The following is a 57,671-nucleotide window of genomic DNA, read 5'->3' on the forward strand; positions in this document are numbered from 1 at the left end:
TCAGTAAATTGGCAGTGTATAGATATCACCTCCACATCTCTGAAAATTGATTTAGAAGAATGGCGTAAGATACTGAATAAAAAACACAAACTAGATCAACTTCGGATTCAAAAGCTATTTAATAAATTTGAAGTCTATTTGAATATGACCAATCAATGTGACATTGAAACCTCAAGATGGTTATCTCATGGACATATAGGATTTAATTTTATGTTTGTTGTTTATAGTAAATGTCTTTATATAACAGCCTCAGACTTATCGGATCCTCGGAAAAATCCTAGTCAAGAAGCCGAGAAAGTTAATCAATATAAAGACACACGCTTCCGCACAGTAGCAAATGCTTGGGTTAGAAATCAATCTGTAGAATTTCAAGGTAATAACCTTAATGATTTTCCAATCAAGTGTTTTTGGATGTTAATCAACGATTTTCAATAACAAATGATAGAAAAAAAGGGAGGTCTAAGACCCCCCCTCAACAGTTAATAATTAGATGACAGCTAAATTAGTAGCGGCCGACATTGGGTTTATGAACAATAAAGCTCATGGTTTGACATTGTTTGATGTTGTCAAAAGCGATAACGCGGATATAGCAATCAGAATACTCGGTGCGGCACTCGCGAACTTCATTAAGAACTTCTTGGGGGCCAGAAACAGAGAATAAAGGCAGTTTCCACATCGTCCAATGATAATCTGCGGGTTTGGGATCTTTTTCAAATTCCACAGCAGGAATATAACCCTGATCGATCATGTATTGAATTTGTTTAGCAATTTGTTGATCGGTGAGGGGGGGCAAGTAGGAAAGAGTTTCGTAACGCTTCTCTTTAGGTAAAGTTTTCATGGGTTTCTTGATTCCTTATGGGTTGGGTAGATCATCAACATCGAGATTTAATTCCGATGTCTCTGGTTGACTTATAGCAGTACGGGTGAGACGTTCCAAAAGTTGCCGACGATGTTCGGTATTGTCATTAATAATTCCCGTTTTTACCATCTCTGGCAAGAACTCTAAAACCTGTTCGGCTAGATGTTCTCTTACCGTCATGATCCGCAAAACTAACTCTTTATTCTCAGTCATTAACCCCGCAATATAGGCCTCGCCATCCTGAATGGAATGGCTAGAAGTATAGTGACTCAGCCAAATAGCCAAAGTGGGATTAGTTTCTGACAATTGATCGATAATCGTGCGAACCGCTTGGTAAGTTAGGTAACTTTGTAAGACTTTCGCGGTATCTTGAACAACTTTTTTCGGATACATTTTATACAGTTTTCAGTTATTGGCTAGACAGTTATCAGTGTTGAAATTCTAGCGACTGCTTGCCGATTTTGGGCAAGTCCCCGGCATTATTTTGCACCGATAACTGCTAACAACCTTCTGAAGGGCTGTATTAGAGGGTATCCATAGCCTCGAACTCGAATTTGATTTCTTTCCAGAGTTCGCAAGCGGCAGCCAGTTCAGGACTCCAACGGCAAGCTTCCCGGATAACGTCGTTACCTTCGCGGGCCAAGGAGCGACCTTCGTTACGAGCTTGGATACAAGCTTCCAGAGCCACACGGTTAGCGGTGGCACCCGGTGCGTTACCCCAGGGGTGGCCGAGGGTTCCACCACCGAACTGTAAGCAGGAATCGTCACCGAAGATTTCCACCAGCGCCGGCATATGCCAAACGTGGATACCACCGGAAGCAACCGGCATTACCCCGGGTAAGGAGGCGTAGTCTTGGGTGAAGAAAATACCACGAGCGCGATCTTCTTCCACATAGTCTTCACGCATCAGGTCAACAAAACCCATCGTGATCCCGCGTTCACCTTCGAGTTTACCGACAACGGTTCCCGAGTGCAGGTGATCACCACCAGAGAGACGTAAGCACTTAGCTAAAACGCGGAAGTGGATACCATGATTTTTCTGACGGTCGATAACCGCGTGCATTGCCCGGTGAATGTGGAGCAGTAACCCTTTGTCGCGGCAGAATTTCGCCAGGGTGGTGTTAGCGGTGAAACCACCAGTGAGGTAGTCGTGCATGATGATGGGGGTTTTGATTTCGGCGGCGAATTCAGCCCGTTGCATCATCTGCTCGCAGGTAGGAGCGGTTACGTTTAAGTAATGTCCTTTAACTTCGTTGGTTTCTGCTTGGGATTTAACGATCGCCTCTTGGACAAAGAGGAAACGATCGCGCCAACGCATGAAGGGTTGAGAGTTAATATTTTCGTCGTCTTTGGTGAAGTCTAAACCACCGCGAAGACATTCATAAACGGCACGACCGTAGTTTTTAGCGGAAAGGCCGAGTTTGGGTTTGATGGTGCAACCGAGTAGGGGGCGACCGTATTTGTTTAATTTGTCCCGTTCAACGGTGATACCGTGGGGAGGACCTTGGAAGGTTTTGATTAAAGCGACGGGGAAACGGATATCTTCTAAACGGAGACCGCGTAGAGCTTTGAAACCGAAAACGTTACCAACGATCGAGGTGAGGATGTTGGTGACGGAACCTTCTTCAAATAGATCTAAAGGATAGGCAACGAAACAGAAGAACTGGTTATCTTCGTTGGGTACGGGTTCGATATCATAACAACGGCCTTTATAGCGATCGAGGTCGGTTAAGTTATCGGTCCAAACGGTGGTCCAGGTACCTGTGGAAGATTCCGCCGCTACCGCCGCACCTGCTTCTTCAGGAGGAACTCCTGGTTGGGGTGTTACCCGGAAGCAAGCTAGTAGATCGGTATCTTTGGGGGTGTAGTCGGGGGTGTAGTAAGTCAGGCGGTAGTCTTTTACGCCGGCCTGGAAACCTTTGGATTTGGCTTGCACCATTGGGATTATTCCTCCATAAACTGCATGATTAGTCGCACCTGTAAAATCTCGCCGTCAACCGACATAGATTTTTCTTAAGCTCCTTTCCCCTGCTGCTAGGAGCGAAGTTAGGGAGCAATTTTCACTAATGTTTTTTTCAACTGATCATCTTAACACGAACTTTACCCTATTCTGATCATTTTTTTCTCTATCCCCAAAATTTTGATTGTTTTTTTTTCTCGGGGGGATTAGTTTCTTTAATCTGTCGTCATCTAACTTTGACAATCTCTACAAAAACACAAAAAAATCAACAAAAATTTACCTGATTGACACGCAGAAACTTCTGCTCATCAGGCTTTGAGCGATTAAAGCTAATCCTTAATTGAGGAAGATTATCAATAATTACAACCTCAAAAAATGTCGGCAATCGCTAAAGATGAATTAGATTTCTAAGCAATTATACCCAGTACCTAGAGGACAGTTAGACAGCCGTGAACTCTAGATAAATTAGGTCTAATTACTCAGTAATTATTGTTGAGATTTTTGGCTTATGAACGATTATTTTCCCCTTCAAGAATTAAGGTTATTGTTGCCATTAAAACGATGACGTTCTGGAAATAGCGTGACCAATAACTGATTGATATAGACCTTTCCGACCACCGATGCTTGATTCGGTCGGTTAGTAGTAGATGCTGGTTCTCTGGTTTCCGTAGGACCTGCCTCGGCCACCATTTCCTCGCCATCCCAAGGACTGGCCACGGTTTCGGAGACCACTTCCTCCACTGACGGCACTGGGGACACTTGACTGACTACGGGTTGCGGTTCCGGTAAAGGGGGTCTTTCCGGTTCCGATCGGGTCGCTGACACTTCGATGGTAATTTGACGGGAAGTATCTCCGATCAGGGAACCGGACGGCACGAGCGACATCGCTGCCACAGAAGCATTAAAAATCGTTGTGGTTGACCCAATACAGGCATTTTCACCGATTTCACCCCGACCGACGACGAGAACACCTGTACCTAAAATTGCTCCCGCACCGATAGCAATAACACCCTGATAGGCGGTTAAAATTGTTCCCATACCCAGGCAAGCACCCGCACCGATAATTATTTGGCTATTGGGGGCTGCTCGGAGAATCACCCCCGGAGCCACGATCGCACTCTCATCAATGGTTACATCACCATTGACATAGAATTCCGAGCGGCTAATAGGTTGAACGGGGGGTAAGGACATAATTGACAGTTATTCAGTGATCAGTGATCAGTGATCGGGGGTTAGGGGGTAGGGGTTAGAGTTTCCGGTATTTTTCCCGGTCTGCCAACACCTAACACCTATCTCCCTTCACCGATCGCCGAGTCCTGAAATTAAGGGCGTTGAATAATCGATTCGAGAACACGACGTTTCGCTTGGGAGTCAATCCCGATCAGACGAACGTATTCCCCTTGATGGTCGCGCAGACAGGTTTCTAAAGCGGCCACCACATCGGATTCGCGACTGCTCTCGATCGGGGTGCAGCTTTGCCAAGAACTGGTTTTAAAACGACGTTTATCCGCGTGTTCGGCCCCGATTTTGTGACCTTGGTTCAATAAAGAGCGAATTTGAGTGATCGTTTCTGCGGTTAAGGTACTGGTTAAAGTGGCAGTACCGCCGCCAGAAGAACCAGAAGCATAGCTTTTGAAACTCGGTTCAGCAACGGTGGCGGTTTTACTGCTGCCATTACTACTCACCGAACCATCGGGACGCTGGATCACCGTTTCTAAAACCCGTTTTTTGGCTTTAGCATCGATACCGAGTAAGCGGACGTATTCGCCGCTATGTTCCCGTAAACAATCTTCCAAAGCAGTAATTACATCGGATTCGCGATTGCTTTCGATCGGGGCGCAACTCTGCCAAGAACTGGTTTTAAACCGGCGTTTATCCGCGTGTTCGGTGCCGATTTTGTAGCCTTGGGCGAGCAGGGAACGAATTTGAGCGATCGTTTCCCCACTTAAGCTACCACTGCTGCTATAACTGGCTCCGTTACTAGCGGGGGCGCTGTAGCTGCTGGCTTTGCCGCTGCCGTTACTAGCGGGGGTGCCGCCGGGGCGGTGAATAATCATTTCGACGACCCGTTTTTTCGCTTGCGGGTCGATCCCGATCAGGCGGACGTACTCATCGCTATTTTCAGTCACGATCGCTTCAATATCGCGAATGATGCCTGCTTCGCTCTTGGTTTCGATCGCAGGTCCAGTTAACCAAGAACTGGTTTTAAAACGGCGTTTATCCGCGTGTTCGGTGGCGATTTTCAGTCCTTGGGCCAGCAGGGAACGCACTTGTACGGACAGATCCGAATGGCCGTTACCGTTGCCATGACCGCCGTGGACGGCGGTGGTGGTGCGGGCCGTTTCTCCCGGGGTGTCTTCGGGGCGTTGGATAATCATTTCCAGTATGCGCCGTTTAGCGGCGGGATCGACTCCGATCAGGCGGACGTATTCGCCTTGCAGGTCTCTCAGGGAGGCTTCTAGGGATTGGGATACCTGTTCTTCGCGGCCGCCGTCGATAAAGCCGGCACTTAACCAAGAACTGGTTTTAAAGCGGCGTTTGTCAGCGTATTCGATGCCGATCTTGTAGCCTTGGGAGAGGAGGGAGCGAACCTGCGCTCGAATGTTTGTATTTAAACTCATAGGTGTCACCGAATTTCTATATAGCGTCTCATTAGCGATGTTTATAGCGGCTGCTGGTGCAGGAGTCGCTGGGCTGTGGGCTTTGACCGGGACGCTGGGGGCGAGGTCGATATCGACAATGTGACGAGTGAAGGCTCGATCGATTTCTGTGACATCGGGTAAGCGATCAGCCTGTTGTTGGCTGGTGATCACGGAACCGGATGGCACGAATTTACCGGCGGGGATTTCCACGTCTTGAACGAGGGCGTGCATCATGACGATGCAATCGGCCCCGATGCGGGCATTAAAGACGGTGGAGCGAAAACCGATAAAACAGCGATCGCCCACATAGGCGGGCCCGTGAATGAGTGCCATGTGGGTGATACAGCTGCCCCGGCCGATCCACACCGAATATTCTCGGCCGTCATCTCCCACCACACGGCTTTTTTCTAAACCGTGGATGATTGCTCCGTCCTGAATTTTGCTGTCGTCGCCAATGTGAAAGGGGGTTCCTTCATCGGCGCGGATGGAAGTCCCCGGAGCAATCACCACTCGCGCCCCGATCTCGATAGCGCCACTGAGGTTAGAGAAGGTGTGGACTTTGGCACTCTCGTCTATGTGCGTTTCCTCTGGGGATTTGGTCCGCTTTTTCGGACTAGCCGCCGTTGTGCGGACGACCATAGTTAGTCTTCCTCCATACTGAATTTGGCTGGCTGGTTGTTACTTAACTGTGTTTGGGTTCTATCGATGTTTAACCGGATTGACGAAATTCGTCCCTCTTGCTGTAGAGGGTGCGATTTTCTACGGTTATAGTGTCAATAATCCCCACCACCATCGCGTCAAGGGGGCGATTGTTCTGTCCGTCTTCGATACGGGCGGCTCCTCCCCGGGACACTAGCACCCATTCATTAATCCCCGCTCCGACAATATCACCCGCTACTTCGTATTTAGGCAAAAGTTGCCCTTGCGCGTCGATGAATTGCAAAAGCAGAAGTTTCACTCCCGTCATACTGCGCGGTTTCAGGGAGCTAACGACGGTGCCGCAAACTTTGGCAATTTGCATGGAATTTGTTTACACTAAAAGTTAGTTGCGCTCTAGATTCGTCTTAAAGGTTGCGGGTTAACACTTTCACGAAACTGTTCCACGGCTTCTGTATAACGAATGGGAAGAACGTATTCGAGGTTTTCGTGGGGACGGGCGATGATGTGGGTCGAGAGGACTTGACCACCCTTAACACGATTAGATGCCGCTTCTGTCCCCGCCGATACGGAGGCCTGTACTTCCGAAACGTCCCCCCGGACGATGACGGTGACGCGACCACTACCAATTTTTTCGTAACCTACTAGGGTTACGCGGGCGGCTTTTACCATGGCATCAGCCGCCTCGACGACGGCTGGGAAACCCAAGGTTTCCACCATGCCCACTGCAATTGACATAATATTTTTGTCTCCTAATGGTTGGCTTTCTTCGACTCTATAGATGCTGACCCCGATTAACGGTGTTTAATAGCTGCGGAATTGCTCTACTTCTTCGGTGTAGCGAATGGGCAGCACGTATTCGAGGTTTTCGTGGGGACGAGCGATGATATGGGTAGATAGCACTTGTCCTCCGTTAACCCGGTTGGCGTTTTCCACTCCGGCAGCCACAGAAGCTTGCACTTCTGAAACGTCTCCCCGGACAATGACAGTGACGCGACCACTACCGATCTTTTCGTAACCCACTAGAGTCACCCTGGCGGCCTTGACCATGGCATCGGCCGCTTCCACAACGGCGGGAAATCCTAGGGTTTCAATCATTCCTACTGCAATTGGCATTTTTTTGTTCCTCGCTTGTCAAGCCAAACTAAACTATTAATTTCGTTAGCGTTATCAACTTTGTTTCAGTCAAATTCTTTCCTTGTTACTTTTCCTGCTCTAGCTTTGGTGGCAGTCGGGATCGTGGCAAGGTGGGGGTAAGACCATCCTAGATTTTATCTCGATCGTGACCGTTTTCATCCACTAATTTTATTTTCTAGGGCTGGTTGGTAAAAATTTGACGAGTCAGGCAAAATTATCAACCTAAAAAAAGCATAGGAAACTATGACACCTTTGACAATATAAAACATTATGATTATTTCTCATCTTCCGGTTAACGAAAGTTAATCATTCCTTCCCTTCGTCCATCAGCCTCAGCAATTCTCAGGACATTGACAGCTAAAACCTTTGCTATGACTGCATTTGCCCTTTAACTTCTCTCTTGGCAGCTCAATTGTCTCTGCTGGATTTACTGGCAGATAAAAGCCTATTTTTCCCTGATTTCGGCTTTTTTATAATTTTTTTATACTATATACGGCTGGGGTTGGGGAGAGAGGAGTGGGGAGAATAAATAAAAATAATCTCCTGACTCCTGACTCCTGACGGCTAAAAAACTGATCACTGATTCTAGCGATCGATCTCACCTTCGTAGGGTTGGACACCGATCGAGGGATAATTATCGTGGTTAGGGCTGAAAACTTCTAACACTGCATGAGCTAACTTTTGGAAAAAGTCGGGACTCTCGTGCAAGGATTTAAGTGCCGCTTCTAATTCCGGACGGGAGAAATCGAAGCCTTGAGAGCGAGCTATCTCTAGTAATTGCTGAGGATCTTGGGTTGAACGCATTTTTTTACCCAATTCTTCGTTTTTAGCGGCTAAGGCGAAAAAGTCGAACACTTGATTTTTAGACATATAAATACTTTTCCTTTGATGATTAAAGGTGTGGCCTCGGCGGCGTGGAGGTTAAACTGCCTAGTATGGTTTATTTTTATCCTACCAGTCAGGAGATATCCTCAAAGCAAAAGTTTCGTTTTTATTTGCTTGTATGGCTGAGTATGCTTTAGGTCTAATTCTGAGGAGTGGGAAGTGGGAAGATGAAAGAGGTTTCTTTCCCCACACCCTACACCCCACACCCCACACCCTACACTCTCTTTCAAGTCAGAGAATAAATAGCCTAAAATAGAAACCTGCACTCTTGTTTCTGTAGCCAGCATCATGAATAAGTCCCCACGTCGTTACCATATCACCACCTTTGGTTGTCAGATGAATAAAGCTGACTCCGAACGCATGGCGGGTATTTTAGAAGATTTGGGGTTTCAATGGTCCGAGGATGCCAACGAAGCCGATTTAATCCTCTACAATACCTGTACAATTCGCGATAATGCCGAACAGAAGGTTTATTCCTATCTCGGCAGACAGGCTAAACGCAAACAAACTCAACCCGATCTTACTCTAGTGGTCGCTGGCTGCGTGGCCCAACAGGAAGGGGAACAATTGTTAAGACGGGTTCCCGAGGTGGATTTAATTATCGGTCCGCAACACGCAAACCGCTTGGGAGACTTATTACAACAAGTTTTTGACGGTTCCCAGGTGGTGGCCACCGAACCCATCCACATCATGGAAGATATCACCAAACCGCGCCGGGATAGTAATATTACCGCTTGGGTGAACGTCATCTATGGTTGTAATGAACGCTGTACCTATTGTGTGGTTCCGGGGGTGCGTGGGGTGGAACAATCGCGCACTCCTGCGGCAATTCGAGCAGAAATGGCACAATTAGGACAACGGGGTTATCAAGAAATCACCCTTTTAGGTCAAAATATCGATGCCTACGGACGGGATTTACCCGGAGTGACGGCAAGCGGCCGACATCTGCACAATTTTACCGATTTACTGTACTACATTCACGATGTGGCCGGCATTGAACGTCTCCGTTTTGCCACCAGTCACCCCCGCTATTTTACCGAACGTTTGATTAAAGCTTGTCAGGAATTACCTAAAGTTTGTGAACATTTTCATATCCCTTTTCAATCGGGGGATAATGATATCCTCAAGGCCATGAAACGGGGCTATACTCAGGAAAAATACCGACAAATTATTGCTAATATTCGCAATTTAATGCCGGATGCTGCCATCAGTGCCGATGCGATTGTCGGATTCCCCGGAGAAACAGAGGCACAGTTCGAGAATACTTTAAAATTAGTCGATGAGATTGGTTTTGATCAATTAAATACGGCGGCCTATTCTCCCCGTCCAGGCACTCCGGCTGCTATTTGGGATCATCAATTAAGTGAGCAGGTAAAAAGCGATCGCCTACAAAGATTAAATCATTTAGTGGCCACAAAAGCTGCTGAACGTTCCCAAAGATATTTAGGCAGAATTGAGGAAATTTTAGTGGAAGACGTTAACCCTAAAGATGCTAGTCAAGTTATGGGAAGAACTAGAGGCAATCGCTTAACTTTCTTTACGGGAAATATTGAGGAATTGCGAGGCACATTTGTTAAGGTTAAAATTACCGAAGTCCGTCCCTTTAGTTTGACGGGAGTGAGCTTTTAAGTAGTGGTGCAAAACTAATTTCTTGGTTAGGAGAGGCAAAAGGCAATAGGCAAGAGGTTGTTAAATATGTGTAACTAATTTTGCTTAGGTACTTAATAGTTCACAGTGACCCCTCTTATTCAGGGGGATCCCCCCGCCTATCGGCATCCCCCTTATCAAGGGGGCAGGGGGGATCAAAGGCAAAATCTATCTTCAATTTAATTATAACTAATTACTTATTTTATGGATATTATCGCTATTTTGCAGCAAGATTATCAAAGATTTCCCCTCGATCAAACCTATGACATTTATGCTGATAACGTTTATTTTCAAGACCCTCTCAATCAATTTCGGGGGATTAAACGCTATCGGGAAATGATTGGTTTTATGAGTCAATGGTTCCAAGCTATTAAGATGGATGTCCACGCAATTGAACAGCAGGGAAATATTATTAATACCCGTTGGACATTGCACTGGACAACCCCTTTACCTTGGCGGCCTCCCATCGCTATTTCTGGCCGCAGTGAATTAACTCTCGATGACAATAATCTGATTATTTCTCATATCGATTATTGGGATTGTTCGCGCTGGGATGTGCTGCGTCAGCATTTACCTTTTCCCGGTTCTTAACTAGATTTTTTAACCAGAAAATGCCGACCAACGAGTGCTCGTTTGCTTGACAAAATCCTGTAAAAATGCTAGTCGTTGATTTTGTTCCCAGACCTGTTTAACTTTATCCTGCAAACTCGTCCAATTCCAATCATTATTCAGTTGCTCGTTAATTTCCTGTTCTTGAAAATATTCAATTAAACTTAAACCTGCTAAACGAGTTAGATAGGCTGCCCCGATTCCCTGCACTGTACCACCGGCGATATAAGTAATCGCATTTCCCTTGAGAATCGTTCCTAATGCTTGGGTTGTCACCTCTACCATGCCCAATTGTACCATCATTTTCCCCAGGGTAGTCATGGCTGTTTTTGCTTGTTCAAGGGACATTTTTTGTTGATAAATTGCCCCTAAATCCACTAACATTTGAGCGTTAGTAGCTGCTGCTAAAACTAAATCTAGGGCCGCCAGAGGATTAGCAAAAGTGGCAGTAGCGGCTATCCATTGGTATTGTTCGATAACAGGTAAAGCCTTTTTGCGTCGGGATTGATTAAGTAATTGTTTGGTTTCCTTGGCTAATTCGAGCGCTTGTCTCCAGATAGTTCCGAGAACTAATTCGGACTTTTCTTGTTCGATAATTTTTCGGAGATGATTATCTAAAGGATCGATAACTACCGTTTGGGGTTCCGTCCATTCCTTGATTTCTCCATTGCTTTGATGTTGACGAACTTTTAGGGGTTCAGGGGCAGCGGCTATGGCTAAAATATGATGAGAGGGAATAGTTTCTTTCAGTCTTTGTTTCAGGGAAAGGAGTATTTCTTCTCTGGTTTCGGCGGGTAAACGATCCTGTTTATTCAGTAACAGGATAACACGCTGGTGCATTCGATCGAATTGCTGGAGGATTTGCCATTCGGAATCGCTTAAATCCCCATTGATGAGATACAAAACTAGGTCGGCTGCCAGAGCCTTTTTCTGGTTAGCGGTGGAGTCGAAAGTCAAAAGGGGTTCCGTTTCCAGAAAAGCGATAGATTCTCCAAGGTTGCCGCTTTCTAGTAGTTTTTTTAAGGCAGTTTTACCAGTTTTTCTAGCACCAGTAATGGCAATTTTGAGGTCTTGGCGACTAAATTCTTGATTTAATTGGCTTAAACTGGTTTTGAGTGGAGTTAAGTCTTGATTAGGGTCTTCTTTGGCCAGATAATTAATTATCTTCTCGGCTTTGCTAATCGCTTGTTTAACCTTTTCTAGACTCAGGGGAGTGGGATGGGAAAAATCGATTTTCGTGTTGGGTTTTTGCCAAAACCAGATACCAGCACCAAGAGCAATCGCACCGAAAATACCCCAGGAACTGATTTCGCTCAGTGTACTATTGAGAGTTTCCCCCAGGGTGAAAGCGATGGTAATGCCTATCCCCGTCACTAAAATCGGTTTACCCAATCTTACCGTCATTTTTCCTCATCCTCGCCAACTGCTGTGATTATTCTAGCTTTTTTGTGCTGGATTTCATCCCAAACTCAACTTTTTAGCTGACAATTCCTCGCTGGTGTCCCGGCCGCTCTTGCCTAAAAAGCTTCAGATATGTCATAATGATTGATTGCGTGTAAATTTATCCGATCCCCTGTTGTTATGGCTAGTAAAAAAGGCGTTCGCCTAATCATCACTGTAGAATGCACGGAATGCCGCAGTAATCCCGATAAGCGTACCCCCGGCGTTTCTCGCTACACCACCAGCAAAAACCGTCGCAATACCACCGGCAGACTGGAAATCAAAAAATACTGTCCCCACTGCAATAAGCACACCGTCCACAAGGAAATTAAGTAACCACACTTTAGTTAAAAAGTCAAGCAATCTTTACAAATCTATGAGCTACTATCGTAAACGTCTCTCCCCCATCTCTCCCAGTCAACCGATTGACTACAAAGACACCGAACTCCTCCGCAAATTCATCACCGAACGCGGCAAACTCCTACCTAGACGCATCACCGGTTTAACTTCTAAACAACAGCGAGATTTAACGGAAGCGGTGAAACGGGCCCGTTTAATGGCTTTATTGCCTTTTGTCAACCAAGAAGCCTAAATTCAGTGATCAGTAATCAGTAATCAGTGAACAGTGATCGCTGAAAATAACACATATAAGTAATAGGACAAAATTAACTTCTTGGTGAGGATAGGCACTCATGGAAGAAGTAATTGGATATGTGTAATTAATTGTATCTAGCTACTTAACTTAAAACTTAAACCTGATCACTGATAACTGGTAACTGATAACTGATAAGCGATCTCAGTATATTGGGGTTGCTTTCTCGTTTTTGCAAAGAAATATATCGAAATCGGCAGCGGATAGGAAAATTCGTGCGAGAATCTAAAGAAATAATTAAATCGCTCTAGGAGTAGCCGACGATTTTGTGATTATCGATCCAAATCCACCAATTAGCACAATGGGAGGCTCTTATGGAAAAGCAGCCATCAGAAACCGAGATCGAGCTAGATAAACAGCTAAAAGAGGAGTATTCCGAGCAGTTTCTGCGTAGTATATTTAATTCCGTGCAAGCGTCGATTTTTGTGGTGGACGTGCTGGAAAATAGAGATTTTCGCTATGTGGGAGCAAACCCCGTTCATGAACGCTGGACAGGATTGCGTTCATCAGAGATTAAAGGCAAAACTCCCGAACAAATCCTTCCCCCCGATGATGCGCGTAGTGTGCGGCAACACTATAGTGATTGTGTGCGTTACGGAACGACTATTTCCTACGAACAGTATTTACCTTTTCAAAATATACCCTACTGGTGGCTAACGACTTTAACACCCCTACGGGATAACAATGCGCGCATCTATCGTTTAGTGGGAACCAGTACCAATATCACCGAACGTAAACAGGCCGAAGAAGCTTTAAGATTACAAGCAGAACGGGAACAACTATTGGGGGTAATGCAGGAAAGAATCCGGCAATCGTTGGATCTTGATCGCATTTTGCAAAGAACCGTTAAAGAGGTGCGACAATTCCTCAACTGCGATCGAGTGTTAATTTATCGTTTATTCCCCGATCATAGTGGCATGATTGTGGTGGAATCCCATACTGCGAGGATTAATTCCGTCTTAGGAAACAGCATCGAGGATCCCTGTTTTAATTTATCCCCAGAACGTCTGGAAAATTATCGTCGTGGGAGAATTCAAGTTATTGAAAATGTCCATAATTCGGGACTTGATCCCTGTTATCGCAACTTACTCACCTCTTTGCAAGTACAGGCTAACTTGGTGGTGCCAATTATCTGCGATAACCAACTCTGGGGGTTACTAATTGCCCAAAATTGCCAAAAAACTCGCTCTTGGCAATCCCAAGAAATCGATCTCCTTAAACAATTAGCCATTCAAGTGGGAATTGCCATTCAACAAGCGGAACTGCACCAACGGGTAAAATGCTTGAATACTGCCTTAGAATCGGAGGTTCAGCAAAGAACCGCCGAATTGCAGATGACTTTGAAGTATGAAGCATTAATCGGACGGATTACCGAAAAAATTCGCGATAGTCTCGATGAAAATCATATTCTGCAAACCACCACTAGGGAATTAGTGCAGGTTTTACCCGCAGAACGGGCCCAAATTGAGCTTTACAATCCCAGTCGCAGCCAAGCTACTATTGTCCACGAATATACCACTCAAGAGCTTATCTGTCAGGGAATTAGCCGTCAAATTAGCGATTTTCCTGAAATCTATCAACCGCTGCTGCACAAACAAATTTTACAATTTGTTGATCGTCTTCCCCTTGGCAATCCGCAAATCTGTCGTGTTAACCGTTGCGCTTGTCCTATCTTTGACGATCAGGGTTTTTTGGGCAATATTTGGCTAATTCGGCCAGCTAATCAGATTTTTAACTCCTTAGAAACTAATTTGATTCAACATATTGCCACCGAATGTGCGATCGCTATTCGCCAGGCGCGACTTTACGAATCTTCCCAAGCACAAGTGAGGGAATTAGAAAAACTGGAAAGATTAAAAAGCGAATTCCTGAAAACCCTTTCCCATGAACTGCGAACCCCGATCACCAGCATCCGTCTAGCGGTGGAAACCCTAGAAAGTCTCCTAGAATATCAAGGGATCAAGATCGATCCAGAGGATTCGATCGGTCAACTGTTGCAAATTCTTAACATTGAATGTCAGCGTCAGAGTAAGTTAGTTAATGATCTGTTAACTTTAACCTATCTGGATGCGGAAAGCGAACCTCCGGCGATCGAAACAATCGACTTACTTTCTTGGCTACCCTTATTAGTGGAACCTTTTCGCACTCTCACCCGCGAGCGACAACAGCAGTTAATTTTAGATATAGATGGGGATATACCGGAGATTAACAGCAATCTTTGTGATATCGAACGCATCATAGCGGAATTACTGACCAATGCTTCTAAATATACCCCAGAACAAGGGATAATTAGGGTAAATGTCTGGCGTGCAGACGAGCAAATATTAATTAATGTGAGCAATTCAGGAGTAGAAATCCCTCCAGAGGAATTATCAAGAATATTTGCTCCTTTTTATCGCATTCCTCACCACGATCCCTGGCGCTACAGTGGCACCGGTTTAGGTTTAGCTTTAGTCCACAAACTGATTAAACCCCTGAATGCCACCATCGATGTCACCAGTGCCAATGCTGTCACCACTTTTACCCTCACCTTGCCAATCTAGTCAAGCAGAAAACTTTTTAGAAAAAAACCTTGCAATTATTTCGAGGGCGTGCTATATTGATAAAGGACTAAAAAAAGCCGAGATAGCTCAGTTGGTAGAGCAGAGGACTGAAAATCCTCGTGTCCGCGGTTCAAATCCGCGTCTTGGCATCGAAAAAACACCAAAATTTGCCCTGTATTTACTTTCTAATCTGCTAGGTTTTGTAAATGCAGCTGACTCTCTTAGGTTTGGTGGGTAAAATGTATTCTAAGATACAGTATTGCGGGCGAACGACTGGAACGAACCACTCCAGACACAAAGGACACAAAGATTGATCGCTACTATATCAGTTAAACTTATCACACAAAGAATAAGAGAGCCTGCAGCCTTTCTCGTCAAGATGAAGTGTAACCTAATTTGGTAAGCTAAAAGCTTTGATGTACTTAGTTTCTGACCTTGTTTTTAGGTGGGAGAATTGCCAGATTCTTTCTTTTGCCTGTTGCCTGTTGCCTCTTGCCTATCTTCACTAGGAAATTAATTTTGCACGACTACTTACTTTTTGATTTTGGGCTTGACGTGAGCGGTCACGGATTAAGATAATCTAACAAGTATGTACGACAATGAAATCCTAGACTCTAGCAACTCCTTAAATAATCCTCTCGATGGGAGCGATCCGGATCAAGCAGCGGAAATCCTCCCCGATCCCGAGGAAATGCTTTCATTGCTTACTTCTGCTCATGTTAGCGAGAGAATGATCGCCGCTCGCGCCTTTTGTGAATTGCGTGACGAAAGAGCGATCGCCCCCTTACTAGAGATGTTAAACGATGTCTGTCCCCTGGTGCGTGTCAGTGTCGCCTACGCTTTGGGACGAAATCCCAGTCTTAGCTCTGTGGCTCCCTTAATCGATTTACTGGCCAGGGATTGGAATGGTTACGTCAGAAAAGGGGTAGTTTGGGCCCTGGGTAACTGTGGTGATCGCAGAGCGATCGATCCTTTGGTTCATGCTCTCAAAACTGATATTTCGGCGGTGCGATTATGGGCCGCCAGTAGTTTGGCCCAGATTGCCAAGGTCAATTATGAAGATATCATCACCGTCTTGCCGCCTTTAATTGAAGGATTGCGCCGGGATTTAATCGCAGCGGTGCGGAGTAATTGCGCTTGGTCGATCGGTCAATTATGCCGAGAATTGCCCTTCAATGTGATTTATGCCACGGCGATCGATGCTTTGATCGAGGCCTTGGTGGAAGACGAGGATTTAGGTGTCAAGGAAGATGCTAGGGGTGCTTTATTAAAGGTGGGCGACCCAAGAGGATTACAATTGATCGAGGAATTAGAGCTTGAAGGAATTATCTAAACCGCTAATTTTGGGCGTTACAGGGGCATCAGGGCTGATTTATGCCGTGCGTACCCTCAAATATCTACTTTTAGCCGACTACACGATCGATCTAGTGGCCTCCAGATCAGCTTACACCGTCTGGCAAGCAGAAGATAATATTCGGATGCCGCCAGAACCGGAGCTGCAAGAACAATTTTGGCGCAGTCAAGGCGGGGTGATGGAGGGGGGAAAATTACGCTGTCATCGTTGGGGTGATGTGGGGGCAACGATCGCCAGTGGTTCCTATCGCACCCTTGGTATGGTAATTATTCCCTGTAGCATGAGTACAGTGGCCAAATTAGCGGGGGGATTAAGTTCCGATTTGCTAGAAAGAGCGGCCGATGTGCAGATTAAGGAGGGCAGAAAATTGGTTTTAGTGCCGCGAGAAACTCCTTTTAGTTTAATTCATCTGCGTAATTTAACTACTTTGGCCGAGGCGGGCGTTAGAATCGTGCCAGCAATACCGGCATGGTATCATCATCCCCAATCGATCGAGGATTTGGTCGATTTTGTCATCGCTCGTACTCTCGATCAGTTAGATATCGATTGTGTGACAATTAATCGCTGGCAAGGACATTGACAGTTATCAGTTATCAGTTATCAGATGTAAGTTATCAGATGTAAGTTATCAGATGTAAGTTTTAAGTTAATTAGTTAGGGTTTGCTGAATAAATTTGAAATGTAGGCAAAGTAAGGGTTTTGGGGCTTTTCTCGCTCCCACAGGTGCAAGATTTTGAGAGAATCGTCGTTCAAAACCTTGCGTCTTCATCGGCCCGCGTCCTGTAGGGGCGAAGCATTCGGGCAATAACCTATCGGTGAAGACGTAGATTTTCTATCCGAATGCTTCGCCCGTACTTATTCAGCAAACCCTAGTTAGTTAGTTATCTTTATCTTTATACCTGTTTACTGTTTACTGATCACTGTTTACTGATCACTGATCACTGAATTAAGGGAGGTAAAAATGGGCTGGATTATGGTCTTATTTGCGATCGCTGTAGGCGGATTACTGATCTGGCAGAATCTGGGGGTGATCACTTTGGTCTTTTTTGGCGGTATTATGACGGTAAAACTGCCCCTAGCAGTCTGGGTGTTACTTTTCACCCTAGCGGGAATTATCAGTGGTTTAACCCTGCAATTTCTCTATAGTTTTGGTCGTCCTTTGGCTGCCCCAAAAGCCTCCCCTCGTATAGCGAATAATCCTACAGTACCACCGCCATCTCCCCGACCTACCTATATTCAATATACTGCTCCGTCTGCACGGGGTAACGATTGGGAAAGAGATAGCGGTGATGATTGGAATTTTGATACACCCCCCGAAAAACCGACGACCATTCAGGATCGGGAAGAATTTTCGTCTAGGCTTGCAGATGAGGAAAAAGCAAATTTTGTCAAGCCTCCTAGTGACAGTTCTCAAACCGGCTCAATTTATTCCTATAGTTACCGCACAGCCAAACAGACTCGCGGGGAAAAAGCCGATCAAGTGTACGATGTCAATTATCGGATTATTACGCCCCCCGCCCAAGATCAAAACGAAGATCGGGAGGTAAACAAAGGGGATGAAGAGGAGTGGATTTAACTTTGACAGAGACAGAACCGGTGCTGATCAGCTAAAATTTGCTAAAAAGACGGTAAAAAAAGCCTAAAAAACTTAATAATGCCCAAAACAGCTAATTGGGGCTTGCTCAATAAATCTAAAAACCTTGTTGGGTAAGACTTTTAGACTTTTTGGAAACCAAAAAGTACCAGCTCTGGGAGTGATCGGGTGGAAAATTCAGGTACTTTTTCCCTGAAAATTAGGTAATTGACCAGATGAAAATCGCTAAAACCCTACACCCTACACCCCACACCCCACACCCTGCCCCCACCGAAAAACTTTTTGCCGCAAACCCTGATTATGTCCCTCGTTGGCTCTCTGGTTAGTTAAAGAAAAATCTCGGCTAATCCGATAATACCTGCTGGTAAATCCTGCTAGGGGGGGTTTATCTGTTAAAATTTCTTGTCGTCGTCAAGTGAAGCGGGAAGAGTATGCGAATTCTATTTGTGGGTGCCGAGGCCGCTCCAATTGCCAAAGTTGGGGGAATGGGGGACGTAATTGGGGCATTACCGAAAGTCTTGCGTCAGCTAGGTCATGATGTGCGGATTTTTCTACCTTACTACGGTTTTCTTCAGGAAAAAATGGACATCCCTTCCGAACCCATTTGGTCAGGATTCGCCATGTTTCAGGATTTTTCAGTCTATGAAACGGTTTTACCCGATACAGATATTCCTCTCTACCTCTTTGGTCATCTAGCTTTCTCTGGACGCAGTATCTACGGAGGCGAAGATGAGGCCTGGCGATTTACCCTTTTTGCCAATGGTGCGGCGGAATTCGCCTGGAATTACTGGAAACCACAAGTTATTCACTGTCATGATTGGCATACGGGCATGATTCCCGTCTGGATGCACCAAGACCCCGATATTAGTACCGTTTTTACGATCCATAATCTCGCCTACCAGGGTCCTTGGCGCGAAGCATTAGAAAAAATGACTTGGTGTCCTTGGTATATGCAGGGCGATAATACCATGGCCGCGGCGGTTCAATTTGCCAATCGCGTCACGACTGTCTCTCCCACCTATGCCCGTCAAATACAGACCCCCATTTATGGCGAAAATTTAGAGGGATTATTGTCCTATATTTCCGGCAATCTGGTGGGGATTGTCAACGGCATCGATACGGAGGTGTATAACCCGGCTAAAGATGTTTATCTTAAGCAGAATTTTACCCCAGAAACCATCGAAAAACGTCTGGCTAATAAAATTGCCCTGCAAGAAGAAGTGGGGCTACAGGTCAGCAGAAATGCCTTTGTCATGGGGATGGTGACGCGTTTGGTAGAACAAAAAGGTATTGATCTAGTGATGCAAATTTTAGATCGCTTTCTCACCTATACTGATGCTCAATTGATTATTTTAGGTACAGGCGATCGCTATTATGAAACCCAACTATGGGAGATGACTTCCCGTTTCCGGGGGCGAATGTCCCTGCATCTTCTCTATAGTGATGCCCTTTCCCGTCGCATCTATGGGGGGGCCGATGCTTTGTTAATGCCTTCCCGTTTTGAACCCTGCGGCATCTCCCAATTAATGGCCATGCGTTACGGTTGTATTCCCATGGTACGCCGCACCGGTGGTTTAGTCGATACGGTATCTTTCCACGACCCAATTCAGGAAAGAGGAACAGGATTTAGTTTCGATCGCTATGAACCTTTAGACCTGTTTACCTGTATGATCCGGACTTGGGAAAGTTTCCGTTATAAACAGGATTGGCAAAAACTACAGCAACGGGCAATGACTCAAGATTTTAGTTGGTATAAATCCGCTTTGGAATATCTCAAAATCTACAAACAAATCACCGGACAATCCGATCAATTATCCGATGAAGAAAAAGATAAATTTGTCGCCCTGACTAGCAGTTAAATCCTCCTTGATTAGGGGTGAAGATATATCACCCCTACTCCGGTAGAAATTAATCGGTAATGGCGTTGAGAAGAACTTCCGCTAGGGTCATATCTTCCATATCATCGATAGTAATTGTGTCAACAATATCGAATTTGGCCCCCGCCGATTCTAGTTGATCGTCTAAAGCTTTGAGAAATTCTGTTGCTTGTCGATCATGGCCTACTTGAATCAGAGAAATGGCTAATTCTTCATCCCTATCGAGTTTTCGAGAAGCTTCGATAATTTGACGCATCACCGCTTTGCGATCATCTGGTTCTCCGTCGGTAATCACCAGAATAGTTTCTCCGTTGGGTTTAGTTTTGCCGGCAGTTTTGCGCTGAAAATAATTATTGAGGGCATCTTGGAGAACAGCTGCTAGGTCTGTCCTCCCCATGGGTTCATTTTCTTGATAAATTTGTGTCACCTTATCGGAAGTAACATTATCATAGCGTCGGAAACGTCCGGAAAAAAGATAGATAGTGATGCCGTCGGGATCGAATTCCTCGCACTTTCTAGCCAAGGCGAGGGTGGATTCTTGGGCAATTTGCCAACGGGTTTTCTCGCTGGGTTTATCAGCAGTGGACATACTGCCACTTTTGTCAATAATCAGAGTATAATCTCTGTTTTCTACCATAGGGGCTATACCTCCAAGCAATTTGCGCTCGTCCTAGTCTAATAATTATTAAACTCTAGGATGGAAACTCTACCTCGATCGACTAGGGTTTTTTAACTATTGGGGGAAGGAGACAGCGTAATCAACAGCAGAAACTATCGCCAGAAAACCAGTCGGGCTAAAATGAAAAAAGTATGAAAATTATTTCTTAACCTGATACTGTTAAATTAGCCGATGAGTGATAGTAAATCGATCGCCTCAACCGAGAAAAAGCCAGATCATCCACCTTCTTGGAGTTTTTGGACGGTGTTTAGTTCCACCTTCCTAACCATATTTTTTGCTGAAATCGGCGATAAAACTCAATTAGCCACCCTTTTGATCAGCGCCGAATCCCAATCCCCCTGGGTGGTTTTTGCCGGGGCAGCCAGCGCTTTAATCGCTACCAGTCTCCTCGGTGTCCTGATCGGTTATTGGATTGCGCGTCGTCTTTCCCCCAAAACCTTAGATATCGGTGTCGCTATTCTTCTCCTTTTGATCACTGGTTTACTCATCGGCGATATTCTCTAAGCAATCAGTGATCAGTGTGACTGTTTACTGTTTACTGTTCACTGTTCACTGTTCACTGAAAAAAGCTTCCCATCTCCCTAGAATTTATGAATTGGCAATTATTCGGACTGACATTTATCACGGTTTTTTTGGCAGAAATAGGCGATAAAAGTCAATTAGTAGCGATCGCTCTCGGTGGCAGTTCCAAATCACCCAAAGCTGTCTTTTTTGGCTCAATTACCGCCTTAATCTGCACCAGTTTCTTAGGAGTCCTGGCGGGGGGCAGTATGGCGCAGTTATTCCCCGCTAAGATATTAAAAGCGATAGCGGCCATTGGTTTTGCTCTGCTTGCTGTCCGGCTGCTTTGGCCAGATTCGGATTGATAATTGGGTTGGGCTGAATATTACTGGAAGCCTTACTAGAAAACGGTTTTGGCACTTTTTCCAGGCACGCGAGGCCATTCTGTTATTATAAACCTCTGGCCTAATTAATTTTTGAGGGTTCAAAAACGTCAAAAATAAGGATTAAATCGCATAAAATCTGTAAATAGATCATTTAATTGATTATTATTCATTCTTAATTCTCCTGACTACTGACTACTGGCTACTGGCTCCTAACCCTAACAACAATTTTTGATTTTTACAAGAGGTCTTATGACTTCCCCAACCGACGACCGGCGACCGACTCCTGATAGCTAAAAAACTGAGGCAAATTCCAGAAAAATAATTAATTTTTTGGAAAAAAGTAGCTAAACTTACAAAAAATATCCAAAAAGTAGCGAAAATCACAAAAAATCTGCTAACCTAGCCGTAATATCACACAGATATTTGTAGAAAGATTCCCGAAAATCTCCTCAGCAAAAACGTCCGTGTGAAGTAGCTAATATTGTCAGCGAGGTTAGTTCAAGATCATCATGTCAAATTTAGGACGACGTAAATTTCTCCTGTACGGTTCTGCCACTTTGGGAACCAGTATTCTGTTAAAAGCTTGTGGTGGACAAAACCAAACCCCCACGGCTAGTCCTAGCCCAGCTGCTAGTCCCGCCCCGGCTTCTGGAGAGACGATTAAGGTGGGTATTCTGCACTCCCTCAGTGGCACCATGGCCATCAGTGAAACCAGCGTAGTTGATGCGGAAAAACTGGCGATCGAGGAAATCAATGCCGCCGGTGGTGTTCTTGGTAAAAAGATCGAGGCAGTGGTGGAAGATGGCGCTTCCGATTGGCCAACTTTTGCCGAAAAAGCCACCAAACTGATCGATCAGGACAAAGTTGCGACTGTTTTCGGTTGTTGGACTTCCGCCAGTCGTAAGGCGGTTTTGCCCGTGTTTGAAGCCAAAAACCATATGCTCTGGTATCCTGTCCAGTACGAGGGTCAAGAGTGTTCTAGAAATATCTTCTACACTGGGGCTGCACCTAACCAACAGATCGAGCCGGCAGTGACTTGGTTGCTGGAAAATAAAGGGAAAAAATTCTTCCTCGTCGGTTCCGACTACGTTTTTCCCCGCACTGCCAACACGATCATTAAAGAGCAGTTAAAGGCGAAAGGCGGCGAAACCGTGGGCGAAGACTACCTACCCCTAGGTAACACGGAAGTTACCCCGATTATCACCAAAATTAAGCAAGCTTTACCCGATGGCGGCGTTATTTTCAACACCCTCAACGGTGACAGTAACGTGGCTTTCTTTAAACAACTGCAAGCGGCCGGTTTAACTCCCGATAAATATCCGGTCATGTCGGTGAGTGTTGCCGAGGAAGAAGTTAAACAAATCGGTAAGGAATATCTCCTCGGTCAATACGCTTGTTGGAACTATTTCCAAACCGTAGATACCCCCGCTAACAAGAAATTTGTTGCGGCTTTTCGAGCTAAATATGGTGAGGATCGCGTCACTAACGACCCCATGGAAGCGGCCTATATTATGGTCTATCTCTGGAAGCAAGCGGTGGAACAAGCGGCAACCGCCGATGATCTCGACAAAGTTCGCGCCGCCGCCGTAGGACAAAAATTCGATGCTCCCGAAGGACCGGTGGAAATGTTCCCCAATCATCATATCTCCAAAACCGTCCGCATTGGTCAGGTGAGAGATGATGGTCTATTTGACATCGTTTGGTCAACTCCGGGGGTAGTGGATCCGCAACCTTGGAACCAATTTGTCCCCGAAACTAAGGGCTTTGCCTGTGACTGGACGGATCCGGCCAAGGGCGGTAAATTCAAAATGGAAAAATCCTAGTTTTAGGAATTTTTCCAGACAGTAACGAGAGTGAGGTGGGCATTACTGCTCACCCCACTTTTTAAAGCTTAAAGATGCAGGGGAATAACGAAAAGTGTCAGCATTATTGGAAGGATTGTTTAATGGTATTAGCATCGGTTCTGTGCTATTGCTGGCCGCTTTAGGACTAGCGATTGTTTTCGGACTGATGGGGGTAATTAATCTCGCTCACGGTGAGTTAATGATGTTAGGGGCTTATACTACTTTTGTGGTGCAGAATATCTTTAAAGGTTTTGAAGATATTTATATTTTAAATGTCTTTCAAGCTTTCCGTATTTCTCTCTTTGATACTTATGTTTTATTCGCCCTACCGATCGCTTTTTTAGTGTCGGGATTGGCGGGATTATTATTAGAAAGGGGGGTGATTAGGTTCCTCTATGGCAGACCCCTAGAAACGCTGCTGGCCACTTGGGGAGTCAGCTTAATTCTGCAGCAATTTGTCAGAAGTGTCAACGGGTTATTAGTAATTAGTTTAATAGTTTTCTGTCTGTTATTTTTTGGGGCGATGACGGTGTTAAGTCGTCGCCTAGATTGGGAGAGAATTCGCAATTTAGCTATTGGTATCACCCTGCCTTTATCCCTAGCTATCGCTGGATTATTAGGCTATCTTTTATCTTTTAATCCGGTTCTCGCTCGACCCTGGTTTAGTGCCAGAAACGTCGATGTCACGGCTCCTGCTTGGTTACGGGGAGGTTTACCTTTACCCGGTTTTCAAATGCCCTACACCCGTCTATTTATTATCATTTTAACTGCCCTTTGTTTGTTAGGGACTTATTGGTTTTTAAATAAATCTTCTTGGGGTTTACGCATTCGTGCCGTCACCCAAAATCGCCAGATGAGTGCCTGTTTAGGCATTCCGACAAATCAAGTGGATGCTTTGACTTTTGCCCTCGGTTCGGGATTAGCTGGAGTTGCCGGTTGTGCGATTAGTTTTTTGGGTTCCGTCGGTCCAAACGTGGGACAAAATTATATCGTTGATACCTTCATGGTAGTGGTGGTGGGGGGAGTGGGTAATCTCCTGGGAACTATTATCGCGGCTATGGCGATCGGTGTGGCTAATTATTTAATTGGTTCGGGAACTTTTGCTCTGATTTTTGGTTCTGTAGAAGCCCTAAAACCCCTAACGGATTTCTTCACCTTTTTCTCCACCACTAGCATGGCAAAAGTGATGATTTTTGCTTTAATTATTGCTTTCTTGCAATTCAAACCTGCGGGAATTTTTCCTCCTAAAGGACGTACTGCCGAGTTATAGATTATGATTACCGAAACCATCACTAGAAACGAATCCCGACAACGGGAAAAGAAAAAGTTAATCACGGAAATCGCTGTTATTGTTGGATTGGTGGTCATCTTTGCGGTGTTACTGCCCTTAGCTTTGTCGGCTTTCCGTTTGCGTTTATTGGGGCGATTTCTTTCCCTCGCTATTGTCGCTTTGGGGATAGATTTAATCTGGGGTTATACGGGTTTATTAAGTCTTGGTCATGGCATCTTTTTTGCCCTCGGTGGTTACGCTCTTGCCATGTACCTAAATCTTCAGTTACCCCCCGGACAAATGCCCGAATTTTTTACTCTCTACGGGGTGACAGAATTACCTTTTATTTGGCAACCTTTTTATTCCCTACCTTTGACAATTCTAGCCCTAATTATCGTACCAGCGATCGTGGCAGGATTATTGGGTTATTTAATCTTCCGCAACCGCATTAAAGGGGTTTATTTCTCGATTTTGACCCAAGCGGCTTTACTGGTATTTTTTAACTTTTTTAACGGTCAACAAAAGTTAATTAACGGCACTAATGGCTTAAAAACCGATACCCAAACAATTTTCGGGTTACTGGTGGGTTCCGATGCCGTTCAAGTGGCCTTTTATTTACTCACAATTGTCTGTTTACTGGCTATTTATCTCCTCTGTCGTTGGTTAACTACCGGCAGATTTGGGCGCTTGTTAGTCGCCATTCGCGATGATGAGGTGCGTGTCCGTTTTTCCGGTTATGATCCTACTTGGTTTAAGGTGTTAGTTTTTGCCATTTCTGGGGCGATTGCTGGTGTTGCCGGCGCTCTTTATACGGTGCAAACGGGAATTATCACTCCTAACTCTATGGATGTGGCTTTTTCCATTGAAATGGTGATTTGGGTGGCTGTGGGGGGACGTGCTACCCTTGTGGGGGCAGTTATCGGTACTTTATTAGTACGCCTGGCCCAAACTTTTTTAAGCGAACAATTTCCGGAAGTCTGGGTATTTTTCCAAGGGGCCCTATTCCTAATTGTGGTGACAGTGCTTCCCGATGGTCTTCTCGGTGGGATTAAACGTTTGCTGACTCATTTTGGTTTCCGCAAAACTTTAATTACCTATCCTAGTATTGAGGAAGCTCCGGAAGTGCAACTGGAAAAAGAAGAATTAGAGCATAAGTGACCTTATTCTGTTAGTATTCTCCGAGTCAGGAGTGGGTCGTCAGGAGTGGGTCATCAGGAGTCAGGAGATTATTTTTATTTATTCTTCCCACACCCCACACCCTACACCCTGCTCCCCACTCCCCAATTCATAATTCATAATTCATAATTACCAATTCCCTCTTAGAAATTATGACTGGAAAAATCTTAGAAATCGAGAATCTTACCGTTAGTTTTGGGGGTTTTAAAGCTCTCAATAATCTTAATTTCAGTATGGATACGGGAGAATTGCGGGTGATTATCGGTCCCAATGGTGCGGGAAAAACCACTTTTTTAGATGTAATTACGGGGAAAGTGCAACCCACCATCGGACGGGTATTATTTAAAGGTCGAGATCTCCGCAAAATTCCTGAATATGCGATCGCTCGTTTAGGTATTGGTCGCAAATTCCAAACTCCTAGGGTATATTTAAATCTAACTGTCCGAGAAAATCTCGATTTAGTTAGTAATCGCAATAAAAATGTTTTCTCAACTCTTTTCGGTCGTCCTCCGCTAGAAGATAGCAGAAAAGTTATTGGTTTATTGGAAACTATCGGGTTAACTGCTAAAGCTGATTTATCCGCTTCTTTACTTTCCCACGGCGAAAAACAACGCTTAGAAATTGGCCAATTAGTGGCCCAGTCACCAGATTTACTGCTAGTAGATGAACCCGTAGCAGGATTAACCGATGAGGAAACGGAAAACGTGGGTAATTTGTTATTAAATCTAGCGGAAAGTCATTCGATTATTGTCATTGAACACGATATGGAATTCGTCCGTCAAATTGCCCGCAAAGTCACGGTTTTACACCAAGGAACTGTTCTCTGTGAGGGGAATATGGAGCAAATTCAAAATGATCCGAAAGTTATTGAAGTTTATCTAGGTTCCTCGGAAGAATAAAAAGTCAAAGGATTAAAATTAGTTAAAAAGGGTTGACAATGTTACACATATCTGATCTCAATGTTTACTACGGAGAAAGTCATATTTTAAGAGATGTTGACCTTAACATTAATGCGGGAGAAATGGTCTGTTTAATTGGACGTAATGGCGTGGGTAAAACTACCCTATTAAAAACCTTGATGGGTATCTTAAAACCGCGAGCGGGAACAATTAATTATGAGCAAGAAAACCTGATTAATAAAACCTCAGATCAAAGAGCCAGATTAGGACTGGGTTATGTGCCGCAGGGTAGGGATATTATTCCCCGTTTAACGGTAAAAGAGAATTTAATTCTCGGTTTGGAAGCTTTACCCACAAAAAGAAAAAATGCCACAATTCCCGAAGAAATCTTCGATTTGTTTCCCGTTTTAAAAACCATGTTATCGCGGATGGGAGGAGATTTAAGCGGTGGACAACAACAGCAATTAGCCATCGCTCGCGCTTTAGTGGGGGAACCAAAATTATTAATTTTAGATGAACCCACGGAAGGAATTCAACCGTCAATTATTCTCGAAATTGAAGCAGCGGTGCGGCGTATTGTTGCCAGTAAAGGAATCGCCGTTTTATTAGTAGAACAACACCTGCATTTTGTCCGCCAAGCTGATCGATATTACGCCATGCAGAAAGGGGGAATTGTTGCTTCCGGTTTCACGAGCGAATTAAGTCAAGAAGTCATTCAGCGATTTTTGGCGGTTTAAACTTAACTTTTTCCTTGATAAGTAGGTGGGCGTTAAAAATTATCAGACACCCCCCTTATCAAGCTGTCCTTTAGTCACATCTTTCTTAACATTTCAAACCTTTGTAGCACAAGGCTTTCAAGACTCGGTTAACAATTTGTAATATTCCTTGTTGACACCCTTACTGACAAAGAAAAAACTGAAATCAAGTCAGGATAAGGGTTGGAGTGCTTACTGCAAAAATTGTTAAGAAAGATCCGACTAATGGATAGCCTTATCAAGGGGGGATTAAGGGGGGATCAAAGACAAAATCTATCTTCAATTTAATTATAACCACTTACTTATATGACTCAAATAGTCGTAATTGGTGGCGGGGCAGCGGGATTTTTTGGCGCAATTAAAGCGGCAGAATCTAACCCCAAAGCTGGCGTTACTATCCTAGAAGCGGCAAAAGAACCTCTGGCGAAAGTGCGGATTTCGGGAGGGGGACGCTGTAATGTCACCCATCATTGTTTTGATGTTTCCCAATTGGTTAATTATTATCCTCGCGGTGGCAAAGCACTACGGGGAGCTTTTAGTCGTTTTCAACCCCAAGATACTATTAAATGGTTTGAATTGCGGGGGGTAAAACTCAAAACAGAAGCGGATGGGCGAATGTTTCCCAGCACCGATAATTCTGAAACTATTGTTAATTGTCTGCGGGAAAGTGCGACTTTTGCTGGGGTTAATTTAAGGCTAAATTCCCCAGTTAAATCGGTAAAAAAACAGGAAGAAAGTTTTTTGATTGAATTAAAAAGAGATGAGCAAATTAGGGCAGATAAGCTTTTAATTGCTACGGGAAGTAGTCCTTTTGGTTATCGCACCGCTCAAGATTTAGGTCATTCTTTAGTCTCTCCTGTCCCTTCTTTATTTACCTTTCAAATTGCCGATGCTCGTCTGAAAGATTTGTTAGGGGTTGCTGTGGATAAAGTGCGAGTTCGTCTTGGGGGAAGTAAATTAGAACAAATCGGACCCTTATTAATTACCCATTGGGGAGTTAGTGGACCGGCTATTTTAAAACTTTCTGCTTGGGGAGCGCGGGTGCTTCACGAGCAGCATTACCGAATGCCTTTAATAATTAATTGGTTAGGGGATTATCATCCTGAAAAATTGCGAGAAATTATCTTACAAACTAAAAGTGAATATCCCAAAAGAAAACTTTTTAATTATTGTCCCTTTGAACAGTTACCTAAGCGTCTTTGGCAGAGTTTATTAAGTTACTTGACTGTTAACTCGGAAACTCCCTGGGCAGAATTATCTAAAAATACTCTCAATCGATTAATGATTGAATTACAGCAAGGGGAATATCAAATCAAAGGAAAAGGGGTGTTTAAGGAGGAATTTGTCACCGCTGGGGGAGTGAATCTTCAGGAAGTGGATTTTAAAACTATGGAAAGTAAAATCTGTCCGGGGTTATATTTTGCCGGGGAGGTACTAGATATCGATGCAGTTACGGGGGGATTTAATTTTCAAAGCGCTTGGACCACTGGTTATCTCGCCGGACAAGCTATGGGTAATAGATAGCAGTATTGCTGGTGTATTAGGCTGCCCCAATACACCCGACGGCAATTAAACTGCGAGAAAATCTCATTTTAACTGATAGTTGATAACCGATTCCTTGATGCTGTTATTCCCAAATTGGACCGGCTGCAATGATTTCTTGGGAGGCAGTGGTAAATTGACGGAAATTTTCCACGAAACGATGGGCTAATTCTCGCGCCTGTAGGTCGTAGGATTCGCCATCTTGCCATGCTTGTCGCGGGTCGAGGATTTTTTTGGGAACTCCGGGGACAATTTCGGGGACGAGAACTTGAAAGATGGGATGAGGATGGAAAACGACTTCCTCTAAATCGCCATTTAAAGCGGCGGAAACCATAGCGCGGGTGTGTTTGATCGAAATGCGATCGCCGACTCCGTAGGGACCGCCAGACCAACCGGTATTAATCAGATAAACCGAGGTTTCGGGGTGTTGTTCTAAACGTTGCCCTAACATTTGGGCATAGACCAGGGGTGAGAGAGGGAAGAAACATTGACCGAAACAACTGGAAAAAGTCACCTGTGGGGCGGTGATTCCCCGTTCCGTTCCCGCTAATTTGCTAGTATAGCCGGAGAGGAAATGATACATCGCTTGGTTCGTGGTTAATTTGGCGATTGGTGGCAGTACCCCAAAAGCATCGGCAGTTAAGAAGATAATCGTTTTCGGGTGGGTTCCCATGCCAGATACGGCACAATTAGGGATATAACGCAGGGGATAGGCGGCGCGGGTGTTTTCGGTCAAACGTCCATCATCATAGTCGGGAAGGCGATTATCGGGGGAAAGGATCACGTTTTCGAGAATAGTGCCAAATTGAATCGCCGCCCAGATTTGGGGTTCGTATTCGGCACTTAAACGGATGGTTTTAGCATAACAACCGCCTTCAAAGTTAAAAATGCCGTCTTCTGACCAACCGTGTTCATCATCACCGATGAGGCTGCGTTTAGGATCGGCGGAAAGGGTGGTTTTACCCGTACCGGAGAGACCGAAAAAGAGGGCCGTATGACCGTGTTTATCCATGTTAGCGGCACCGTGCATCGGTAAAACCCCTTGTTTGGTCATCAGGTAGTTCATCATCGAGAAGACGGATTTTTTGATTTCGCCAGCGTAGCGAGTGCCACCGATGAGAACGATTTTTTTTGCCAGGTTGAGGACGATAAAGGCTTCGCTGTTCAGGTCGTCATCTTCGGGATCTCCCTGTAACCCCGGCAGGGCAATCACGGTAAAATCAGTTTCATGGGCGGCTAGTTCGATCGCACTGGGCCGGAGGAATAACTGATGGGCAAAGAGGTTATGGTAGGCGATTTCGGTGACAACGCGCACGCCAAAGCGACAATTAGGATCGGACCCGACGTAACCATCGAAGATATATAGGTCTTTTCCCTGTACATAGGCGAGGACTTTTCGGTATAACTGCTGGAATTTTTCCTCGCTAATCGGGGCGTTATGCTGATTCCAGTCGATTTCCTTTTCGCTGGTGGTTTCTTTGACAATGAATTTATCTTTGGGGGAACGACCGGTATATTTACCTGTTTCCACCACTAAAGCCCCATTATCGGCTAAAACGCCCTCATGATGTTCGATCGCCTGTTCGACTAATTGCGGTACGGAAAGATTGCGATAAACGCGACCGAGATTTTTCATGCCTAGGTTTTCGAGGCCGTAGGTGGGATGAATTTGATTTTCTAATTCGCAGTGGAAATTGACATTCTCCATGCGATCGGACAAGGAACAAGAGATACTATCATTGGTCAGCGTGTGTAGAGTCGGCATAACCCAAATTCTCCTGATAATTTAGTTGTCGGTTTAGAGGTAAATTCTAGGTCTCTGATTAGTGCAGTTATAGGAACTAGAAAACCCTCGTTCTCTGTCTTTTTCACTCCCAGACACCTAAGAAGCTATATTGATTAGTTTATCTGACGATATTTCCCTGATTAATCTGGTCTCTCGCTGTCGGTAAAGCCAACTTTAGAGCGGAATTGAGGCTTATTTGCGTATTTACCCTTCATCTCCCAGTCAGGGTTTGTACCTTTTCTCTCTTGCCGATCTAACTGCTTTTTCTAGCTATTTTTAGTCTAGCTGTACAATGGGATGCAGACGATGTTTTTTTTACAAAAGTTAACAGCTACACAAAATTGGTCAGCTAATCTAGAAGTTATCTTAATTGTCAGGTAGGAAGTCTCTGGTTTTGGGGAACGTCAGAACAATAGCTGGTTGTCTAGAGATGATGACAATGATCCTAAACGTGGTCAAATCGATTTCGCCGCTAATAAAAAAAGTCGATTGACACAGGAACCAGTTAGCGGCCAAAATTGACCCTATTAGCCGTTGGCAAGCTCTAGAATTGATTGTGTAAGTAGTCGGACATAAATTCTGTTGTCTATCTTAAGAAATGTAAATTGCCGCAATTCTTACTGACGACCGACTCCTGACGACCGACTCCTTACCCCACAGTTAACTTTACTTTTGTCCAACTACTTAACAGGTTAATTAAGTCTAGCTCGATCTCGAAAAAAAACAACTAATATTGACATCCTCACCGCCGTAAACGGACGGTGATTCCCAAACCTCACGATTTAGGTTTCTGCTTCTTTCCCGAAGGATTTTTCGCACCTGCCTTAACAGATTTACTCTGTTCTGGTCATCAGGTCGCTCTACAGACTGACACCGCAAGCCCTGCGGCCAAAATATTTTTACTGGCGTTAATATCTCGGTCATGGTGAGTCCCACAGTCTGGACAGTCCCATTCTCGAACATTTAACGGCATTTTCAAGGGCAATATACCCGCAATTACTACACCTTTTAGAACTAGGAAACCATCTATCTATTTCGATGTAATTTCTCCCATACCAACGGCATTTATAGGCTAATTGTCGGGTGATTTCTCCCCAGCTTACATCAGATATTGCCTGAGATAATTTCGGGTTTTTGACCATATTCTTGACGGCTAAATTCTCAACCACAATCGTTTGGTTTTCACGAACTAATTGAGTGGTTAGCTTATGTAGATGGTCTTTTCTACTATCGGTGATTTGAGCGTGAATCTTGGCTACTTTTATTCTTGCTTTTTCCCGATTTTTTGAGCCTTTCTGTTTTCGAGAAAGATTTTTTTGCGCTTTTCGCAGTCTCCGATAATGCTTTTTAAAATGCTTAGGATTAGATACTTTGTCACCATCGCTGGTAATCACGAGGCTACTAATTCCTAAGTCAATTCCAATGGCTTTATCTGTTACTGGTAATGGCTTAATCGTTGGGTCATCAAATCTAATTGAAATATGCCAACGTCCTGATGGATGTAATCTGACTGTTACTGTGCTTGGCTCACAGCTTTCTGGGATTTGTCTTGACCATCGAACAGGTAAAGGTTCTGTGCATTTGGCTAAATAGATTTGTTTGTCTTTAAATTTAAAAGCAGACTTAGTAAATTCGGCACTTCCTCCTTGATGTTTTTTCTTAAAGTTAGGATACTTAGTACGACCAGCAAAGAAATTAGTGAAAGCTGTTTGTAAATGTCTTAACCCTTGTTGTAAAGGTACACAGCTTACTTCATTGAGAAAGTCTAATTCTTCTTGCTTTTTCCAATCGGTTAGCATTGAAGAAGTTTGAGCGTAGCCTACTCTTTCTTGCTTTTCGTACCAAGCTTGTGTTCGTTCGTGGAGAGCTTTGTTGTAAACTAATCTTACACAGCCCAATGTGCGCCGCAATAGCGACTCTTGTTTTGGTGTGGGGTAAAATCGGTAAGAATAGGCTTTTTCCATGTCTCACATTTTAGCATATATCGTGTAAATGTGCTAATATTTGACGGTAAAGCCGTCGTAGAACGACGGGGTTTCAGACCCAAAATTTTCGATGATCATCGCAGGAGAAAGAAGCGGAGTCGGTAAAACGACGATTACTCTGGCAATCTTGGCCTATTTAATCAGTCGTGGCGATCGAGTGCAATCTTTTAAAGTCGGGCCCGATTATATCGATCCCATGTTCCATACTCATTTTACCGGTCGCCCCTGTCGCAATCTCGATCCGGTTTTAACTTCTGAAGACTATGTAAAAACCTGTTTTGCCCAACATTGTCAAAATGTCGATTATGCTCTGATTGAAGGGGTAATGGGGCTATTTGATGGTATTCAATTAAGCGATACTCAATTTCCCGATTATGCCAGTACCGCCCATATTGCCCGTATTTTAGGGCTTCCTCTGCTGTTAGTTATCGATTGTAGTCGTTTATCTACCTCTGTCGCCGCTATTGTCCGCGGTTATCAATCTTTAGACAAAAATCTTCATCTAGCCGGAGTTATCCTCAATCGGGTTGGCAGCGATCGCCACCTGCAATTACTGCAAACCGCCCTAGAATCTATCAATATGCCGATTGTCGGGGTTTTGCGTCGTCAAGATTCCCTGACAATTCCCGATCGCCATCTAGGATTAGTTCCTAGGGATGAACTAGGAGAAATCAGGGAACTGCAAGATCAACTGGCCTCTATTGCCCAAAACTGCTTTAATTGGGACATTCTCTTGCCTTTACTGACTATTTCTCCCCAAGAGAACCCGAAAAATCCCCCAGGAGTAAATAAGCTTTTTCCCCCTATCCGTATCGGTATTGCCAGAGATAAGGCTTTTAACTTTTATTACCCCGATAATCTCGATATTTTAGCCAATTTAGGCGCGGAATTAATCTTTTGGAGTCCCCTGCAAGGAGCAAATTTGCCCGAAAACCTGCAAGGATTGTACTTTGGTGGCGGTTTTCCCGAAATCTTTGCCCCGGAATTAGCCGCTAACACCCCCGTCTTAACTCAGGTGAGAAAAGCGATCACATCTGGAATGCCCACCTACGCCGAATGTGGCGGATTAATGTATTTATGTGACAAAATAGTTGATTTTGAGCAAAAAAATCATTTTATGTTGCAAATAATCCCACAATCTGCTATAATGTCTCCGAAGTTAACCCTAGGTTATCGACAAGCCATCGCCCAACAGGAGACGATCCTGCTCAAAGCAGGTCAACCAGTGCGCGGGCATGAATTCCATCGCTCCCAATTAAGCGGGGTGAGCGACGCACCGATTTATCAACTGCAAGCATTCCCCAAAAGTGACATCAATGGCGAAGGGTGGCAAGGTAAGAATCTGCACGCTTCCTATCTCCACCTACATTTTGGGGCTAATCTGGGCCTGCCGAAAAAATTTTTAGCTGCCGGCCTTGATTTTTTCCGAACAGCTGCGTTAAGCTGATTACAGATAAATTTGATAATCAATCCGTTCAGGGATACAGGAGGTGATGTCGATGGTAGAAAGTAGTAAAAGCATGGGTCTCCTAATCGACAATAGCCGGCTGTGCGCCGGGGCTGTTCTCTAGACCCCCACGTCTAAACAAGATTTAGACTAGCTGGAGTTCCTTCCGGCAGTCTGGTGTCGATTCCGATGACCCGCTACACCGCCCTTACCGAGCAATTGGTGAGGGCGGATAGTTTTTCAGGGTTTCTCGTCATCTCTTCACTTTAACTCTACGGGCGCAAACTAACCCAGCGCCGCTTCTGGTTGGGGGACACCGTTTTAACGCCTGTCACCGAGATAATATCATTGGCCAAATTGTCCGCCATCATGGGAATTAATCGATTTATATTATTTCTATAAGCTTTTGTCCAGAATTCGGAGAGTTTCTCTCGCGCCTCCTCATTGACGTAGATAGTTTTATCTGGCGTAATCAATACCATTGCCACGTGACCGGAGTTTTCCGTGATGGCAAAGACAAACTGATCCCGGTCGGACTTGAGGCCTTTGTACCAGTAGTCTAGGTGTTCTTCTAATTCGTATTCATAAAGAGCGCGTTCCATCTTGCCATCTTCTAGCAAGGCTTTACGCAGTGTATTGGCTATCTTTCTTTTTTTCATGGTTTTGTCTCTGTTTTTATCGGCGTTAAGTTTTGCCCATTAGACATCACTCCATATTAAGAGTGCCACTACAGAAATCATCAATTAACCTGACGACAACTCAGTTCAGTCGTCGTTATCAAAATTACAGAACCTTGCCCGACTCGTCTAAATGAGGCTGTTATTTGAGCTTAAGTCTTCTCTCTGTAAGGATTTTAACCTACTTTAGTTTTTGTTTAAGTACCGTTAGGATCAACAGGGTGGCCACTTTGTCAACCGGTCAAGGGAAAAAATGAGATCGCATCTTTCCCTAAGCAATCAAATCGTGTATAATGGCAGAAGAATAGTAAGGCTATATGCGTGATCAAACTGTGTAGTCAACCTATAAGGTGTGAGGAAAAAACCATCATGTTAAGAATGTTCTGGAAATCATTGCTGGTTAGCCCAGCGATTTTAGGGGCTACCCTAGTAGCTTCCGCTAATGCTAGTAGCTTCGATCCCGTCAAATCTACCAGTGTTTCTACCGAATTTAACAATCTAGAAATCGCTCAAGTTCAGAACACCGGTGCAGGAACTGGCGAACTACTCAATCAGATCGAACAGTACGGTAACGAAGGACAGTCCGTACCCGTGGAAGGCAATACCATCGATCAAGTCACCAGCGTTAACCAACTGCGGGATGTTTCCCCCACCGCCTGGGCCTATGAAGCCCTAAGAAGCCTTGTGGAGCGCTATGGTTGTATTGTTGGTTATCCCGATCGCACCTTCCGGGGTGACCGAGCTTTAACCCGTTGGGAGTTTGCGGCTGGTTTAAACGCTTGCTTAAACGTGATGGAACGTTTAATTCAAGATGGTGTCAACGTCCTCAAGGAAGACTTAGACGCTCTCAAGCGCTTGATGGACGAGTTCCAAGCTGAATTAGCAGCCTTGGGAGCTAGAGTTGATAACTTAGAAAGCCGGGTGTCTTTCCTAGAAAATAATCAATTCTCCACCACCACCAAATTAGCTGGGGAAGTCATCTTCGCTGTCACCGATACGGTTGGTGCTGGTAGCCCCGCATCCCAGGCCGCCATGCAATACCGCGCTCGTTTAGTTTTAAACACGAGCTTCACCGGTCAGGACGTACTGAAAACTCGTTTAGCGGCGGGTAGTGCCACTCCCTTCGGATTTGATTACAAATCGACCACCACACTACAAAATGGTGATCCCGCTTCCGTCAGATTCGATAATCTGCAAAGCCCTTCCCTATTCCAAACTTGGACCGCTGCGGGTAACGGTAGCGATGTGGTTCTTGACTGGTTGGCCTACTACACCCCGATTGACTTAGGTTATTTTGGTCGCTTCAATACCTATGTTGCCGCTTGGGGCGGTATTTGGAATGACTTCGTTCCCACCACTAATCCCTTCTTTGAAGACTTCGACGGTGGTAATGGTGCGCTATCTACCTTCGCTTCTGAAAACCCCATCTATCGTATCGGTGGTGGTTCTGGGGCTGGTGTTAGCCTACAGTTAGGCTTCCTCCAAAGCATTGTCGGTCCGACCTCCCTATCCTTGGGTTACTTAGCCGGTGGTGGTGGCTCTAGTTCTGCGGCCAATCCTAACCCGGGTAATGGTCTCTTTAACGGAGATTACGCCGCTTTAGCACAGATTAACGCTAACCTCTTTAACTTCCTCAACGTCGGCTTCACCTACGTTAATGCCTACCAAGGTGCCGATACCGCCATCTTCGGTAACGGTGGTTCCTTCGGTGTGACGGGAAGTTCCGCCGCTAACCTTTCCCAAACTCAGTTAAATACCCTGCTCAACGTCAACGGCAACCCTCCTGGAGACGTAACCCTACAGGATGAAGTCGGTTTCTTCAACTTCGGAGCCAAAGTATCCAATAGCTACGGTTTAACCGGTGCGGTAGATATTGGTTTCGCCAGCTTGAGTGCCTTCGGTTCCTACTCCACCGTGCGCTTACTCGGTCTCGGTGATGCGGAAGTGTGGACCTACGGTGCTGGTATTGCCTTCCCCGACTTAGGTAAAGAAGGAAATATCTTAGGTCTGTTTGCTGGTGCGCAGCCCTACATTGGTCACTTAAGCTTCCGGGAAATGGGTCTGAAAGTATCTAACATTGTTCCCTACCACGTTGAATTGTTCTACAAGTACCAAGTCACCGACAATATTTCTATCACCCCTGGTGTCATCTGGATTTCTGCACCTGAACAGTTCAAAGGCACTGGTAACGAGTGGATTGGCACCCTTCGCGGAACCTTTACCTTCTAGGATTTCCTAAATTAAACCCGAAACCCCACCCATGGTGGGGTTTTGTTTTAGGCAAATAAGGGACTTCCAGAGAATAAAATACCCAACAAAAAAATAGAAAAGTGTTTTTTTGAAAAAGTAATTATTTTTGTCTAGGAAAACAAAGAGTCTTCCATTACAACCTATTTTTCCGAAAAAATAGGCAGCATAAACTTTTATACTTCCGAGCTTTTTCGAGTATAAAAAGGACAAGTTAAAGAATCAAAGACAGTTTTTAGCCAACCATCTTAGTTAAATACAAACCAGGTCTTATCATAATAGATATCAATAAACCATTGGCCCAAATTGGGAAAGTCTTGATTCGTTAATTCTGGGAGACGTTCGATTTTTTCTTCAATTTTTTCCCTGGCTTTTTTAGCAAGCTTTACTCCTTTTTGTAAATTTCAGTAATCAACTTAACAATCGGGTGTTTTCCTTTTCAAGTCATAGTTTGGGCGAATTTCAAGGCTGTTTCGATTTCATCTAAAATACTCCCATTCCAAGGGTTTTCTAGCCCAATTCTAAGACTGTTTGTGCCATGAATCTTCTTTTAGTTGCATCTTTTAATTGAAGTGCAGTTTCACTGAGCAATTTCTTGAGGGAATCAGTTAATTCCATATACACTTAAAAGGAAAAACTTGATTAATAATGTACAGGATTAATTCTACTACAAAATCGGGAAGGAGGGGGCAATCATCGACCCCTCCCTCTCACACTCCGAGAATGAATAGTTTATTTTTTGGAAGTCCCTTAACTGGTTACTTTTGACTTGATTGCGGGCCGATTTGGGGCAAATGCAAAGCCGGATCCTGCGCTGTCCAACCGACGGGAGTATCTAAGCGCACCTCAAAATGAAGATGGGGGGGAATAATATCTGGTTGTCCGGTGGTGCCAACCGCACCGATAACGTCTCCTGCTCGTACCCTTTGGTCAATTTTAACTGTAACCCTGCTTAAATGGGCATAACGGGTCTGCCGGCGACCTAAATGATTAATTACTACCAAATTACCATAGGCCCCTTCCTGACCCACATAAATCACTAGACCATCCTCGGATGCTAGAACAGGAGTACCAATTGGGGCGAGAAGATCAACACCACTATGAAAGAGATTTTTCTGTTCCGTGGGGCTTTTTTGCCAACCGTAGGCTAATCCGACAGTGCTGGCCAAGGGTAAGGGATAAGAACTTAATCCAGTATAATCCGATCGCTTGCTGGCGGCGGACCAATTGGTGCCGGGGATAAAAACTATTGTCGGCCGGCGACCACAACCGTTAAGCTCAAAGAGTATATCTGCACGAATACCATAGGCTGCTTCTAAATCGCGCCAAGTGGAACCCTTGGGTGCTTCGATGCGAATGCCATTCATCGGGGGAATAAAGATTTCTTTCCCGACGGGGGCCAGACCATTTTTGAGAATAGTCGGATTGAGTTTAATTATCGTTGCGGGGATGAGAGCGTATTTTTCGGCGATGGAGGCGATCGTTTCTCCCGCTTGGATTTTATGGCGTTGTAACCTTGATAAAATCGGTAGGGGACAAACATTATCGGATCCTTGGGCAAAAATTAATTTTTGATTTAAGCCCAAAAAACCTAGACAAAAAAACAAAATTGTGCTGGTCAAACTTAGCCAACTTTTCTCACTTCTGATTCTCCGACCCATGACCATAAAAAAAGCGATTTCTTAATTACAAAACCCGGAGAATACTAGGAATACTGTCAATAGCTTCTAAAGACTCTATGGCTGCTAAAGCGTTGCGGAAATTGCCCTCGCGTACATCGTGGGTGACAACGACAATTTCGGCTAAATCACCCCTAATACCAATTTGTACCACGGATTCTAGACTAACCCCATGGTCGCCGAAAGCCATACCTAAATGACCGATTACCCCCGGCACATCGCGACAGAGAAAACGAGCATAAAAACGGGTCGATAAATCCTCCATGGGGGCGATTTGACAATAATGCTGGTGAACACAGCTTAAAAGCGGGTCAAGTTCCTTGGTTTTGCCACTACTTTTTAAAATTCCGACGATATTCATCACATCCGATACTACTGCACTGGCCGTCGGTCCGCCACCCGCACCCGGTCCATAAAACATCACTTGTCCCAAGGGTTCCCCCTCGACCAGAATAGCGTTATAGACTCCGTTAGCATTAGCGAGGGGATGGATTTTCGGTACTAGGGTCGGATGAACCCGCAACTCTAGAGTATCGGAATCTTCCTTAACCGTATCTTTTGCGATCGCTAATAATTTAATCACAAATCCCAGTCTATCAGCGTAGGCGATATCGACGGCGCTAACTTGCCGGATACCTTCACAGTAAACATCTTCCCGTTTTACCCGACCTCCAAAACCCAGAGAGGCTAAAATAGCGATTTTATCGGCTGCATCGAATCCATCCACGTCCGCAGTGGGATCCGCTTCCGCATAGCCTAATTCCTGAGCTTTGGCCAGAACTTCGCTAAAATCTGCCCCTTTTTGGCTCATTTCCGTGAGAATATAGTTAGTTGTGCCGTTGACAATTCCCATGATGCTGCTGATGCGATTAGCGCCGAGGGATTGTTTCAAGGGTTTAATGACGGGAATGCCACCACCCACGGCCGCTTCTAGGAGGACATAAACCCCCTTTTCGTTAGCTTTGGCGTAGATTTCATCGCCAAAACGGGCAATAACCGCTTTATTTGCCGTAACAACGTGCTTTCCCGATGCGATTGCTTGGAGAATTAAAGAGCGTGCTGGTTCCAAACCCCCCAATAATTCGACAATAATATCAATTTCGGGGTCAGTAACGATCGATTCTAGGTCAGTGGTCAACAGTTGGGGAGAAAGCTCGATTTCTCTCGGTTTATCTAGGGATCTAACTCCCACTCGTCCAATGGTAATCTCTTTGAGTACGGGATGACGACCAAAAGGATCGAGGAGGATTTTCGCTGTTCCCGTCCCCACAACCCCGAAACCGAGTAAACCAATCTTAAAGGTCACGCTTTTATCTCCTGCTAGTCCGACGCAAAAAATACTAATAGTTAAGCCGTCGCCATTGTCGATTCTATCATTACAGGGTCTTTGTCTGTGGGGTTTTCTTTTGCTTCCCTGACACCACTAACACAACTCAAATGGTGGGAGTTAGCCAATTTTCAGACCGCGAATCGCATAATCTAATAATTCGATAGGATGAATAACGGGTGTATCTTTTCCCTGTAATTGTAGATGTTTTTTAATTTGTAGGGAACAACCCGGATTAGGAGAAGCAATCACCGCAGCCCCAGTATTTAATAAATTGCGTACTTTCTGCTGACCTAATTCATCGGCAGTATCTGGCTGTAGCATATTATAAACTCCGGCACTGCCACAACACAAAGCCGCATCGATAGGTTCTTTTAAGTTAATATTGGGGATTTTTTGCAATAATTGACGTGGCTGCACCGAGATTTTTTGTCCGTGTAAAAGATGACAGGCATCTTGATAAACTAGGGTTAATTCTGTCTCGGTAATCGGCGATAAATCAGCATTTAATCCCACTGCTGCCAAAAATTCTTGAGCGTCGCGTACTTTAGCCACAAACTCCTTAGCCTTATCTTTATATTCAGGATCGTCGGCTAAAATATGATGATATTCCTTGAGAGTATGACCACAACCCGCCGCATTGATAATAATATAATCAACCTCGGTTTCTGCAAAACTATCAATCATTTGTCTGGCCAAACTTTGTGCTTGTTTTTCCTGTCCTTGGTGTGCGGGTAAAGCGGCACAACAACCCTGGGTTTTTGGGATAACCACTTCACAACCATTGGCAGTTAAAACCCGCACTGTCGCTTCATTTACCGGCGAGAAAAAGAGTCTCTGCACACAACCTAAAACCACCCCTACCCGATAGCGTTTTTCAGTTTGGGAAGGAATAACATCGGCATAGTTTTTAAACAGAGAGGTTAGGGTAATTTTTGGTAGAATTGATTCCATGGCCGCTAGACGGGGAAAGAGCATTTTTAAGAGACCAGATTTCCTGACTAGGGTTTGTAATCCTAGGGTTTGATATAACCAGAGGAAAGGTAAAAATAATTTGAGACGGACGGGATAGGGAAAGAGATTAAAAATCAGAAAACGAATAATTTTATCTTTAAAACTGCGGGGTTGATTGCGTTCCACTTGCGGACGAACTGCGGCGATTAATTGATCGTATTGTACTCCCGATGGACAAGTACTAACACAGGCTAAACAACCTAAACAAGTATCAAAATGTTGGCTAGTGGTTTCGTCTAAAACTGCTTCTCCTTTGTTGATGGCATTCATCAGATAAATTCTACCCCGGGGGGAGTCCATTTCTTTGCCAATAACTCGATAACTGGGACAGGTAGAAAGACAAAAACCACAGTGAACACAACTATCGATTAATTCTTGAGCGGGGGGATTTTTGGGGTCAAATCCTTGATTTTTTTGGTCGATTAATTCTTGAAAGTTAACGGAATGTTCGGAGGTTTGCATAATTTTTAATTAGATTTTGTTAAGAAAGCGTTCAGGACTAAAAATACCGTGAGGATCGAATTTAGTTTTTAGGGTTTTCATCATGGTAATTGCGTTACCTGTATAACCCCAAGGTTCAATTTTTTCTTTTAGGGATGGGGGTGCGGTTAACACCGTTAAATAACCGTGATTGGCACTGCATAAAGAGCGAATTTTGTCAAGATTTTCCTCCGATTTTAAGATAACTTTACCCACGCCGCTACTAATATTAATCGAGGCTAGTCCGTTAATTTGGTCGATCACTAGATCTAAATTGCTAGGTAATAATCCTATTTTGCCGAAAAAAATGCCCTCTTGATCATAATTATCGATTGTTTTTCGGTATCTTTGCCCTAGAGAAACTTCTTCCTCATCCCGATAATAATTAGTCTGACAATCTAACTGTTGCCCTAAATAACTCACCTGTTGCGATTGTTCGCTAATACTTTCGGGAATGCTTTGAAAACGCAGCAGTAAAGCGACTTTTTCCTCTAATCCTAGTGCTTGCGTCATCCCTGGGTTTAAACATTCAGCCACAGTGGGAGTTAAGGCCGATTGCCGAATAACTTGACTCAATTTGCTAATATTTTCGCTATTTCCAGTGATGATCAGGGTTTCTGAGTTAGCGGTTTCGGGATACAGTCGTAGGGTAATTTGATCGATAATCCCTAAAGTGCCGTAGGAACCCGTAAATAGCTTCATCATGTCGTATCCCGCCACATTTTTGACCACACGCCCTCCAGCTTTAGCAATCTCGCCATCGTGACGGATAAAGGAGAATCCTAGGATCAGATCCCGGACTCCACCGTATCTTTGCCGCCATGTTCCCGCATCGGCCGTGGCCATAATACCGCCAATCGTGGCATTATGGGCATAACTGGGATCAAGAGGAAGAAATTGACCGCTAGGAGCCAAAAAAGCCTGTAAATCTGCTATTTTAAGCCCAGATTCCACGGTTATAGTTAAATCTCCCCTAGCGTGGTCAATAATCCGGTTGAGATTTTGGGTACTGACTAAAATATCGGGCGACTCGACTAACCCACCCCAATCTAATTTACTGCCTTGACCGTAGGCCAGTAAAGACAGACGATTTTCGTTGGTAAAACGCACCAGAGAGGCTAAAGCGGCCGTATTAGCGGGATAGACTATAATTTCAGGACTTTTGCCCCTAATTGCCCTTGATAATCTTTCTTGTTCCTCTTTTGGCACTTGTGGCCAGGCAATAACCGTCGTGTCGGGGGGTAAAATAGAAGTTATCTGAACAGCAATCGCAGTCATATTTGAGAAAAGAATTGAGGAGTGAGGAGTCAGGACTTACCGGCCGATAATGGCGAAGAATGGGGGTAATGCCGGGGCTAATCAGTAATTTTCAGCCTCTATTAATCAGATTACCTTAGTTTGACTCTCCATCTCCGGTGTCGGGCAATTCCAGCCATACTGAGGCACAAAGAAGTCAGCTAATAACTAAGGGACTTGCGTGGGAATAATATCCCAATCGATCGGAGGGCGCAAGCTTTGCGCCCCTACAGTAACGGATTTTGTCCACAATGTAGGGGCGAACTGCGTTCGCCCAAAAGGTACATTATCAAAGCGCAAGTCCCTAACTGCTAAATTAGCCATACACTCGTGCCATAATGGTAGATTACCTCGATCAGTAAGCCAAGAAGTAATGAGTGTAAATTGGACGAATAGCCGCGCCAAGCGATTAAGTGCCTTACCCCCCTACGTTTTCGCCCGCTTGGATGAATTAAAAGCCTTAGCCCGCAAAGAAGGACTAGATTTAATCGATTTAGGCATGGGCAACCCGGACGGTTTTGCTCCGCGTCCAGTTATCGAAGCGGCCATTCAAGCTTTTGAAACGCCCCAATTTCACGGTTATCCACCCTTTGAAGGAACCGCCAGTTTCCGAGAGGCGATCGCTAAATGGTATGATCGCTCTTATGGTGTGCAACTCAATCCCGATAACGAAGCTTTACCCTTGCTAGGTTCCAAAGAGGGCCTATCTCACCTGGCTTTGGCTTATGTTAACCCCGGCGATGTGGTCTTGGTTCCCAGTCCCGCCTATCCCGCCCATTTTCGCGGTCCTTTGATTGCTGGGGCGACGCTATACCCAATAATCTTAAAAGCGGAACAGGATTGGCTGATAGATATCGATTCTATCCCCGAAGATGTGGCTAAACAGGCGAAAATCCTCTATTTTAACTATCCCAGTAATCCCACCGCCGCCGTTGCCCCCCGGGAATTTTTTGAAAAAATCGTTGCTTGGGCCCAGCAATATGAGATTATGCTCGTCCACGATCTCTGTTATGCTGAATTAAGTTTTGATGGTTATCAGCCCACCAGTTTATTAGAAATTCCGGGGGCAAATGAGATTAGTGTGGAATTTCATACCCTCTCGAAAACCTATAATATGGCTGGGTGGCGCGTCGGTTTTGTCGTGGGCAATTCCGATATTATTCAAGGGTTACGCACCCTGAAAACTAATCTCGATTATGGCATCTTTTCCGTCATCCAAAAAGCGGCCGAAACCGCCCTACAACTGCCGGATGAATACGTTAAACAAGTACAGGAAAGATACCGGCAGCGACGAGATTTTTTAATCAAAGGTTTGGGGCAATTAGGTTGGGATATTCCCCCCTCTAAGGCGACAATGTATCTCTGGGTTCCCTGTAGCGTCGGTATGACTTCCACGGATTTTGCCCTCAGTGTTTTGCAAAAAACTGGTGTCGTCGTCACTCCGGGCAATGCTTTTGGGGAGGGAGGGGAAGGTTATGTGCGCGTCAGTTTAATCGCCGATATCCCGCGATTAGGGGAAGCCTTACAGCGCCTCGAAGATGCGGGAATTCGCTATCAGTAAGGAGAGTTTTTCCCCTTGATTTACCCGCCAAATCCCTCTAGGCACTGGCTAAAATTGTATGATGGAATTTTATCGCGGTAGCTTGCCACTTCCATGACCTACAGCTTAAGAATTGCCGATATTCCCGTCAGTGAAAGACCGAGGGAACGTTTAATCAGTGTCGGGGCGAAAAACCTCAGCAACGCCGAATTATTAGCGATTTTACTGGCTACAGGTCAAGGTAAGGGGAAACTCTCGGCGGTGGGTTTAGGACAGCATATTCTCAATGAATTGAGTAAATATCGCCGGGATCCTTTGGACGTTTTGAGGGATATTCAGCCCCAAGAATTAACCGCTATTCATGGCATTGGACCGGCTAAGGCTACTACTATTCTAGCGGCGATCGAATTGGGAAAACGAGCTTTTCAACGACGACCGACGGAAAAAATGGTTATCGATAGTCCCGATACCGCTGCCGCTATCCTTGGACACGAACTAATGTATCAGTCTCAGGAACGTTTCGCCGTTATTTTACTCGATGTCAAAAATCAGTTAATCGCACTCAAGGTGATTACTATCGGCACAGCCACGGAAACACTGGTACATCCACGAGAAATCTTTCGAGAAGTAGTGAAACAATCAGCTACTAAGTTAATTATCGCCCATAATCACCCCACCGGGTCACTTGTGCCTAGTCAAGACGATATTTTACTCACAGAACAATTATTACAGGGAGCTACCTATCTAGCCATTCCTCTCCTAGATCATTTGATCCTCGGTAATGGCAACTTCCAAAGTCTTCGCCAAATCACAGATCTTTGGGAAAAATATCCTCAAGAAGATTGACAGAAAAGACACTCGATCGGGTAGTTTAATTTTTTAGCCGTTTCAATTGGGCGTTAATTTCCTCAAACATTATGCGATCGCTGTCAAGGATTGGGGAGAAAACCAAAAATTTTGGCCGCTCCTCCTAAAATAGCAACAACCAAAGCTATCAGAATCCCCCGACTGGTAAATTCCCGATCAGCGACTCTTGCAGTTAACCCTTTAATTTCTGCGGTTAGTCGCTCATCTAAACCAGGACTTGATCTTTCTCCTTTGCAAGGATCGGGATCGTCTCTCGTGTATCTGTTTGAAACTATCATTCCCTTTGCTGAGGTGACAGCCGTACCAGAAAGCAGCAGTCCGCTCGCTTTGGGATTGCTATCCTTGGGATTTGTCACTGTCAGCGCCGTCTCTTTTCCATTACCCAAGGGCAGCACTAACCATCGAGCCGACAGCAATCTTGCTCGAGGAGCGTACCTACTGTCCGCACTTCTTAACATTCAATTGATAATTTTTACTAATATATCTGGACTTCCCCGTTGACAAAAGGCCATAACCTGTGCTGTAGAAGGGATTAAGAGAATTTCCGCCGCCCCGTTACTGGATACAAATCAGGGAAACTCCCAATAAATCTAACGCTTTTTGTTGCAGTTGGGTCGGTCGAGTTATCTTAGAAAAACGATAACTTCCCTCCCTAATCGTACATTCCACTGTATTCCTGAACTTCCCCCATACATATATACTATAATAGCCGAAAACCCTTATCCATCAATGGATACGCCCCTTAACTTTTCTTAATGTACCCATGTAATTTGTAACATTTCTTAATGGACAAGAATTCTCTCTATTTGCTAGAATGATAGCCATGTATATAGAAAAAGTTCCTAACCGTAATTCCCCCCCCGCCGTTCTTCTTCGGGAGTCCTACCGAGAAGGAGATCAAGTCAAAAAAAGAACCCTGGCCAATCTCTCAAAATTACCCGATGATATTATCGACAATCTGAAACTGGCTCTTAAAGGCGCAACACTGTCCATGACTGAAGGCATTCCCAATCATTTTGAAGTGATTAGAAGTCTTCCTCATGGTCATGTAATGGCTATTTTAGAGACGATTAAAAAATTAGGTTTAGATAAAATAATCAGTGAAAAATCCTCACGAATCAGAAACTTAGTGGTGGCGATGATTGTGGCAAGAATCATCAATCCTAAATCGAAACTAGCCACAGCGAGAGGGTTTAATAGCGAGACTTGTAGTCAGAGTTTAGGACAATTGTTAGACTTAGAGAAAGCCGATGAAGACGAATTATATAACGCCTTAGATTGGTTATTAGAAAAACAAGAGAAAATTGAGAAGCACCTAGCAATTAAACACTTAGAATCAGGAACATTAGTCTTGTATGATGTCACTTCTACCTACCTAGAAGGAAATGGTTGTGAACTGGGAAAATATGGTTATAACCGAGATAAAAAGAAAGGGAAAACTCAGATAGTTTTTGGTCTGCTCTGTTCAGCCAAGGGTTGTCCGATAGCGGTAGAAGTATTTGAAAGAAACACCTCAGACGGTGCTACTTTAAGCGGACAAATTGAGAAAGTCAGAAAGGGTTGGGTGATTGAGAATGTGGTCTGGGTAAGCGATAGAGGAATTTTAACTAACTCGAAAATCAACGAATTAGTAAAACCGATAGAAGGATTAGACTATATTACTGGTTTAACTAAGCCTCAAATTCGGAAACTGGCTGAGGTAGAAGTGATTCAATTAGGATTATTTGATCAGGTAAACTTGGTGGAATTTGAGAGTGAAGATTATCCCGATGAAAGATTAATTGCTTGTCGGAATCCCTTCATTGCCCAGAAAAATCAACTACAAAGAGAGGCATTATTAGAAGCGGTAGAGAAGGAACTAGATTTGATTGTTCAGGCGACTCAAAGGGAGAAAAGAGCTTTAAAGGGTCAAGATAAGATAGCTTTGAGAGTGGGCAAGATTCTTAATCAGTTTAAGGTCAATAAATACTATAACTTAGAGATAACAGAAGAAGGCTTTTCTTATCAGCGTAAGCTGGAATTAATCGCTCAAGAAACGGCCTTGGATGGTGTGTATGTGTTAAGAACTTCTCTGGAGTCAACCTTGATGGATGCAGCGACAACGGTTAAAGCTTATAAAAGTTTGTCTCAAGTGGAGGAGGCATTTCGCTGTTATAAGTCAATTGATTTAAAGGTACGTCCTATCTATCATTATAAGGGTGATAGAGTCAAAGCTCATATCTTTTTATGTATGTTGGCTTATTATGTGGAATGGCATTTAAAACAGTGCTTGGCTCCTTTGTTATTTGAGGATGAAGAAATTGATGATGGTTCTCTGAATGTGATTAAAGCGAGTCGCAGTGAATCCGCTCAGTCTAAAGAGAGAAAAAAACGGAATCAAGAGGACTTTCCTGTGCATAGCTTTCGGACTTTGTTGGAAGACCTGGGGACAATTTGCTTGAATACAGTGGAATGTACGATTAGGGAGGGAAGTTATCGTTTTTCTAAGATAACTCGACCGACCCAACTGCAACAAAAAGCGTTAGATTTATTGGGAGTTTCCCTGATTTGTACCCAGTAACGGGGCGGCGTAAATTCTCTTAATTCCTCCTACAGCATAGGTTATGGCCTTTTGTCAACGGGGAAGTCCAGACATAAAATTTGACAAAAAGAGAAAAGTGTGCAAGATGGCTCAAGGGGGTTCTATGGGGGGACTAATTTGATGAGATAGTTTCCAAGTCTGGCTGATATCATGTAACCTTCGCAGTCCCAACCAAATAGTTTTAACACTTGGTTCACCGTCACCTTTTCTACCTAAAAACCCCCCAAGAGAAGCAATCATTCTGACCGCTTCTCGAAAGGAGGGCGGCTTTTCAGGTGGCGGACTCTTTTTATGAATAGTGGCACACAAAGATTGCCATTCATGTTCTTCCAAAAAACTTTCACAACTCTCCTCTCCGTGTAAGCGTGCTTGATAGGTTAACCAAAGTAGTGCGAAACGTTTAGGCATGAAATAGAGCTGAAATGCCCGAAATAACCGCCTAGTAAGGTCTTCAGTCCCCTGACTGAATCTAACAGGTCAACCCAGACCAGCCTTATAACTGTTTATATGTCCCGACGTTTAGTATCAAAGTGATACCAAACTAGGCAAAGGGACTCAAGGTCAATACACTTTGTAACAATTATTCACAAATTGTTACAAAGGTGAGAGTAACGGCGATAGCCACCCCCAGATTCAGAAATCACAATTCTGGGACTGAAGCGGGGAACGGAAGGCTCCGAGGTGTAACCTAACACCAGAATCGAGACCACTGCCAACCATCCATGATTAGGTGTGAACCGAATGTCCGACCTGAACCATCGTAATTAGCTAGTAGTGAAATAGGTTGATACACTGCGTTCAAAAGAACAAGGGGAAAAGTAAGGAATTTACTAACTCACTTACACAGACCTTTAAAAGTACCCCGATGGATAGGACAAATCTAAAGATGGAATGCCCATATAAACGGAACGTGATAAGCCCTTTCAGGCTCTGAGTATCGGTCGAAATACTCAGTAGTGACAAGTGTAAGCGCAAGCCTTCAAGGGTGTGAGATGTAACCAAAAGCCAACGCCTGACGGTAATAGTCGGGATATGCTCACAGGTTACGGTTTGATTGTAAGGATAGAGTCTAGTAGGAGTCTATATGACGAAACCCTTGAGAAGGTAAAGGGTTCGGGAAACCGAAAACCACTAAGACTACGAATGTATGGAAAGCTATCAATTGGGGTAAAATCCAAAGATATGTTTTCAAGCTCCAAAAGAGGATATACCAAGCGGCTAAATCGGGACAGGATGCAAAGGTTAGAAGGTTGCAACGTCTATTGGTGAAATCATACTACGCTCGTCTATTAGCAGTCCGCAAAGTAACCCAAGATAATCAAGGAAAGAAAACAGCAGGAGTCGATGGAGTGATAGCAATATCCCCAGAACAAAGGCTAAATCTAACCGAAGAAATCAAGGGAAAACTTAAAGCAAAACCGTTAAGAAGGGTATGGATTCCTAAACCCGGCAGGGATGAAAAACGTCCACTAGGAATACCAACCATCAAAGACAGAGCTAGACAAGCGTTGATTAAATCGGCACTCGAACCAGAATGGGAGTCAAAAATGGAAGAAACCAGCTACGGTTTTCGACCCGGAAGGTCTGCCCATGATGCAATATCGAGGATATACCTTAGCATCAATAAAAGTAGCTACTTCGTATTAGATGCTGATATTGCCAAGTGTTTTGACCGAATTAATCACAACTTCCTACTGTCAAAAATTCATTGTCCCACTGCCTTGAAAAGAGACATTAAACAATGGCTCAAAGCAGGAGTATTGGATAATGGCGTATTTGAAGAAACAGAAACAGGGACACCACAAGGAGGGGTAATAAGTCCACTACTAGCCAACATCGCACTGGATGGAATGGCAAGATTAATTGAAACACTATTCCCCAAAAAGGGTAGTAAAACTCAAGCTGTTCTAATAAGATACGCCGATGACTTTGTGGTGATTTCACCATCACTCGAAATCATTGAACAGTGCCAAACTGCCATTTCTGAATGGTTAAAACCAATTGGATTAGAACTCAAACCAGAAAAAACCAGAGTGTCTCATACACTCAACCCCATTGAGTACAATGGGAAAACTGAAGAACCCGGTTTTGATTTTCTAGGATTCAATATCAGGCAATACCCAGCAGGAAAATACAAAGCAGGGAAAATATATAAAGGAATACCCAAAACATTTCTAACACATATTAAACCTAGCCAAAAAGCAGTTAAAGCCCACACAGAAGCGATTAAAGGTGTAATCAAAAAACACAAAACAGCACCTCAATCAGCCCTGATTAGTCACTTAAACCCAATCATTAGAGGTTGGGCTAACTACTACTCAGGAGTAGTATCCACAGATACCTTCAATAAACTAGACAATACAATCTGGTTAATGTTAAGGGCATGGACAGTATCAAGATGCGGTAAATCAAACCACGAAAAGCTGAGAAACTACTTTAGACCGGGTACAGTTAAACTCAGCAATGGGAAAGAAAGGCAAGAATCTTGGTTATTTAAGACCAAAGATGGTCTTCATTTATGGCAACATAATTGGACACCAATTGTCAGACATACCCTAGTACGCCCCGAAACTTCACCTTACGACGGAAATTGGACTTACTGGGCGACCAGACGAGGACAAGCAATCGACACACCGACAAGAGTAGCCAAACTACTTAAGAAGCAACAAGGCAAGTGTAGCCGATGTGGGCAGTATTTCACACCATCGGATTTAATTGAAGTTGACCACATTCACCCTCTCAGCTTAGGCGGAAAGGATGAATATAAAAACCTTCAATTACTACACCGCCACTGTCACGATGATAAATCGGCATCTGATGGAAGCCTAAAATCATCTGGTTTGACATCAACAGTCAACCTAGATAATACAAGGTTAACCAAAGGAAGTCAAGCTGTATCCTTAACAAGGGAACAGTCAAACTAGGAGCCGTGTGAGGTGAAAGTCTCACGCACGGTTCTGAATGGGAGGGGAGGTCGGTGACGACCTTCTCGACCCCTAATAGAGCTTATTGCCTTAAACCAGAGGATGTCACAGCACTATATTGGTAACAGGTAAACTATACACTCCAGCGATCGCCAATTGAAAGTCGCTGACTGCATCGCCGTTGGTATCCCCGCAAAGGAGACCGCCGTAAAAGCGCAGTTGTCCCGCTTGACTTGAAAAATCCGAGGCACCAATAAACGTGAAACTCTGATTACCAGCGTTGAGGGAGTTGGCATCAATGCCAGAGATATCAATAGTATCAAGACCAGTATTGAAATCGAGGATATTGTCTTGGTTTGCACCTTGACCGATTTCATCAACGGTGTTGAAGATAAAACGGTCCGGACCTTCGCCTCCCGTTAGTTGATCTGACCCTAATCCTCCGATAAGAATGTCCTCACCACTACCGCCGTTAAGTTTGTCCTGACCACCGCCACCAATAATGACATTATTGGCAGCATTACCGGTGATATCATCATTCCCCCAATAGCCGTTTATTTCGATATTGTTACCGACAAAAGCCGTATTAGAGAAGTCGAGAGTATTATCACTCCCATCACCGACGATGGTGACTTTTCCTGTTACTCCTGTCCCGTCGATGGTTTCAATGCCACTATTGACCCCAAAACTCTTGAGACCAATATCAACATTACCCGTACCTTTGGCGACAATGGTATCTGTACCAGTGGTTCCTGTATCCGTAATGGTGTCATAACCTTCAAAGGTATTCCACTCATTACTTTGATAACCAGTATAGAGGTAATTATCGGAACCGTTACCGCCGTTAAGTTTGTCCTGACCACCGCCACCAATAATGACATTATTGGCAGCATTACCGGTGATATCATCATTCCCCCAATAGCCATTGATTTGGATATTGTTACCGACAAAAGCCGTATTAGAGAAGTCGAGAGTATTATCACTCCCATCACCGACGATGGTGACTTTTCCTGTTACTCCTGTCCCGTCGATGGTTTCAATGCCACTATTGACCCCAAAACTCTTGAGACCAATATCAACATTACCCGTACCTTTGGCGACAATGGTATCTGTACCAGTGGTTCCTGTATCCGTAATGGTGTCATAACCTTCAAAGGTATTCCACTCATTACTTTGATAACCAGTATAGAGGTAATTATCGGAACCGTTACCGCCGTTAAGTTTGTCCTGACCACCGCCACCAATAATGACATTATTGGCAGCATTACCGGTGATATCATCATTCCCCCAATAGCCATTGATTTGGATATTGTTACCGACAAAAGCCGTATTAGAGAAGTCGAGAGTATTATCACTCCCATCACCGACGATGGTGACTTTTCCTGTTACTCCTGTCCCGTCGATGGTTTCAATGCCACTATTGACCCCAAAACTCTTGAGACCAATATCAACATTACCCGTACCTTTGGCGACAATGGTATCTGTACCAGTGGTTCCTGTATCCGTAATGGTGTCATAACCTTCAAAGGTATTCCACTCATTACTTTGATAACCAGTATAGAGGTAATTATCGGAACCGTTACCGCCGTTAAGTTTGTCCTGACCACCGCCACCAATAATGACATTATTGGCAGCATTACCGGTGATATCATCATTCCCCCAATAGCCATTGATTTGGATATTGTTACCGACAAAAGCCGTATTAGAGAAGTCGAGAGTATTATCACTCCCATCACCGACGATGGTGACTTTTCCTGTTACTCCTGTCCCGTCGATGGTTTCAATGCCACTATTGACCCCAAAACTCTTGAGACCAATATCAACATTACCCGTACCTTTGGCGACAATGGTATCTGTACCAGTGGTTCCTGTATCCGTAATGGTGTCATAACCTTCAAAGGTATTCCACTCATTACTTTGATAACCAGTATAGAGGTAATTATCGGAACCGTTACCGCCGTTAAGTTTGTCCTGACCACCGCCACCAATAATGACATTATTGGCAGCATTACCGGTGATATCATCATTCCCCCAATAGCCATTGATTTGGATATTGTTACCGACAAAAGCCGTATTAGAGAAGTCGAGAGTATTATCACTCCCATCACCGACGATGGTGACTTTTCCTGTTACTCCTGTCCCGTCGATGGTTTCAATGCCACTATTGACCCCAAAACTCTTGAGACCAATATCAACATTACCCGTACCTTTGGCGACAATGGTATCTGTACCAGTGGTTCCTGTATCCGTAATGGTGTCATAACCTTCAAAGGTATTCCACTCATTACTTTGATAACCAGTATAGAGGTAATTATCGGAACCGTTACCGCCGTTAAGTTTGTCCTGACCACCGCCACCAATAATGACATTATTGGCAGCATTACCGGTGATATCATCATTCCCCCAATAGCCATTGATTTGGATATTGTTACCGACAAAAGCCGTATTAGAGAAGTCGAGAGTATTATCACTCCCATCACCGACGATGGTGACTTTTCCTGTTACTCCTGTCCCGTCGATGGTTTCAATGCCACTATTGACCCCAAAACTCTTGAGACCAATATCAACATTACCCGTACCTTTGGCGACAATGGTATCTGTACCAGTGGTTCCTGTATCCGTAATGGTGTCATAACCTTCAAAGGTATTCCACTCATTACTTTGATAACCAGTATAGAGGTAATTATCGGAACCGTTACCGCCGTTAAGTTTGTCCTGACCACCGCCACCAATAATGACATTATTGGCAGCATTACCGGTGATATCATCATTCCCCCAATAGCCATTGATTTGGATATTGTTACCGACAAAAGCCGTATTAGAGAAGTCGAGAGTATTATCACTCCAATCACCGACGATGGTGACTTTTCCTGTTACTCCTGTCCCGTCGATGGTTTCAATGCCACTATTGACCCCAAAACTCTTGAGACCGATATCAACATTACCCGTACCTTTGGCGACAATGGTATCTGTACCAGTGGTTCCTGTATCCGTAATGGTGTCATAACCTTCAAAGGTATTCCACTCATTACTTTGATAACCAGTATAGAGGTAATTATCGGAACCGTTACCACCGTTAAGTTTGTCATCACCACCGCCACCAATAATGACATCATTACCAGTGGTTCCGGTGATATTATCATTCCCCCAATAGCCATTGATTTGGATATTGTTACCGACAAAAGCCGTATTAGAGAAGTCGAGAGTATTATCACTCCAATCACCGACGATGGTGACTTTTCCTGTTACTCCTGTCCCGTCGATGGTTTCAATGCCACTATTGGGGCTAAAACTCTTGAGCCCGATATCAACATTACCCGTACCTTTGGCGACAATGGTATCTGTACCAGTGGTTCCTGTATCCGTAATGGTGTCATAGCCTTCAAAGGTACTCCACTCATTACTTTGATACCCTGTATAGAGGTAATTATCGGAACCGTTACCACCGTTAAGTTTGTCCTCACCACCGCCACCAATAATGACATTATTGGCAGCATTACCGGTGATATTATCATTCCCCCAATAGCCATTGATTTGGATATTGTTACCGACAAAAGCCGTATTAGAGAAGTCGAGAGTATTATCACTCCCATCACCGACGATGGTGACTTTTCCTGTTACTCCTGTCCCGTCGATGGTTTCAATGCCACTATTGACCCCAAAACTCTTGAGACCGATATCAACATTACCCGTACCTTTGGCGACAATGGTATCTGTACCAGTGGTTCCTGTATCCGTAATGGTGTCATAACCTTCAAAGGTACTCCACTCATTACTTTGATAACCAGTATAAACATATTGGTCGGAACCGTTACCGCCGTTAAGTTTGTCCTGACTACCGCCACCAATAATGACGTTATTGGCAGCATTACCGGTGATATCATCATTCCCCCAATAGCCGTTTATTTCGATATTGTTACCGACAAAAGCCGTATTAGAGAAGTCGAGAGTATTATCACTCCCATCACCGACGATGGTGACTTTTCCTGTTACTCCTGTCCCGTCGATGGTTTCAATGCCACTATTGACCCCAAAACTCTTGAGACCAATATCAACATTACCCGTACCTTTGGCGACAATGGTATCTGTACCAGTGGTTCCTGTATCCGTAATGGTGTCATAACCTTCAAAGGTATTCCACTCATTACTTTGATAACCAGTATAGAGGTAATTATCGGAACCGTTACCGCCGTTAAGTTTGTCCTCACCACCGCCACCAATAATGACATCATTACCAGTGGTTCCGGTGATATTATCATTCCCCCAATAGCCATTGATTTGGATATTGTTACCGACAAAAGCCGTATTAGAGAAGTCGAGAGTATTATCACTCCAATCACCGACGATGGTGACTTTTCCTGTTACTCCTGTCCCGTCGATGGTTTCAATGCCACTATTGGGGCTAAAACTCTTGAGCCCGATATCAACATTACCCGTACCTTTGGCGACAATGGTATCTGTACCAGTGGTTCCTGTATCCGTAATGGTGTCATAGCCTTCAAAGGTACTCCACTCATTACTTTGATACCCTGTATAGAGGTAATTATCGGAACCGTTACCACCGTTAAGTTTGTCCTCACCACCGCCACCAATAATGACATTATTGGCAGCATTACCGGTGATATTATCATTCCCCCAATAGCCATTGATTTGGATATTGTTACCGACAAAAGCCGTATTAGAGAAGTCGAGAGTATTATCACTCCAATCACCGACGATGGTGACTTTTCCTGTTACTCCTGTCCCGTCGATGGTTTCAATGCCACTATTGGGGCTAAAACTCTTGAGCCCGATATCAACATTACCCGTACCTTTGGCGACAATGGTATCTGTACCAGTGGTTCCTGTATCCGTAATGGTGTCATAACCTTCAAAGGTACTCCACTCATTACTTTGATACCCTGTATAGAGGTAATTATCGGAACCGTTACCACCGTTAAGTTTGTCCTCACCACCGCCACCAATAATGACATTATTGGCAGCATTACCGGTGATATTATCATTCCCCCAATAGCCATTGATTTGGATATTGTTACCGACAAAAGCCGTATTAGAGAAGTCGAGAGTATTATCACTCCAATCACCGACGATGGTGACTTTTCCTGTTACTCCTGTCCCGTCGATGGTTTCAATGCCACTATTGGGGCTAAAACTCTTGAGCCCGATATCAACATTACCCGTACCTTTGGCGACAATGGTATCTGTACCAGTGGTTCCTGTATCCGTAATGGTGTCATAACCTTCAAAGGTACTCCACTCATTACTTTGATAACCGGTATAAACGTATTGGTCGGAACCGTTACCACCGTTAAGTTTGTCATCACCACCGCCACCAATAATGACATCATTACCAGTGGTTCCGGTGATATTATCATTCCCCCAATAGCCATTGATTTGGATATTGTTACCGACAAAAGCCGTATTAGAGAAGTCGAGAGTATTATCACTCCAATCACCGACGATGGTGACTTTTCCTGTTACTCCTGTCCCGTCGATGGTTTCAATGCCACTATTGGGGCTAAAACTCTTGAGCCCGATATCAACATTACCCGTACCTTTGGCGACAATGGTATCTGTACCAGTGGTTCCTGTATCCGTAATGGTGTCATAACCTTCAAAGGTACTCCACTCATTACTTTGATAACCGGTATAAACGTATTGGTCGGAACCGTTACCGCCGTTAAGTTTGTCCTCACCACCGCCACCAATAATGACATCATTACCAGTGGTTCCGGTGATATTATCATTCCCCCAATAGCCATTGATTTGGATATTGTTACCGACAAAAGCCGTATTAGAGAAGTCGAAGGTATTATCACTCCAATCACCGACGATGGTGACTTTTCCTGTTACTCCTGTACCATCAATGGTTTCAATGCCACTATTGGCGCTAAAGGAAAGAATCCCCAGGTCCACGTCTCCTGTACCCAAGGCCACAATTTTATCCACCCCAGAGGTGCCGGTATCGGTGTAGATGTCGTAGCCTTGGAAACTCGACCAGCCTCCTGCTAGATTACCGGAGACATAATAAGTGTCTGAGTCTTCACCTCCATCTAATTGGTCATTGTCTGCACCACCATAGAGGAAGTCATTACCAACCCCACCCGATAAAGTGTCAGACCCCCAATCTCCATCGATTAGGTCATCGCCGCCGCCACCATTGAGAATATCGTTTCCCCCGTAACCCATCAGGTTTTCGGCAAGATTCGTACCTGTAATCGTGTCGCTAGAGTTATCACCGTAAATAATGGTTTTCTGAAGATAGAAATAGTTGAGCCAACTGGAAACATCGTTAAGGCGAGCATTGGCATCACCATCTTCGTTGAGGAGACGATTGTCTTGGATGGTAAAGCCAATGTGATAGAGTCCATCGGCTACGGTATTGACTAAATTTTTACCGAAGTATTGGGTTGTCGCTCCGTCATTTTGCACCAGATGGAAGCCAGTTTCCTCATTTCCCTCATCGTCACCGTGGAGGAGGATAAATTCGTCATAGTGATTAGTGCGAACCCATTGATTGAGGGTGCGAATATCATCGCTGGTAATCCAGCCATCAGCAGCGATACCTGTAGCAGTAATGCCATCGACTAATAGATGGTTAAGTCCGTCGGCGGCGGCGGCTCCGGCGTTAATATCTCCCGCATTTGTCCACTTGGCTAAGCCAGTATCAATTTTGATGGTATCGACAATTTTATCTAATCCTGTGCCAGTGGTGGACTGATCAACGTAAAAATATGTTACCCAATCCGCTACGTCTTTGACTGTGGCATTAGCTGCACCATCTTCGTTGAGAAATCGCCCATTTTGGATTTGAAAGCCAATATGATAGATTCCGTCAGCAACGGTATTAACTAGGTTTTTCGCAAAATATGTGGTCTGAGCGCCGTCATTTTGAACTAAATGGAAGCCAGTT

General features: G+C 44.4%; 43 protein-coding genes, 1 tRNA gene and 3 pseudogenes (2 of these 47 running past the window's edge). 25 read left to right on the plus strand and 22 right to left on the minus strand.

Annotated elements, in window-relative coordinates:
* A protein-coding gene (locus ACQY1Y_RS07390) for a DUF4435 domain-containing protein (protein ID WP_430014282.1) crosses the window boundary here: on the plus strand, positions 1-435 show its 3' portion. It extends 576 nt beyond the left edge of the window; the window shows 435 of its 1,011 coding nt (coding positions 577-1,011); its start codon lies off the left edge, out of view; the stop codon is at positions 433-435.
* A 67-nt stretch (positions 436-502) separates the two neighbouring features.
* Here ACQY1Y_RS07390 and ACQY1Y_RS07395 read toward each other — a convergent pair whose 3' ends face one another.
* The 9 genes from ACQY1Y_RS07395 to ACQY1Y_RS07435 all read right to left on the minus strand — a co-directional run bounded on the left by ACQY1Y_RS07395 (position 503) and on the right by ACQY1Y_RS07435 (position 8,125).
* Positions 503-838 (minus strand): ribulose bisphosphate carboxylase small subunit, encoded by a 336-nt coding sequence (locus ACQY1Y_RS07395; RefSeq protein WP_002732395.1) that lies wholly within the window; start codon positions 836-838, stop codon positions 503-505.
* Positions 839-853: 15 nt separating this feature from the next.
* Complete coding sequence (gene rcbX / locus ACQY1Y_RS07400) at positions 854-1,252, minus strand: RuBisCO chaperone RbcX (protein WP_002732424.1); 399 nt, start codon at positions 1,250-1,252, stop codon at positions 854-856.
* Positions 1,253-1,382: 130 nt separating this feature from the next.
* Positions 1,383-2,798 (minus strand): form I ribulose bisphosphate carboxylase large subunit, encoded by a 1,416-nt coding sequence (locus tag ACQY1Y_RS07405; protein WP_002753365.1) that lies wholly within the window; start codon positions 2,796-2,798, stop codon positions 1,383-1,385.
* A gap of 549 nt (positions 2,799-3,347) precedes the next feature.
* Positions 3,348-4,010: a hypothetical protein gene (locus ACQY1Y_RS07410; protein ID WP_002777284.1), complete on the minus strand. Its 663-nt coding sequence runs from the start codon at positions 4,008-4,010 to the stop codon at positions 3,348-3,350.
* A 131-nt stretch (positions 4,011-4,141) separates the two neighbouring features.
* Positions 4,142-6,100, minus strand: a complete 1,959-nt coding sequence (locus tag ACQY1Y_RS07415; protein WP_430014283.1) for a ribulose bisphosphate carboxylase small subunit — start codon at positions 6,098-6,100, stop codon at positions 4,142-4,144.
* 70 nt (positions 6,101-6,170) lie between these two features.
* The gene (locus ACQY1Y_RS07420; protein WP_002759323.1) at positions 6,171-6,482 is read right to left on the minus strand and encodes a EutN/CcmL family microcompartment protein; all 312 of its coding nucleotides are present in this window, start codon (positions 6,480-6,482) and stop codon (positions 6,171-6,173) included.
* Between the two features lie 32 nt (positions 6,483-6,514).
* The gene (locus ACQY1Y_RS07425) at positions 6,515-6,856 is read right to left on the minus strand and encodes a carbon dioxide-concentrating mechanism protein CcmK (RefSeq protein WP_002733426.1); all 342 of its coding nucleotides are present in this window, start codon (positions 6,854-6,856) and stop codon (positions 6,515-6,517) included.
* A 66-nt stretch (positions 6,857-6,922) separates the two neighbouring features.
* Positions 6,923-7,234 (minus strand): carbon dioxide-concentrating mechanism protein CcmK, encoded by a 312-nt coding sequence (locus ACQY1Y_RS07430; protein WP_002734613.1) that lies wholly within the window; start codon positions 7,232-7,234, stop codon positions 6,923-6,925.
* 606 nt (positions 7,235-7,840) lie between these two features.
* A complete protein-coding gene (locus ACQY1Y_RS07435; protein WP_002731728.1) occupies positions 7,841-8,125 on the minus strand; it encodes a Nif11-like leader peptide family natural product precursor in 285 nt (94 codons plus the stop codon).
* Positions 8,126-8,428: 303 nt separating this feature from the next.
* Here ACQY1Y_RS07435 and miaB point away from each other — a divergent pair, with 303 nt between their 5' ends.
* Together miaB and ACQY1Y_RS07445 are read left to right on the plus strand one after the other, a co-directional pair.
* Positions 8,429-9,769, plus strand: a complete 1,341-nt coding sequence (miaB, locus tag ACQY1Y_RS07440; protein WP_430014284.1) for a tRNA (N6-isopentenyl adenosine(37)-C2)-methylthiotransferase MiaB — start codon at positions 8,429-8,431, stop codon at positions 9,767-9,769.
* Between the two features lie 222 nt (positions 9,770-9,991).
* Positions 9,992-10,378 carry a DUF2358 domain-containing protein gene (locus ACQY1Y_RS07445; protein WP_002777287.1) on the plus strand — a complete coding sequence of 129 codons (387 nt, stop codon included), beginning with the start codon at positions 9,992-9,994 and terminating at the stop codon, positions 10,376-10,378.
* Positions 10,379-10,387: 9 nt separating this feature from the next.
* On the opposite strand, the gene ACQY1Y_RS07450 is transcribed toward ACQY1Y_RS07445, so the two are convergent.
* Positions 10,388-11,800 carry a slr1306 family protein gene (locus tag ACQY1Y_RS07450; RefSeq protein WP_430014285.1) on the minus strand — a complete coding sequence of 471 codons (1,413 nt, stop codon included), beginning with the start codon at positions 11,798-11,800 and terminating at the stop codon, positions 10,388-10,390.
* Between the two features lie 177 nt (positions 11,801-11,977).
* Here ACQY1Y_RS07450 and rpmG point away from each other — a divergent pair, with 177 nt between their 5' ends.
* The 8 genes from rpmG (at position 11,978) to glgA (ending at position 19,838) form a co-directional block, all read left to right on the plus strand.
* Entirely contained in the window at positions 11,978-12,172 is a 195-nt protein-coding gene (gene rpmG, locus ACQY1Y_RS07455) for a 50S ribosomal protein L33 (protein WP_002734724.1), read from the plus strand.
* 40 nt (positions 12,173-12,212) lie between these two features.
* Positions 12,213-12,428: a 30S ribosomal protein S18 gene (rpsR, locus tag ACQY1Y_RS07460; protein ID WP_002732313.1), complete on the plus strand. Its 216-nt coding sequence runs from the start codon at positions 12,213-12,215 to the stop codon at positions 12,426-12,428.
* A gap of 374 nt (positions 12,429-12,802) precedes the next feature.
* Positions 12,803-15,031 (plus strand): sensor histidine kinase, encoded by a 2,229-nt coding sequence (locus tag ACQY1Y_RS07465; RefSeq protein WP_016515025.1) that lies wholly within the window; start codon positions 12,803-12,805, stop codon positions 15,029-15,031.
* 76 nt (positions 15,032-15,107) lie between these two features.
* A tRNA-Phe gene (locus ACQY1Y_RS07470) sits at positions 15,108-15,180 on the plus strand.
* Between the two features lie 440 nt (positions 15,181-15,620).
* A complete protein-coding gene (locus ACQY1Y_RS07475) occupies positions 15,621-16,364 on the plus strand; it encodes a HEAT repeat domain-containing protein (protein WP_430014286.1) in 744 nt (247 codons plus the stop codon).
* Complete coding sequence (locus ACQY1Y_RS07480; protein WP_430014287.1) at positions 16,348-16,965, plus strand: flavin prenyltransferase UbiX; 618 nt, start codon at positions 16,348-16,350, stop codon at positions 16,963-16,965. The genes ACQY1Y_RS07475 and ACQY1Y_RS07480 overlap by 17 nt, the downstream gene beginning before the upstream one ends.
* A 381-nt stretch (positions 16,966-17,346) precedes the next feature.
* Positions 17,347-17,961, plus strand: a complete 615-nt coding sequence (locus tag ACQY1Y_RS07485) for a hypothetical protein (protein ID WP_430014288.1) — start codon at positions 17,347-17,349, stop codon at positions 17,959-17,961.
* 449 nt (positions 17,962-18,410) lie between these two features.
* The gene (gene glgA / locus ACQY1Y_RS07490; RefSeq protein WP_002741723.1) at positions 18,411-19,838 is read left to right on the plus strand and encodes a glycogen synthase GlgA; all 1,428 of its coding nucleotides are present in this window, start codon (positions 18,411-18,413) and stop codon (positions 19,836-19,838) included.
* Between the two features lie 49 nt (positions 19,839-19,887).
* Here the strand turns inward: glgA and ACQY1Y_RS07495 are convergent, their stop codons facing one another.
* Positions 19,888-20,493, minus strand: a complete 606-nt coding sequence (locus tag ACQY1Y_RS07495; RefSeq protein WP_002800734.1) for a vWA domain-containing protein — start codon at positions 20,491-20,493, stop codon at positions 19,888-19,890.
* A 213-nt stretch (positions 20,494-20,706) separates the two neighbouring features.
* Here ACQY1Y_RS07495 and ACQY1Y_RS07500 point away from each other — a divergent pair, with 213 nt between their 5' ends.
* The 8 genes from ACQY1Y_RS07500 to ACQY1Y_RS07535 all read left to right on the plus strand — a co-directional run bounded on the left by ACQY1Y_RS07500 (position 20,707) and on the right by ACQY1Y_RS07535 (position 28,890).
* On the plus strand, positions 20,707-21,039 hold the full coding sequence (locus ACQY1Y_RS07500) for a TMEM165/GDT1 family protein (RefSeq protein WP_002741725.1): 333 nt from the start codon (positions 20,707-20,709) through the stop codon (positions 21,037-21,039).
* Between the two features lie 86 nt (positions 21,040-21,125).
* Complete coding sequence (locus ACQY1Y_RS07505; RefSeq protein ID WP_002732425.1) at positions 21,126-21,401, plus strand: TMEM165/GDT1 family protein; 276 nt, start codon at positions 21,126-21,128, stop codon at positions 21,399-21,401.
* 530 nt (positions 21,402-21,931) lie between these two features.
* Positions 21,932-23,245, plus strand: a complete 1,314-nt coding sequence (gene urtA / locus ACQY1Y_RS07510) for an urea ABC transporter substrate-binding protein (RefSeq protein WP_430014289.1) — start codon at positions 21,932-21,934, stop codon at positions 23,243-23,245.
* A gap of 94 nt (positions 23,246-23,339) precedes the next feature.
* The gene (locus ACQY1Y_RS07515; protein WP_002731945.1) at positions 23,340-24,536 is read left to right on the plus strand and encodes an ABC transporter permease subunit; all 1,197 of its coding nucleotides are present in this window, start codon (positions 23,340-23,342) and stop codon (positions 24,534-24,536) included.
* 3 nt (positions 24,537-24,539) lie between these two features.
* On the plus strand, positions 24,540-25,694 hold the full coding sequence (urtC, locus tag ACQY1Y_RS07520) for an urea ABC transporter permease subunit UrtC (protein WP_409880297.1): 1,155 nt from the start codon (positions 24,540-24,542) through the stop codon (positions 25,692-25,694).
* Between the two features lie 170 nt (positions 25,695-25,864).
* Positions 25,865-26,611: an urea ABC transporter ATP-binding protein UrtD gene (gene urtD / locus ACQY1Y_RS07525; RefSeq protein ID WP_002732385.1), complete on the plus strand. Its 747-nt coding sequence runs from the start codon at positions 25,865-25,867 to the stop codon at positions 26,609-26,611.
* A gap of 38 nt (positions 26,612-26,649) precedes the next feature.
* Positions 26,650-27,348: an urea ABC transporter ATP-binding subunit UrtE gene (urtE, locus tag ACQY1Y_RS07530; RefSeq protein WP_002732163.1), complete on the plus strand. Its 699-nt coding sequence runs from the start codon at positions 26,650-26,652 to the stop codon at positions 27,346-27,348.
* Between the two features lie 324 nt (positions 27,349-27,672).
* Positions 27,673-28,890, plus strand: coding sequence for an NAD(P)/FAD-dependent oxidoreductase (locus ACQY1Y_RS07535; RefSeq protein ID WP_002731705.1), 1,218 nt, complete (start codon positions 27,673-27,675; stop codon positions 28,888-28,890).
* A 103-nt stretch (positions 28,891-28,993) separates the two neighbouring features.
* On the opposite strand, the gene pckA is transcribed toward ACQY1Y_RS07535, so the two are convergent.
* Both pckA and ACQY1Y_RS07545 read right to left on the minus strand, forming a co-directional pair.
* Positions 28,994-30,673 (minus strand): phosphoenolpyruvate carboxykinase (ATP), encoded by a 1,680-nt coding sequence (gene pckA / locus ACQY1Y_RS07540; protein ID WP_430014290.1) that lies wholly within the window; start codon positions 30,671-30,673, stop codon positions 28,994-28,996.
* A 796-nt stretch (positions 30,674-31,469) separates the two neighbouring features.
* Positions 31,470-32,658: pseudogene (locus ACQY1Y_RS07545) on the minus strand (RNA-guided endonuclease InsQ/TnpB family protein).
* A 91-nt stretch (positions 32,659-32,749) separates the two neighbouring features.
* On the opposite strand from ACQY1Y_RS07545, the gene ACQY1Y_RS07550 reads away from it, so the two are divergent.
* Positions 32,750-34,126 carry a cobyrinate a,c-diamide synthase gene (locus ACQY1Y_RS07550; protein WP_016517152.1) on the plus strand — a complete coding sequence of 459 codons (1,377 nt, stop codon included), beginning with the start codon at positions 32,750-32,752 and terminating at the stop codon, positions 34,124-34,126.
* A gap of 272 nt (positions 34,127-34,398) precedes the next feature.
* On the opposite strand, the gene ACQY1Y_RS07555 is transcribed toward ACQY1Y_RS07550, so the two are convergent.
* Positions 34,399-34,785: a hypothetical protein gene (locus ACQY1Y_RS07555; protein ID WP_016517153.1), complete on the minus strand. Its 387-nt coding sequence runs from the start codon at positions 34,783-34,785 to the stop codon at positions 34,399-34,401.
* A 387-nt stretch (positions 34,786-35,172) separates the two neighbouring features.
* Between ACQY1Y_RS07555 and ACQY1Y_RS07560 the strand changes: the two genes are divergently transcribed.
* Positions 35,173-37,032, plus strand: a complete 1,860-nt coding sequence (locus tag ACQY1Y_RS07560) for an iron uptake porin (protein WP_016517154.1) — start codon at positions 35,173-35,175, stop codon at positions 37,030-37,032.
* Positions 37,033-37,298: 266 nt separating this feature from the next.
* On the opposite strand, the pseudogene ACQY1Y_RS07565 reads toward ACQY1Y_RS07560, so the two are convergent.
* The 5 genes and pseudogenes from ACQY1Y_RS07565 to ACQY1Y_RS07585 form a co-directional block, all read right to left on the minus strand.
* Positions 37,299-37,564 (minus strand): annotated as a pseudogene (locus ACQY1Y_RS07565) (ISAzo13-like element transposase-related protein); the annotation flags it as partial.
* 244 nt (positions 37,565-37,808) lie between these two features.
* Complete coding sequence (locus ACQY1Y_RS07570; protein ID WP_430014291.1) at positions 37,809-38,717, minus strand: LysM peptidoglycan-binding domain-containing M23 family metallopeptidase; 909 nt, start codon at positions 38,715-38,717, stop codon at positions 37,809-37,811.
* A gap of 19 nt (positions 38,718-38,736) precedes the next feature.
* Complete coding sequence (locus tag ACQY1Y_RS07575) at positions 38,737-40,035, minus strand: homoserine dehydrogenase (protein ID WP_430014292.1); 1,299 nt, start codon at positions 40,033-40,035, stop codon at positions 38,737-38,739.
* Between the two features lie 141 nt (positions 40,036-40,176).
* Positions 40,177-41,532, minus strand: coding sequence for a (Fe-S)-binding protein (locus ACQY1Y_RS07580; RefSeq protein ID WP_430014293.1), 1,356 nt, complete (start codon positions 41,530-41,532; stop codon positions 40,177-40,179).
* Positions 41,533-41,541: 9 nt separating this feature from the next.
* Positions 41,542-42,828 carry an FAD-binding oxidoreductase gene (locus tag ACQY1Y_RS07585; RefSeq protein WP_430014294.1) on the minus strand — a complete coding sequence of 429 codons (1,287 nt, stop codon included), beginning with the start codon at positions 42,826-42,828 and terminating at the stop codon, positions 41,542-41,544.
* A gap of 391 nt (positions 42,829-43,219) precedes the next feature.
* On the opposite strand from ACQY1Y_RS07585, the gene ACQY1Y_RS07590 reads away from it, so the two are divergent.
* On the plus strand, positions 43,220-44,407 hold the full coding sequence (locus ACQY1Y_RS07590) for an aspartate aminotransferase (protein WP_430014295.1): 1,188 nt from the start codon (positions 43,220-43,222) through the stop codon (positions 44,405-44,407).
* Between the two features lie 93 nt (positions 44,408-44,500).
* Positions 44,501-45,232 carry a RadC family protein gene (gene radC, locus ACQY1Y_RS07595; RefSeq protein WP_002732646.1) on the plus strand — a complete coding sequence of 244 codons (732 nt, stop codon included), beginning with the start codon at positions 44,501-44,503 and terminating at the stop codon, positions 45,230-45,232.
* An 83-nt stretch (positions 45,233-45,315) separates the two neighbouring features.
* Here the strand turns inward: radC and ACQY1Y_RS07600 are convergent, their stop codons facing one another.
* On the minus strand, positions 45,316-45,669 hold the full coding sequence (locus ACQY1Y_RS07600) for a hypothetical protein (protein ID WP_306766085.1): 354 nt from the start codon (positions 45,667-45,669) through the stop codon (positions 45,316-45,318).
* Between the two features lie 407 nt (positions 45,670-46,076).
* Here ACQY1Y_RS07600 and ACQY1Y_RS07605 point away from each other — a divergent pair, with 407 nt between their 5' ends.
* Entirely contained in the window at positions 46,077-47,813 is a 1,737-nt protein-coding gene (locus ACQY1Y_RS07605; RefSeq protein ID WP_430014653.1) for an IS1634 family transposase, read from the plus strand.
* Positions 47,814-47,924: 111 nt separating this feature from the next.
* Here ACQY1Y_RS07605 and ACQY1Y_RS07610 read toward each other — a convergent pair.
* Positions 47,925-48,227: pseudogene (locus ACQY1Y_RS07610) on the minus strand (IS4 family transposase); the annotation flags it as partial.
* A 764-nt stretch (positions 48,228-48,991) separates the two neighbouring features.
* Between ACQY1Y_RS07610 and ltrA the strand changes: the two are divergent.
* On the plus strand, positions 48,992-50,758 hold the full coding sequence (gene ltrA, locus ACQY1Y_RS07615; protein ID WP_430014654.1) for a group II intron reverse transcriptase/maturase: 1,767 nt from the start codon (positions 48,992-48,994) through the stop codon (positions 50,756-50,758).
* Positions 50,759-50,863: 105 nt separating this feature from the next.
* On the opposite strand, the gene ACQY1Y_RS07620 is transcribed toward ltrA, so the two are convergent.
* Positions 50,864-57,671: the 3' portion of a M10 family metallopeptidase C-terminal domain-containing protein gene (locus ACQY1Y_RS07620; RefSeq protein ID WP_430014296.1), read on the minus strand. 782 nt of this gene lie beyond the right edge of the window; only the last 6,808 of its 7,590 coding nucleotides appear in the window; its start codon lies beyond the right edge, outside the window — the gene reads right to left on this strand; the stop codon is at positions 50,864-50,866.

This window comes from Microcystis ichthyoblabe FBCC-A1114 (assembly GCF_050500245.1).
Lineage (GTDB): Bacteria > Cyanobacteriota > Cyanobacteriia > Cyanobacteriales > Microcystaceae > Microcystis > Microcystis ichthyoblabe_A.

Excerpts from the sequence above, each read along its gene's own strand:
- ACQY1Y_RS07395 (WP_002732395.1), bottom strand. The coding sequence starts at position 838 with ATGAAAACTTTACCTAAAGAGAAGCGTTACGAAACTCTTTCCTACTTG.
- rcbX (WP_002732424.1), bottom strand. The coding sequence starts at position 1,252 with ATGTATCCGAAAAAAGTTGTTCAAGATACCGCGAAAGTCTTACAAAGT.
- ACQY1Y_RS07405 (WP_002753365.1), bottom strand. The coding sequence starts at position 2,798 with ATGGTGCAAGCCAAATCCAAAGGTTTCCAGGCCGGCGTAAAAGACTAC.
- ACQY1Y_RS07410 (WP_002777284.1), bottom strand. The coding sequence starts at position 4,010 with ATGTCCTTACCCCCCGTTCAACCTATTAGCCGCTCGGAATTCTATGTC.
- ACQY1Y_RS07415 (WP_430014283.1), bottom strand. The coding sequence starts at position 6,100 with ATGGTCGTCCGCACAACGGCGGCTAGTCCGAAAAAGCGGACCAAATCC.
- ACQY1Y_RS07420 (WP_002759323.1), bottom strand. The coding sequence starts at position 6,482 with ATGCAAATTGCCAAAGTTTGCGGCACCGTCGTTAGCTCCCTGAAACCG.
- ACQY1Y_RS07425 (WP_002733426.1), bottom strand. The coding sequence starts at position 6,856 with ATGTCAATTGCAGTGGGCATGGTGGAAACCTTGGGTTTCCCAGCCGTC.
- ACQY1Y_RS07430 (WP_002734613.1), bottom strand. The coding sequence starts at position 7,234 with ATGCCAATTGCAGTAGGAATGATTGAAACCCTAGGATTTCCCGCCGTT.
- ACQY1Y_RS07435 (WP_002731728.1), bottom strand. The coding sequence starts at position 8,125 with ATGTCTAAAAATCAAGTGTTCGACTTTTTCGCCTTAGCCGCTAAAAAC.
- miaB (WP_430014284.1), top strand. The coding sequence starts at position 8,429 with ATGAATAAGTCCCCACGTCGTTACCATATCACCACCTTTGGTTGTCAG.
- ACQY1Y_RS07445 (WP_002777287.1), top strand. The coding sequence starts at position 9,992 with ATGGATATTATCGCTATTTTGCAGCAAGATTATCAAAGATTTCCCCTC.
- ACQY1Y_RS07450 (WP_430014285.1), bottom strand. The coding sequence starts at position 11,800 with ATGACGGTAAGATTGGGTAAACCGATTTTAGTGACGGGGATAGGCATT.
- rpmG (WP_002734724.1), top strand. The coding sequence starts at position 11,978 with ATGGCTAGTAAAAAAGGCGTTCGCCTAATCATCACTGTAGAATGCACG.
- rpsR (WP_002732313.1), top strand. The coding sequence starts at position 12,213 with ATGAGCTACTATCGTAAACGTCTCTCCCCCATCTCTCCCAGTCAACCG.
- ACQY1Y_RS07465 (WP_016515025.1), top strand. The coding sequence starts at position 12,803 with ATGGAAAAGCAGCCATCAGAAACCGAGATCGAGCTAGATAAACAGCTA.
- ACQY1Y_RS07475 (WP_430014286.1), top strand. The coding sequence starts at position 15,621 with ATGTACGACAATGAAATCCTAGACTCTAGCAACTCCTTAAATAATCCT.
- ACQY1Y_RS07485 (WP_430014288.1), top strand. The coding sequence starts at position 17,347 with ATGGGCTGGATTATGGTCTTATTTGCGATCGCTGTAGGCGGATTACTG.
- glgA (WP_002741723.1), top strand. The coding sequence starts at position 18,411 with ATGCGAATTCTATTTGTGGGTGCCGAGGCCGCTCCAATTGCCAAAGTT.
- ACQY1Y_RS07495 (WP_002800734.1), bottom strand. The coding sequence starts at position 20,493 with ATGGTAGAAAACAGAGATTATACTCTGATTATTGACAAAAGTGGCAGT.
- ACQY1Y_RS07500 (WP_002741725.1), top strand. The coding sequence starts at position 20,707 with ATGAGTGATAGTAAATCGATCGCCTCAACCGAGAAAAAGCCAGATCAT.
- ACQY1Y_RS07505 (WP_002732425.1), top strand. The coding sequence starts at position 21,126 with ATGAATTGGCAATTATTCGGACTGACATTTATCACGGTTTTTTTGGCA.
- urtA (WP_430014289.1), top strand. The coding sequence starts at position 21,932 with ATGTCAAATTTAGGACGACGTAAATTTCTCCTGTACGGTTCTGCCACT.
- urtC (WP_409880297.1), top strand. The coding sequence starts at position 24,540 with ATGATTACCGAAACCATCACTAGAAACGAATCCCGACAACGGGAAAAG.
- urtD (WP_002732385.1), top strand. The coding sequence starts at position 25,865 with ATGACTGGAAAAATCTTAGAAATCGAGAATCTTACCGTTAGTTTTGGG.
- urtE (WP_002732163.1), top strand. The coding sequence starts at position 26,650 with ATGTTACACATATCTGATCTCAATGTTTACTACGGAGAAAGTCATATT.
- ACQY1Y_RS07535 (WP_002731705.1), top strand. The coding sequence starts at position 27,673 with ATGACTCAAATAGTCGTAATTGGTGGCGGGGCAGCGGGATTTTTTGGC.
- pckA (WP_430014290.1), bottom strand. The coding sequence starts at position 30,673 with ATGCCGACTCTACACACGCTGACCAATGATAGTATCTCTTGTTCCTTG.
- ACQY1Y_RS07550 (WP_016517152.1), top strand. The coding sequence starts at position 32,750 with ATGATCATCGCAGGAGAAAGAAGCGGAGTCGGTAAAACGACGATTACT.
- ACQY1Y_RS07555 (WP_016517153.1), bottom strand. The coding sequence starts at position 34,785 with ATGAAAAAAAGAAAGATAGCCAATACACTGCGTAAAGCCTTGCTAGAA.
- ACQY1Y_RS07560 (WP_016517154.1), top strand. The coding sequence starts at position 35,173 with ATGTTAAGAATGTTCTGGAAATCATTGCTGGTTAGCCCAGCGATTTTA.
- ACQY1Y_RS07570 (WP_430014291.1), bottom strand. The coding sequence starts at position 38,717 with ATGGTCATGGGTCGGAGAATCAGAAGTGAGAAAAGTTGGCTAAGTTTG.
- ACQY1Y_RS07580 (WP_430014293.1), bottom strand. The coding sequence starts at position 41,532 with ATGCAAACCTCCGAACATTCCGTTAACTTTCAAGAATTAATCGACCAA.
- ACQY1Y_RS07585 (WP_430014294.1), bottom strand. The coding sequence starts at position 42,828 with ATGACTGCGATTGCTGTTCAGATAACTTCTATTTTACCCCCCGACACG.
- ACQY1Y_RS07590 (WP_430014295.1), top strand. The coding sequence starts at position 43,220 with ATGAGTGTAAATTGGACGAATAGCCGCGCCAAGCGATTAAGTGCCTTA.
- radC (WP_002732646.1), top strand. The coding sequence starts at position 44,501 with ATGACCTACAGCTTAAGAATTGCCGATATTCCCGTCAGTGAAAGACCG.
- ACQY1Y_RS07605 (WP_430014653.1), top strand. The coding sequence starts at position 46,077 with ATGTATATAGAAAAAGTTCCTAACCGTAATTCCCCCCCCGCCGTTCTT.